The 57273-nt window shown below is 69.1% G+C and carries 37 protein-coding genes (1 of these 37 cut by a window edge); 27 read left to right on the forward strand and 10 right to left on the reverse strand.

Features of this window, described 5'->3' with window-relative positions; genetic code table 11:
- Positions 1 to 1209 carry the beginning of a cellulase family glycosylhydrolase gene (locus tag LLH23_05025; protein ID MCE5237835.1) on the reverse strand. Its footprint begins 1773 nt before the window's first position, so 1209 of the gene's 2982 nt are visible here — the first part of the coding sequence; its start codon is at positions 1207 to 1209; its stop codon lies off the left edge, out of view.
- A gap of 516 nt (positions 1210 to 1725) precedes the next feature.
- Here LLH23_05025 and LLH23_05030 point away from each other — a divergent pair.
- The gene (locus LLH23_05030; GenBank protein ID MCE5237836.1) at positions 1726 to 3645 is read left to right on the forward strand and encodes a hypothetical protein; all 1920 of its coding nucleotides are present in this window, start codon (positions 1726 to 1728) and stop codon (positions 3643 to 3645) included.
- A gap of 18 nt (positions 3646 to 3663) precedes the next feature.
- Here the strand turns inward: LLH23_05030 and LLH23_05035 are convergent, their stop codons facing one another.
- Positions 3664 to 5706, reverse strand: a complete 2043-nt coding sequence (locus tag LLH23_05035) for a glycoside hydrolase family 3 C-terminal domain-containing protein (GenBank protein MCE5237837.1) — start codon at positions 5704 to 5706, stop codon at positions 3664 to 3666.
- A gap of 81 nt (positions 5707 to 5787) precedes the next feature.
- Between LLH23_05035 and LLH23_05040 the strand changes: the two genes are divergently transcribed.
- The 10 genes from LLH23_05040 to LLH23_05085 all read left to right on the forward strand — a co-directional run bounded on the left by LLH23_05040 (position 5788) and on the right by LLH23_05085 (position 23525).
- Positions 5788 to 7248, forward strand: a complete 1461-nt coding sequence (locus LLH23_05040) for an ABC transporter substrate-binding protein (GenBank protein ID MCE5237838.1) — start codon at positions 5788 to 5790, stop codon at positions 7246 to 7248.
- The gene (locus LLH23_05045) at positions 7245 to 8723 is read left to right on the forward strand and encodes a sugar ABC transporter permease (GenBank protein MCE5237839.1); all 1479 of its coding nucleotides are present in this window, start codon (positions 7245 to 7247) and stop codon (positions 8721 to 8723) included. The genes LLH23_05040 and LLH23_05045 overlap by 4 nt, the downstream gene beginning before the upstream one ends.
- Positions 8716 to 9609 carry a carbohydrate ABC transporter permease gene (locus LLH23_05050; protein MCE5237840.1) on the forward strand — a complete coding sequence of 298 codons (894 nt, stop codon included), beginning with the start codon at positions 8716 to 8718 and terminating at the stop codon, positions 9607 to 9609. The genes LLH23_05045 and LLH23_05050 overlap by 8 nt, the downstream gene beginning before the upstream one ends.
- A gap of 46 nt (positions 9610 to 9655) precedes the next feature.
- On the forward strand, positions 9656 to 13405 hold the full coding sequence (locus tag LLH23_05055; GenBank protein ID MCE5237841.1) for a hypothetical protein: 3750 nt from the start codon (positions 9656 to 9658) through the stop codon (positions 13403 to 13405).
- A 378-nt stretch (positions 13406 to 13783) separates the two neighbouring features.
- Complete coding sequence (locus tag LLH23_05060) at positions 13784 to 14542, forward strand: IclR family transcriptional regulator (protein ID MCE5237842.1); 759 nt, start codon at positions 13784 to 13786, stop codon at positions 14540 to 14542.
- 14 nt (positions 14543 to 14556) lie between these two features.
- Positions 14557 to 15561, forward strand: a complete 1005-nt coding sequence (locus tag LLH23_05065) for a (4Fe-4S)-binding protein (GenBank protein ID MCE5237843.1) — start codon at positions 14557 to 14559, stop codon at positions 15559 to 15561.
- A 274-nt stretch (positions 15562 to 15835) separates the two neighbouring features.
- On the forward strand, positions 15836 to 16441 hold the full coding sequence (locus LLH23_05070) for a prepilin-type N-terminal cleavage/methylation domain-containing protein (protein ID MCE5237844.1): 606 nt from the start codon (positions 15836 to 15838) through the stop codon (positions 16439 to 16441).
- Between the two features lie 75 nt (positions 16442 to 16516).
- Positions 16517 to 20365, forward strand: coding sequence for a hypothetical protein (locus LLH23_05075; protein ID MCE5237845.1), 3849 nt, complete (start codon positions 16517 to 16519; stop codon positions 20363 to 20365).
- 35 nt (positions 20366 to 20400) lie between these two features.
- Entirely contained in the window at positions 20401 to 22329 is a 1929-nt protein-coding gene (locus tag LLH23_05080; protein MCE5237846.1) for a hypothetical protein, read from the forward strand.
- Positions 22330 to 22334: 5 nt separating this feature from the next.
- Complete coding sequence (locus LLH23_05085) at positions 22335 to 23525, forward strand: prolyl oligopeptidase family serine peptidase (protein ID MCE5237847.1); 1191 nt, start codon at positions 22335 to 22337, stop codon at positions 23523 to 23525.
- Positions 23526 to 23563: 38 nt separating this feature from the next.
- On the opposite strand, the gene LLH23_05090 is transcribed toward LLH23_05085, so the two are convergent.
- A complete protein-coding gene (locus LLH23_05090) occupies positions 23564 to 25345 on the reverse strand; it encodes a VCBS repeat-containing protein (protein MCE5237848.1) in 1782 nt (593 codons plus the stop codon).
- Between the two features lie 511 nt (positions 25346 to 25856).
- Here LLH23_05090 and LLH23_05095 point away from each other — a divergent pair.
- From LLH23_05095 to LLH23_05120, 6 genes are all read left to right on the forward strand, one after another.
- Positions 25857 to 26507 (forward strand): DUF1559 domain-containing protein, encoded by a 651-nt coding sequence (locus LLH23_05095; protein MCE5237849.1) that lies wholly within the window; start codon positions 25857 to 25859, stop codon positions 26505 to 26507.
- Between the two features lie 248 nt (positions 26508 to 26755).
- Entirely contained in the window at positions 26756 to 27763 is a 1008-nt protein-coding gene (locus tag LLH23_05100; GenBank protein MCE5237850.1) for a zinc-binding alcohol dehydrogenase, read from the forward strand.
- On the forward strand, positions 27760 to 28764 hold the full coding sequence (locus LLH23_05105; protein ID MCE5237851.1) for a Gfo/Idh/MocA family oxidoreductase: 1005 nt from the start codon (positions 27760 to 27762) through the stop codon (positions 28762 to 28764). Before LLH23_05100 ends, LLH23_05105 begins: the two co-directional genes overlap by 4 nt.
- A 51-nt stretch (positions 28765 to 28815) precedes the next feature.
- Entirely contained in the window at positions 28816 to 29772 is a 957-nt protein-coding gene (locus tag LLH23_05110) for an NAD(P)H-quinone oxidoreductase (GenBank protein MCE5237852.1), read from the forward strand.
- Between the two features lie 26 nt (positions 29773 to 29798).
- Positions 29799 to 30542 carry an SDR family oxidoreductase gene (locus tag LLH23_05115; GenBank protein MCE5237853.1) on the forward strand — a complete coding sequence of 248 codons (744 nt, stop codon included), beginning with the start codon at positions 29799 to 29801 and terminating at the stop codon, positions 30540 to 30542.
- Between the two features lie 137 nt (positions 30543 to 30679).
- A complete protein-coding gene (locus LLH23_05120; protein MCE5237854.1) occupies positions 30680 to 32278 on the forward strand; it encodes a hypothetical protein in 1599 nt (532 codons plus the stop codon).
- A gap of 71 nt (positions 32279 to 32349) precedes the next feature.
- On the opposite strand, the gene LLH23_05125 is transcribed toward LLH23_05120, so the two are convergent.
- Together LLH23_05125 and LLH23_05130 are read right to left on the reverse strand one after the other, a co-directional pair.
- Positions 32350 to 32658, reverse strand: a complete 309-nt coding sequence (locus LLH23_05125) for a hypothetical protein (protein MCE5237855.1) — start codon at positions 32656 to 32658, stop codon at positions 32350 to 32352.
- A gap of 6 nt (positions 32659 to 32664) precedes the next feature.
- Entirely contained in the window at positions 32665 to 32877 is a 213-nt protein-coding gene (locus LLH23_05130) for a hypothetical protein (protein ID MCE5237856.1), read from the reverse strand.
- 131 nt (positions 32878 to 33008) lie between these two features.
- Between LLH23_05130 and LLH23_05135 the strand changes: the two genes are divergently transcribed.
- The 8 genes from LLH23_05135 (at position 33009) to LLH23_05170 (ending at position 42787) form a co-directional block, all read left to right on the forward strand.
- Positions 33009 to 33749 (forward strand): SDR family oxidoreductase, encoded by a 741-nt coding sequence (locus LLH23_05135; GenBank protein ID MCE5237857.1) that lies wholly within the window; start codon positions 33009 to 33011, stop codon positions 33747 to 33749.
- Positions 33750 to 33854: 105 nt separating this feature from the next.
- Positions 33855 to 34685, forward strand: a complete 831-nt coding sequence (locus tag LLH23_05140) for a PIG-L family deacetylase (protein ID MCE5237858.1) — start codon at positions 33855 to 33857, stop codon at positions 34683 to 34685.
- 43 nt (positions 34686 to 34728) lie between these two features.
- Positions 34729 to 36261, forward strand: coding sequence for a thiamine pyrophosphate-dependent enzyme (locus tag LLH23_05145; protein MCE5237859.1), 1533 nt, complete (start codon positions 34729 to 34731; stop codon positions 36259 to 36261).
- A 33-nt stretch (positions 36262 to 36294) separates the two neighbouring features.
- Positions 36295 to 37083 carry an MBL fold metallo-hydrolase gene (locus LLH23_05150; GenBank protein MCE5237860.1) on the forward strand — a complete coding sequence of 263 codons (789 nt, stop codon included), beginning with the start codon at positions 36295 to 36297 and terminating at the stop codon, positions 37081 to 37083.
- A 42-nt stretch (positions 37084 to 37125) separates the two neighbouring features.
- The gene (locus LLH23_05155; protein MCE5237861.1) at positions 37126 to 38679 is read left to right on the forward strand and encodes a TIM barrel protein; all 1554 of its coding nucleotides are present in this window, start codon (positions 37126 to 37128) and stop codon (positions 38677 to 38679) included.
- A gap of 310 nt (positions 38680 to 38989) precedes the next feature.
- On the forward strand, positions 38990 to 41221 hold the full coding sequence (pflB, locus tag LLH23_05160; GenBank protein ID MCE5237862.1) for a formate C-acetyltransferase: 2232 nt from the start codon (positions 38990 to 38992) through the stop codon (positions 41219 to 41221).
- A gap of 14 nt (positions 41222 to 41235) precedes the next feature.
- On the forward strand, positions 41236 to 41958 hold the full coding sequence (gene pflA, locus LLH23_05165; protein ID MCE5237863.1) for a pyruvate formate lyase-activating protein: 723 nt from the start codon (positions 41236 to 41238) through the stop codon (positions 41956 to 41958).
- 178 nt (positions 41959 to 42136) lie between these two features.
- The gene (locus LLH23_05170) at positions 42137 to 42787 is read left to right on the forward strand and encodes a DUF1559 domain-containing protein (protein ID MCE5237864.1); all 651 of its coding nucleotides are present in this window, start codon (positions 42137 to 42139) and stop codon (positions 42785 to 42787) included.
- Positions 42788 to 42959: 172 nt separating this feature from the next.
- Here the strand turns inward: LLH23_05170 and LLH23_05175 are convergent, their stop codons facing one another.
- Together LLH23_05175 and LLH23_05180 are read right to left on the reverse strand one after the other, a co-directional pair.
- Positions 42960 to 43616, reverse strand: coding sequence for a zinc ribbon domain-containing protein (locus LLH23_05175; protein ID MCE5237865.1), 657 nt, complete (start codon positions 43614 to 43616; stop codon positions 42960 to 42962).
- 161 nt (positions 43617 to 43777) lie between these two features.
- Positions 43778 to 44035, reverse strand: coding sequence for a hypothetical protein (locus tag LLH23_05180; protein ID MCE5237866.1), 258 nt, complete (start codon positions 44033 to 44035; stop codon positions 43778 to 43780).
- Positions 44036 to 44171: 136 nt separating this feature from the next.
- Here LLH23_05180 and LLH23_05185 point away from each other — a divergent pair, with 136 nt between their 5' ends.
- Positions 44172 to 46670: a tetratricopeptide repeat protein gene (locus LLH23_05185; GenBank protein MCE5237867.1), complete on the forward strand. Its 2499-nt coding sequence runs from the start codon at positions 44172 to 44174 to the stop codon at positions 46668 to 46670.
- Positions 46671 to 46676: 6 nt separating this feature from the next.
- Here LLH23_05185 and LLH23_05190 read toward each other — a convergent pair whose 3' ends face one another.
- Genes LLH23_05190 through LLH23_05200 form a run of 3 tightly spaced genes read right to left on the reverse strand, consistent with a single transcriptional unit; the run spans position 46677 to position 54064 of the window.
- Positions 46677 to 48683: a caspase family protein gene (locus LLH23_05190; GenBank protein ID MCE5237868.1), complete on the reverse strand. Its 2007-nt coding sequence runs from the start codon at positions 48681 to 48683 to the stop codon at positions 46677 to 46679.
- Positions 48684 to 48702: 19 nt separating this feature from the next.
- A complete protein-coding gene (locus LLH23_05195; protein MCE5237869.1) occupies positions 48703 to 51735 on the reverse strand; it encodes a CHAT domain-containing protein in 3033 nt (1010 codons plus the stop codon).
- Positions 51725 to 54064, reverse strand: coding sequence for a hypothetical protein (locus LLH23_05200; protein MCE5237870.1), 2340 nt, complete (start codon positions 54062 to 54064; stop codon positions 51725 to 51727). The genes LLH23_05195 and LLH23_05200 overlap by 11 nt, the downstream gene beginning before the upstream one ends.
- Before the next feature lie 254 nt (positions 54065 to 54318).
- On the opposite strand from LLH23_05200, the gene LLH23_05205 reads away from it, so the two are divergent.
- Positions 54319 to 57189 carry a hypothetical protein gene (locus LLH23_05205; GenBank protein ID MCE5237871.1) on the forward strand — a complete coding sequence of 957 codons (2871 nt, stop codon included), beginning with the start codon at positions 54319 to 54321 and terminating at the stop codon, positions 57187 to 57189.
- Positions 57190 to 57273: the final 84 nt, after the last annotated feature.

The following is a 57273-nucleotide window of genomic DNA, read 5'->3' on the forward strand; positions in this document are numbered from 1 at the left end:
GGGCGTGTCGGTGTCGCTGCTGTACAGGAAGGTATCGTCGGTGACGAGTTCGCTCAGGTTCTGTTCGTAGCTCACCCGGAAGTCGCCGAAGCGGTTGCTGTCCGGATAGGGGCCATAGGCCTGCAGCCGCGGCAGGCGCCGCATGGCCTCGGCCGCGATGGCGAAGCTGAGCGCCTTGTTGGGGGTGTAGACGAGGTTGAGGTAGTGCGTCTGCCAGTTGGGGTTGCCGGCGGCGAGGCACAGGGCGTCATACTGGAACTGGTTGGCAATCTGCACGCCGGCGGCGCGGAAGGTGCGCGCCATGGCCGGGTACATGTACGCGCCGGGCACATCGGCCGCGTCGAACTCGTACACGATCTTCCCCAGCCTCGCCAGTTGGGGATCGCGCATGTCCGGGTTGTCGGCGACGCGCGGCAGGAAGTTGTCGGTGAGCATCCCCCCGCTGACCAGGCCGGTCGGGTACCACCCGAAGGTCACACCGTCGAGCTTCGCGGCCGCCGCGGCAGCGTGCCGGCCCGACCAGCAGTTGTAGAAGATGGGCTTGCGGCAGCCGGTCGCCCGGACCGCGTCGCAGAGCGTGTTGATGTAGGTGGTGACGGCACTATCGGGGGCGCCCGGCGCATACAGCGGCTCGTTGATGAGCTCAATCGCCACGATCGCCGGGTCGTCCTTGTAGGCCTGGTGTGTGTAGCGGTTGACATGGTTCACGTACTGCCCCAGGTAGCGGGCCTGCTTGGCCCAGGCCTCCGGGCTGCCGGTCATCTGGGGCATGGTGTACAGGTCCGAGAAGCCGCCGGGCTGCGGCGCGCCCCACCAGGCGATCGGGGTCATCACGCAGTAGATCCCGTGGCGCCGGCACTCGGCGATGAGGAAGTCGAGTAGCCGCAGGTGCTCATTGTCCACGAGGTTGCCGTCGCGGTCGCTGATCTCCCGGTCCCAGCAGTGCAGGCGGATCGAGGTCAGGCCCAGGCGCACAAAGTGCTGCACGTCGTCCCGGATGGCCTGCTCCTGGCTCAACCCCCTTGTCTGCATCTGCGCATAGTCTATGCTGAAGGGCGCGTAGTAGTTCACCCCGAACAGGGCGACCTCCGCGTTGTCGTCCGACCAGCGCAACACGCCCTGCTCATCCACCCGCGCCGTGCGCGTGGCGGGGGCGGCGAGGGCGGCCACGGTCGCCAGCATCAACCCGAGCAGCACGAGTGGTCGCATGCAGATCGCTCCTTCATTGGCCTGGTCCACCTGGCGCCGCCATTCTACCACAACAGCCGGGCGCGCATAGGAGGAAACGGGGAATGGCCCAAGGCCGGACGTACGAAGTAGCCACCGGGCACGGGTGTCGGCAACAGCGGGTCTTCCCCGGCGGACGGCCACCCGGTGGTGCAAGGTTGACCAGAGGCCGAAGGGAAGCCGGACCTGGACGGGGAAAGTGGCCAAGGCGTCGGGCAAGCGGGGCGCAACACCCAGACGGTCGAGGGGTGTGCCGGAGGGACACTTCCCGACGACGTGGTACAGCAGGCGTGCCGGGGCGACAGACCCGGCCGTGACACCCCGACTGGCCCCGTTCCCGGCGCAGGGGGGCGGTATCCCAGCGCGCTGTACGGGCGCCCTCACAGGAGGCGAAGCCCCGGATTGAGCGCCGAGCACCCAGCCCCATCATCAGCCGCCTACAAGGCCGTGCCCGCCTCCGGTGACGGCCTCAGGGCCGTCGGCCTCGGTCGCTACGGTGTGAGCACCCGTGCGGTCGTGATTGCGCTGGTGCTCACATGGCTCGCGGGCTACTGGATCCGCCAGTCGGAGATCGTCGCCCTGGCGTGCCAGGGAACCGAAGCGGTCCCCTCGATCCCCGGCGTCGGCGCCCTGTTGCTGGTTCTGCTGGGCAATGCCCTGGCGCGTCGGACACGCTTCGTGCGCCCCTTGTGTGTACCCGAGATCATCACGGTCTTCCTGCTTGTCACCGTGGCCACCACGATGTTCGGCTGCGGCATCGGCCGCTTCCTGCTGGCATGCCTCACCGCACCCTTCTACTACAGCAGCCCCGCCGCCCCCCTGGAGAAGCTCGCGGCCCATATCCCGTTCTGGATGTCGCCCCAGGATCCCACCGTGCACCGCTGGCTCTATGAGAGCGCACCCACCGGTGACGTTCCCTGGGTGGCGTGGCAGTGGCCGATCGCCGCCTGGACGGGCTTCTTCCTCATGTTTGGCGGCATGTTGCTGTGCCTGATGTTGCTGCTCAGCGAGCGGTGGGTCGGGGAGGAGCGGCTCGTGTTCCCGCTGGTGCGGCTGCCGCTGCAGATGATTGACCCGGAGTACTCGGACGTGCCCTTCTTCCGCAATCGGGCCACCTGGATTGGCATCGGGCTGGCCGCCGCCCTCAACGCCCTCAACATCGTGCGCGGGGTGTTCTTCGGTGGGCCCAGCGGCGGCCTGCAGGTGGACCTGGCGTCGCAGTTCGTCGGCGCCCCCTGGAGCTCACTGCGCCCCCTCAACGTCCATCTGCGACCGGAATTGATCGGTCTGAGCTACCTGATCTCCACCGAACTGTCGTTCTCGATCTGGTTCTTCCAGTTGTTCGCGAAGCTCCAGAGCTTCCTGATCAGCGGGGTGATCGGGCTGCGTCTGCCGGGCGCGCCCTTTGCTCAGGAACAGGGCCTCGGCGCCTACGTGACCATGGGGGCGATTCTGTTCTGGAAAGGGCGCCACCCATTTGTCGCCGGTTGGCGGGAACTGGCGACGAGCATGCACGGAGGCCGCCCCTCTCGCGGGATCTCCCTGCGCTGGCCAGTCATCGGTGCACTGGCCGGGTTCGTCGGCGCAGTGATCTTCTGCCGGGCGGCCGGCATGGCCACGTGGCTGGCATTGCTCTACCTGGCAGTCATCACCAGCGTCGCCGTGGTGTACGGTCGGCTGCGGGCCGAGACCGGCGTGCCACTGGTCTGGGCTTTCCCCTACGGTCTGGGCCACAAGGCGATTCGCTACTTCATGAACTCCGCCTCCTATGTGGGCATGGGCGGGGAGCCTCGCTCGGCCACCATCTTCACGCTGCTGCTCTTCATGTCCCGAGGCTACTTCCCGACCATGACCGGCTACGGTATCGAGGGCTATGCCCTGGGACAGAGCACGGGCATCAGCAAGGGGGGCGTCTTCAGGATCGTGCTGCTCGCCATCGGCGTAGGCGCGGTCTGCTCGTTCTTCTTCCATCTGACCACCTACTACGACCATGGGGCTGTGGGGTTGCGGGGTGGGCTGTGGGGCGCCTCGGAGGCGCAGGCCCAGTACGCCGCCCTCTGGCAAGCCACCAAGATGCCGGTGCCGCCGGATGTGCCGCGCATCATCGCCACCCTCTCCGGCGGGACCTTGCTGGGGCTGCTCAGCATCGTGCGCGGGCGGTTCTTCGGGTTCCCCTTCCACCCTCTGGGCTACGCCATGGCTTGTTCGTACGGAGAGTTGCTGTGGGGGCCTTTCCTGCTGACCTGGACGATCAAGTCACTGCTGTTGCACTACGGTGGGCCCAAGGCCTACCTCGCCGCCCTCCCGGGCTTCCTGGGCTTCGCGCTGGGGCACTTCGTCGTTGCCGGGGCCATCTGGGGCACTCTGGGCGCCGCTCTCGGGGGGCCTTTCCTGCGCTACGGCGTGTGGTTCGGGTAGCTGTTCCCCCGGCGGCCCCTACGTGAGGCGGAGCACCCCTGTCACGAAGCTCCCCGTCGCCCCCGGACCGGGCTGGCCGCCGCCGATGGCGAGCAGGAATTCTCCTGGCTCGAGCATGGGCTCGCCGGCCTCGCTGTAGCAGACGAGCTGCTCCGGGCGGAGTGTGAAGCTGACCTGGCGCTGCTCGCCCGGTTGCAGGTGCACTCGCTGGCAGCCCTGCAGTTGCCGCAACGGCACCGCGACTGTGGCCTCCAGGTCAGTCACGTAGAGTTGCACGACCTCATCCCCCGGGCGATCACCGACATTGGTCACGGTGGCGCCCAGCACGACCTGTTCACCCGTCCTGGCCTTGTGCGGGGTAACCGTCAGGTCGCCATAGGCGAAGCGCGTGTAGCTCAAGCCATAGCCGAAGCGGTACAGGGTCTCGGCCTCGGAGAAGCGATAGGTGCGCCCCGCCATGCCGTAGTCGCTGAAGGCGGGCAGTTGGTCGAGCGACCGGTAGAACGTCACCGGCAGGCGTCCGGCCGGGCTGACGTCGCCCCAGAGCACTTCAGCCAGCGCGGTCCCCGCCTCCTCGCCACCGTACCACGTCGCCAGGATCGCGTTCACGTGCTCCTCGGCCCAGTTCACCGCAATCGCACTGCCCGAGAGGAGGACCAGGACGACAGGCTTCCCCACCGCCGCCACCTCCCGCAGCAAGGCCTCCTGGATCGGCGGCAGGTCAATGTATGTGCGGTCGCCGCTGCGGTTGAGGTCAGAGTCGCCCTCCTCGCCCTCGAGGCGCGGGGAGAGGCCGAGGACCATGACCACCACGTCGGCCTCCGCCGCCAGCGCCACGGCCTGGGCGAAGCCCGAGCGGTCCTCGCCGACGAGGTCGCAGCCGCGAGCGTAGCTGACCGCCACGCTCTCGCCTGCGCGACGCATGATGCCCTGCAGGGGCGTCACGGCCGCCGAGGGCTCACCGTTGTAGTTGCCCAACAACACCGACACATCGTCCGCGTTCGGGCCGATGACCGCGAGGCGCTTCACGTCCGCCGCCAGCGGCAGCACGCCATCGTTCTTGAGCAGCACGATGGACTCTTGCGCCGCGAGCAGAGCCAGCGCGCGGTGTGCGGCGCAGTCGTTCACCTCCAGGGGGATCCCAGCGTATGGCACGCGTTCGGGCGGGTCGAACATGCCCAGCCGGAAGCGGGCCTCGAGCAGCCGCTGCAGCGACACGTCCAGTTCCGCCTCGGAGATCAGGCCCTGCTCCACTGCGCCCGTCAGTGCGCCGTAGGTGCAGCCGCAGTTGAGATCGCAGCCGGCCTTGACCGACAGGGCTGCCGCCTCCTCGGGGCTGGCGCTGCATGCCTCCCCGTTGACGCGGTTGTAGGCCGACATGATGGACCCGGCCCCCGCCTCGACGACGGCTCGGAAATGCGGCAGGTAGCTCTCGCGTAGATCGCGTGGGCTGACGACGGCGTCGAAGCCGTGGCGTTCGGCCTCGGGGCCGCTGTGCACGGCGAAGTGCTTCGGGGTGGCCACCAGCTTCAGGTAGTGCGGGTCATCGCCCTGGAGGCCCTTGACGAACGCCACGCCGAGCAGTGCGGCCAGGTAGGGGCATTCGCCGTAGGTCTCCTGCCCGCGCCCCCAGCGGGGGTCGCGGAAGAGATTGATGTTCGGCGTCCAAAAGGTGAGGCCGTAGTACCACAAAGAGCCGCCGTCGGCCGACAGGGCCGCATGATGCTTGGCGCGGGCCTCATCGGAGATGGCGGTGGCTACGCGGAAGACAAGGTCGGCGTCGAAGGTCGCCGCCAGGCCGATGGCCTGGGGGAAGACGGTGGCGACCCCCGCCCGGCCCACACCATGGAGGCATTCGTTCCACCAGTTGTAGGCCGGGACGCCCAGGCGGGGGATGGCGAAGGCATCGTGGACCATCTGCGAGACCTTCTCTGCCAGCGTCATGCGGCCGCACAGGTCGCGAGCGCGGTCAGCGGGGGAGAGGTCAGGGTTGAGGTAGGCGGGCGTCTCGTCGGCCATGGCAGTCCCCGGCGTGCACAGGATGGCAGGGCAGTTCGCCACCAGCGCGGCTGCTCCTCCCGGACCGGGCAGGCGTGGCAGGCAGGTCGGCGGCGTGGGGTCAACGAACTCGTACCTAACACAATGAAGACCATCTTCCTGAGCGTGGCCATGGGGCTGGTCCTCGCCAGTGTGGCCATGCAGCTGACGCTGCCGGGCACCCGCAGCGAGGTGCCGGTCATCTACTGGGTGACCGACCCCAATCCCGCGCGCGAGGAGCAGATCCGCCTCTTCCAGGAGTGGCTGAAGAAGCACCACTACCCGCGGATCGAGCTGCGCCTCGACACCGCCAACAATGACACCTCCAAGAAGATCATCCAGGGCGTGTCGGGCGTGGGCGGGGACTGCATTGACATCGGCTCCGGCGGAGGGATGCGCTACTTCAACTCCATCGGCCTGCTGACCGACGTGACCCCGTGGGCCAGGGAGATGGGCTTCGACCCGAGCCATACCTACCCGGCGATGAAGACGGAGATCACCACCGACGGCCACCAGTACATGTTCCCCTGCAACTGCTACGACCACCTGTACTGGGTCAACAAGGCCACCTTCCGGAAGTACGGCCAGCCCCTCCCCCCGCTGACGTGGGACCTGCAGACCTTCGAGCGCCTCGGCAAGGCCCATGTCGCCGCCGCCAACCCGCCGGGCCAGCGACGTGAGAACTTCTTTGCGAACGGGGCGCCGCTGGATGTGGTTCGGCGCGGCTGGGGCGTAAGCGTGTTCAACGAGACGCTGACCCGATGCACGCTGAACGACAGGCGGTATGTGAAGGCGCTCAAGCTGGTCCGCAAGTGGACCTATGATGACCACCTGTGCCCGACGGCCGCCGAGGTGCAGTCCTTCAGCACGGCCTCCGGCTACGGCGGCTCGACGCTGCAGCTCTTCAACAGCGGCAACTACGCCATGTTCATGATGGGGCGGTATGCGCTGATCCAGTTGCGCAAGTTCGGCCGGCTGGAGCTCGCGGTGTCGTGGCCGCCGAGCGGCGGCCTGCCCAACTGCTCGACGGGTACGCGCGCGGCCGGGATCTACAGCGGCTCCCAGCACCCTGAGCTGGCGCGGTACTTCCTGGCCTATCTCGCCAGCGAAGACTACAACATGCAGATCGTGCGGGACGCGGACTCGCAGCCGCCGAACCCGAAGTACACCCGGACCGAGGAGTACCTGCGTCCGAAGGACTACCCCAACGAGTGGGGCTGCCACGAAGTCTTCGAGGACGCGATGTGGAAGATCGCCATCGGGCCGGAGTACAGCCCGTTCGTCGTTCCCGACGCCGTCAGCCGGTGCGATGGCAACGCGACCGAAGCCTACATGTCCGGCGTGGTCAGCGCCGAGGCAGCGGCGCAGCAGGCTGCCGACCGCATCAACGCCGAGATCGCCCAGAACCTGCGTGACGACCCGAAGCTGCAGGCCAGGTACGATGAGCTGGCAGCCCGGCAGAAGCGGATTGACGACCTGAAGGCGCGAGGGGAGAAGATCCCGCTGGAGTGGGTGGACAACCACTTCCTGCGGCGCTACTACCAGTGGGCACGCATGGCCAGATGATGACCCCGAAGGACCGCCGACGACTGCTGACCGGCCTGGGCTTCCTGGCCCCCAACATCCTGGGGTTCCTGGCCTTCACGCTCATCCCCCTGGGCTTCAGCCTGGTCCTCGCCTTCACCAACTGGGACCTGCGCCACCACAACATGTTCAAGCAGGAACACCTCAAGTTCGTCGAGCTGGCGAACTTCTCACGGCTTCTGCACGAGCCGGACTTCTACAAGTTCCTGGGCAACACGCTGTTCCTGATGATGGGCATCCCGCTGTCCATCGGGGCCAGCCTCATCGCCGCGCTGCTGCTCAGCAATGACCTGAGCGTCGGGCGCAAGCGCGCCTACTGGACGGTGGCCTGCGGCTCCCTGCTGGCCGCGGCCTGCGTGATGCTCGCGTTGCTGGGGAGCGGGGCCAGCGCCATGACGCTGCTGATCGGCGGCGTGATCTGCCTACTGCTCCTCGGTGGCGCCTTCGGCGGCGCGACGACCTATCGCACCCTCTTCTACATCCCGCACTTCACGAGCGGCGTCGCTACCTTCATTCTGTGGAAGAAGCTGTACGCCCACGAGACCGGACCGGTGAACACGTTCCTGGCGGGGCCGCTGGAGCGTCTGACGGGCGTACTGCGCGGGCTGCCGGCGGAGCAGCTCTCCGCCGGCATGTGGGTGTGGCTGGCAATGGTGCTGGTGCTGCTGCTATTGGGCCTGCGGCGGTTGCGGCTGATGTGGGTCGAGGGCGAGTTGGCCTGGTGGCTGGCCCTCGCCGGCGCCCTGGGCCTGCTCGTGCCGATCGCGCTGTCGCTGCTGTGGGCGCCGGTGTTTGAGGCGAAGTTCGTCCTGGTCGTGGGGGCGGCGCTGATCGCGCTATTCCAGTTCTTCCGGGGGCTGACCTCGGCTCGGCTGCCATCGCTGGCGTCGAGCGGCTCGGGCTCGGCGGCGGCGCTCGCGGCGCTGTACCTGGTCGGCGAGTTCGTCGCCCTGGCGTTCGGGATACTGGCGTGCCGGCTGCCGGCGATGGCCCAGGCCGGCCTCCAGCCGCCCGAATGGCTGACGCACTACCACTGGGCCAAGCCCGCGATGATGATCATGGGCCTGTGGGCGGCGATGGGCTCGAACAACATGCTGCTGTATCTGGCGGGGCTGTCGAACATCCCGCCGGAGTTGTACGAGGCCGCTGACATTGACGGCGCCTCGCGCCACCAGCGGTTCTGGAACGTGACCTGGCCGCAACTGGCGCCGACGACGTTCTTCATCGTGGTGATGAGCGTCATTGGCGGGCTGCAGGGCGGGTTCGAGATCGCGCGCACGATGACCCGCGGCGGCCCCGCCGGCTCGACGACGACGCTGAGCTACTTCATCTACACCGAGGGCTTTGAGACCGGGCGCCTGGGCTACGCCTCGGCGGTGGCCTGGGTGCTGTTCGCGATGGTCTTTGTGGCCACGCTGATCAACTGGAAGTTCGGGAGCAGGCACGTCAATGACTGAGGCGTCGTTGGAGCGCGGGCTTTCCAGCCCGCAGCCGGCAAACGCGGTGTGGAGAGCGCGCAGTCCCTGGCTGCGTCAGCACCTGTCGCTGTCAGGCCTGCATCTGGTCCTCGTGCTCCTGGCCTTCACGATGGTGCTCCCGTTCGTGTGGATGGTCCTCACGAGTCTGAAGCCGCTGGGCGAGGTCGGCGTGGAGAACTGGCTGCCGACACAGGTGATGTGGAGCAACTACCGCGAGGTCTTCTCGGTCATCCCCTTCGCGCGGTTCTACGGCAACAGCATCTTCATCGCGGCCTGGGTCACGTTCCTGCAGGTCTTCACGAGCTCGCTGGCAGCGTTCAGCTTCGCGCGGCTGCAGTGGCCGGGCCGGGACAAGGTCTTCCTGCTGTACCTGGCCACGCTGATGCTGCCCGGGCTGGTCATGATGATCCCGAACTACCAGATCATGATCAAGCTGCACCTGGTAGACACCTATGCCGGGCTCATCATCCCGGCGGCCTTCAGCGCCTTCGGGACGTTCCTGTTGCGGCAGTTCATGCTGACGATTCCGACGAGCCTGGACGAGGCGGCCGAGATTGACGGGGCGAGCAAGTGGCAGGTGTTCTGGGAGGTCATCCTGCCGCTGGCGCGGCCAGGGCTGATCGCGCTCACCATCTTCACGTTCATCGGCACGTACCAGAGCTTCTTCTGGCCGCTGGTCATGCTCAAGACCGTGGCCAAGTACACGCTCCCCGTCGGCCTGCTCTTCTTCGATTCCACACAGGGCCAGTCCACCCATCTCATCATGGCGGCGGTGACGATGTCCCTGCTGCCCATGGTCATCCTGTTTGCGTTCATGCAACGCTACCTGGTGAGCGGGATTCAGCTCGGGGCGGTAAAGGGGTAGCCACAGAGCGCCTCCCCGACCGCCAGCTTCGCCAAGGAGAAGCCCCATGTGGCTCGTCCGCCTGCTGTGGTGCCTGATCCTCGCCGCCCTGCCTGCGGTATGTCTCGCTGAGGCCATCCCGACCACGGTCCGTGACCTGCCGCTGGACGTGATCGAGGCGCAACCCCTGCGCGCCACGATCGCCTACGACGTGCCGGCCGGCCTGGGCGCCGTACGCCTGCATGTGGAGATGAAGAGCCCGCGTCACAACACCGTGCTGCGCGGCCAGCAGTTCACCGTACAGGGCAAGGGTGAGGTCATCACCGAACTGGCCGCTCCGGCGCGCCACGAAGAGCCCACGGTGTACTTGGCGATCTGGTACGGCGAGGTCTGGACCGCCGCCATCGGGCCGATCATGACCACTGACACCGTGGCGGTGCTGTCCACGGCTGAGGCGGCGGCCGCCCGGGCACAGCAGGAGGCGGCGGTGAGCTGGCGCCACGAGCACGCCGCCGCCCTCGCGGCCGGCGGCGTGGCGGCCGTGCTGGTTGACGACCTGTCGGGCCTCGACGTGGGCTACGCGCGGCGCGTGCAGGCTGCACTGGAGCAGGCCGGCGTGCAGACGATCGCCCTGACCGCCGAGCAGGTCGCCAACCCCGGCCTCCTCACGACCGACCACTTCCACACCCTCGTCCTGCCCAATTGCGCCGTCTACCCGGCCTCCGGGGCGCGAGCCTTCGGGCGCTTCATCGCGCAGGGCGGCGACGTGATCGCCCTGGGCGCCCCGGCCTTCCGCCAGCCCCTGCGCCGCCTTGGCGACCGGTGGGTCACCGACGAGCAACTGCGGGACCTGAGAAGCAAGCAACCGACCGAGCGCCTGCTCTTCGACTTCGAGCGCGGCCAGGTCGCCGACTGGGGCCATACCTCCGGTGGCGGCTCGCCGGCGCGGTATGACGTCACCCCGGGTGGCGCCAACGGTACCGGACGGGCGCTGCACTGCGTGGTTCCGGGCTTCACCAGTTGGAACACCCTCGTCGCGCCGGCGCTGCCGGAGCCCCCCGGCAGCGACCCACTGCTGACGGTCCTCTGGGCCAAAGGCGACGCTGCGACCACGGCGCTGGCGGTGGAGTGGGTCGAGCGCGATGGCTCGCGCTGGATCGCGACCGTCCCTCTGACTACGCAGTGGCAGCGCTACGCCCTGGCGGCGGAGGACTTCCGGTACTGGCAGGACAGCGCCAGCAAAGGCCGCGGTGGCGCGGGCGACCGGCTGCACATCGGCAACGCCCAGAAGCTGACCGTCGGCCTGGCGATGACCCATACCCCGATGGGCAGCGGGCGCAAGGAGTTCTGGGTAGATGAGATCGGCGTGTCTCGCGATCCGGCCCCCGCGACCGAACTGCCCGGGCAGATGGACCTCGCCCCGGTCGAGCTCCTCTATCCCGAGTACAAGTTCCACCGCGTCAGCAACGCCGCCACGCTGCAGGTCAGCGACAAGCAGGTGTTGCTGCCCACAGATAGCCTGCCCGTCCCCGCAGGCCTGATGTCGGTGCAGCCCCGCCCACAGGGCACGGGCTTCAACAAGGAGCGCAAGTGGCGCTTCATCCCGCTGCTGGAGGCGCGTGACAAGTCCGGCGAGGTGTGCGGCACACCGGCCTGCCTGCTCATCAACCGCACCGGCCGCCTCCAGCGGTCCTGCATCGCCACCTTCGCACTGCCGCTGAGCGCGTGTGACAATACGCAGGTGCTGGGCATGGTGGCCCAGTTGGCGAAGCTCCTGCGGCAGGGCCGCTTCCTGCTTGAGGGCGGGTCGGAGTTCTACACCGTCTGGGACGGGCAGGACGTCACCCTGGGCGCCCGCACCATCGCCCTGACCGACGCACCCGCGCCAGAGTTGAACGTCGTCCTGACCGTCACTGACGGCAAGCGCGAGGTCTTCCGCTCGGAACAGCCCGTGCGCGACGGCGAGGCCAAGTGCCAGTGGCGCCCGGGCCACTTCGCCGCCGACACCTACCAGGTCTCATGCTCACTCCGCGACGCCGACGGCGCCCTGCTGGATTGGCTCTCGCACCCGCTGCTCGTCTGGCGCCCCTCGCCCCGGCCCGCGTTCATGACGGTCGAGGACGGCCAGTTCATGTTCCGCGGCAAGCCCTGGCGCGCCCACGGGGTCAACTACATGCCCTCCAGCGGCATCGGCATCGAGGACGGGCACTACTTCGAGAACTGGATGGGGAAGCAGGCCTATGACCCGGTGGTGATCGAGCGCGATCTGAGCCGCGTCGCCGCCGCGGGCCTCAACACGGTCAGCATCTTCTGCTACTACGAGGCCCTCGGGAGCCGCAACCTGCTGGACTGCCTCGAGCGCTGCCGGCGGCACGGCCTGATGGTCAACCTGTCCTTGCGCCCGGGCACACCGATGGACTTCCGCTGGGACGAGATGAGGGCGCTCATCGAGGGCTTCCGACTGGCCGAGAATGACACGGTCTTCGCCTATGACCTGGCGTGGGAACCGTCCTTTGGCGACTACCGCAACCGGCAGCGCTGGGATGTGGAGTGGGAGCAGTGGGTGGGGCAGCGCTACGGGAGCGTGGCGAACGCCGAGACGGATTGGGGCGTGCCCATCCCGCGCGCGGAGGGCAAGATCACCGGCCCCTCCAATGAGCAACTCTCTACCGAAGGCCCGCACCGGACCATGGTCTGCGGCTATCGCCGGTTTCTGAACGACCTGCTCGACCGCAAGCACGCGCGGGCCAATGGCCTCGTCAAATCCATAGACCCGCACCACTTCATCAGCTTCCGCATGTCCATCGCGGGCGACCCGACGGTGAATCCGGCCCGGATCGCCTATGACTTCCGCGGGCTGGCGCGCACCGTGGACATCATGGAGCCCGAGGGCTACGGGCGCATCGGTGACTGGGAGCGCGTGCGTCCCGGTCGTTTCACGGCGGACTACTCCCGCGCGATGGCTCCCGGCCGGCCGGTGATGTGGGCTGAGTTCGGCTGGGCGCCCTACCAGCGCGACGCCTGGGACATCTCGCCCCGCTGGCAGAGCGATGTCGCCGCCTTCTACGACCGCTTCTACCGCATGGCTGACGAAAGCGGCGCCAATGGCACGGTAGCCTGGTGGTATCCCGGCGGCTTCCGGTACGGGGAGAACTCCGACTACGGCATCATCAACCCCGATGGCTCCTGGCGCCCGGTGACGGAGATGATCCACCGCTGGGCCCCGCGCATGACCGCGACCCGGTCGCGCGCGGTGGACACGTGGCTGACGATTGATCCCGACGCCTCAGTCAAGGGAATCGTGGGGGCGTATGAGGCCGTCAAGGAGCGCTACTTCGCCCTGATCGAGGCGGGGCAGAACCCGGGCCTGCGGACCGATGGCTTCGGCCTGGACTCCGCCTCTGCGCCCCGCCGAGCAGTCGGCAACGTGCCGTACCGTCCCGGCCAGAACCCGCACAAGTACCTGAACGCGACCCTCGACCGGGTGGAGTACCGCAGCGCGGAGGGCGAGTGGCATGGCGTGGCCGAGGACGGTACGCTGCCCGCGACGGCCGGGCCGCTGGCGCTGCGCGTGACCGTGGGGAACAGCGGGGAGGCGCGCTGGCTCGCCCGCAGTGGCGCCACGCAAGTGAGCCTGCAGGTGACGGGCGCTGTAGCCGCCAGCGGGGTGCTGTCCGCCGACGTGGCCTCCATGGCCACCGTGACCGTCGCCGTGACGGTGCCGGTCCCCCTGGCGCCGGGCGCCGAGCTGAGGCTGCAGATGCACGCCGCCCCGGACATTGTGTTCGGAGATGTCGTCCGGCTGGTGGTCAAGTAGGCAGCCCGGGCGGCAGACGCCCCGGCGCCCCGGGCGCTGTGGAAGCCGATCAGTAGCCCGCCGCCCTGCACGTACCGGCGGATCGCTTGCTGTGTCTCGGGCGCCAGCAGCAGTTGCCCCTCGCACAACCCCCCGCCCCGCCTGCACGCCCTCGGCGTACGGTACCAGTCAGCCGCAGAGGCCGCCTGGGCGACCACCACCGCGATCAGAGCAACACCGAAGCGAGTGGACATCGTGCGCCTCCATCCGTGCGCCGCGCCAGCGCAGGGGCTCTCCACTGAAGCGAAATCGCCCCTTGACACCCCGGACTCTATGGTGTATCTGTTTATTACGCATGCGAATAGTTTGTTTACAATGAGTAATAACAACCGCAACAGTATGGCGGAAGGCACCGGGCACGTCCAGTCCCTTCTGCGCGGCCTGGAGATGCTGCGCCGGCTGGCAGCGTCCGATCACGGCCTGACGCTCCGCGAACTGACGGAGGCCATGGGGCTGAAGCAGGCGACTGTGTACAAGCTGCTGCAGACCCTGGTGGCCGCCGGCTTTGCCGAGAAGACGGCACGCCCGATCCACTACATGCTCAGCGCAGGGGCGCTGGAGCTGGCGGACGCCTACTGGGAGCGCTCGCTGCTGCAGCGGGCCGAGGTCGTGATGCGCGAGCTCTTCGAGTTGATGCGGACATACAACCCGGTGGTGGTGCTGGCGGAGGCGATCGGCGGCGAGGTGGAGACCGTGCTGCGCATCGGCCCCGAACGTCCGAACATCGTCGAGCGGCCACGGGGGCGGGTCATGCCGCCGTATGCCGGCGCCTGCACGCTCGCCTTCCAGGCCTTCTGGCCCGCCCAAGAGCGGGATGAGTACCAGCGCAGGCATCCCTTCTGGGAGCAGGGCGAGTACCTGTGGGAGACGCCGGAGCGGCTGGACGACGTGCTGAGGCAGACGCGCGACCAGGGCTATGCACTGCCGGTCTTCAGGACAAAGCGCGTGCAACTGGTCGCGGCGCCCATATACAGTGCAAAGAAGCAACTGGTGGCCGTGCTGGGCGCCAGCCTCTCCGACCAGGACCCTCCGGACAACTGGCCCGAACTCGTCCGCGAGGTCGTGGCCGGCGCCCGGCGGCTATCGGCCAGTGAATGAAGAGGAGTTGACTGATGCTGACTGCAGACAAGGTGAAGGCGCAGGCGCGGCTGCTGGGGGCCGACAAGGTGGGGATTGGCTCCATAGACCGCTGGGAAGGCGCGCCGTTGCAGATGGACCCCCGGCAGATCATGCCCGAAGCCAGGTCCATCATCTCGATGGCCTTCCGGGTCAACCGCGGCAGCCTGCGCGGGATTGAGGAGGGCACGTTCTTTTCGAACTACTCCTCGATGGGCTACGGCGGCCTGACGTACCTGTATATGCCCCTGGTGGTCATCAACCTCGCCAAGTTCATCGAGGATGACGGCTACGAAGCGATCCCGTACGGCCACCAGAGCGACTGGCGGGCCATTGACAACGAGGGCGGCTCGCGCCCGGGTTACAGTCGCCCGGTGCGCCCCGGCCAGGCGGCCCCGGACGTCATGGTCCACCAGCGCATTGCCGCCTATCTATGCGGCCTGGGCGAGATCGGCTACTCGAAGGTGCTGCTGACCCCGGAGTTCGGTCCGCGCCAGCGCGTGGGCATCGTCATCACCGAGGCGGAGCTGGAGCCGGACCCGATCTACGACGGCCCGCAGTTGTGCAACCGCTGCATGGCGTGTGTAAAGGACTGCCCGGGCAACGCGATCAGCGCGACGAAGACGGTCAAGGTGACGCTGGCGGGGCACGAGGTAGAGTGGGGCGAGCTGGACTGCCAGGCCTGCGGACTGGCCTTCACCGGCGGCGAGGTCGTGGGCGAGGGCGAAGAGGGCGAGTACCTGAAGGCGGAGGGGCGCAGCGACATTCGCCCCAGCAACATCAGCCCGTTCAGCCGCAAGCCGCGCAACCTGTACAACACCGGGCAGGCGATCTGCGGCGGCCAGGGCTGCCTGCGGGCCTGCATGATCGGGCTGGAGAGGCGCGGGGTGCTGCACAACAAGTTCCACCGCGAGTTCCGCCGCCGCCCGCCCTGGAAGGTGGACTGGTCGTCTGAACCGCCGACTGCGGAGGCTGCCCCGGGAGGCAAGGAGGCCGACTAGGGTCTCCGCGGGACCGTCACAGGACGCGATGCGATGGATCGCTTCCGGCTCCCATAGGGGAGCCGGAAGCGCCCGACTGAGCCAGGCAGATGCCGACTGGCGACACCACGGGCGGACGTATGGCGCCGCTCTGGCGCTGCACCGCGCCAGTGAGTGCCCGGCGGAGCAGTACGACACTGCACGCCGGCAGATAGCCGCACAGATCGCGAGGCTCGAGCAGGCGCGCGAGGCCTAGGACCCGCTACCTGCCGGGCACCCCGACGGGAGGCCGATCATGTTTCGCTTCAGATGGTCTGCTGGTGCCGGACGACGTGGCTTCACGCTGATTGAACTGCTGGTTGTCATCGCGATCATCGCCATCCTGGCGGCGATCCTCTTCCCGGTGTTCGCCAAGGCCCGCGAGAAGGCCCGGCAGACCTCCTGCCTGGCGCAGATCCGGCAGCTCGCCACCGGGTTCACGATGTACGTCCAGGACTATGATGAGACAATCCCGTTCTACCGCCAAGGCTCGACGAGCATCTACTGGTACCACATGCTGGCGCCGTACCTGAAGAACACGCAGATTCTCATCTGCCCCAGCCGGACACAGGTCGGTACGGTCCTGTACGGCTACAACTACGAGTTCTGGAACGTGTACTACCGCTCCCTGGCGCAGATCGAGGAACCCGCGGAGAAGGTTGTCTTCGCCGACTCCAACAACGCAGTCGCCCACTACCCCACCCGGACCGCTGCGACCTTCGACGCGTTCCTCAAGGGCATGAACGACGGAACCACGGCTAAGGCGCCGCACAATGACGGTCTCAACTGTGGCTTCTTTGATGGCCACGCCAAGTGGCTGGCCGCCTCCAAGGCCTACGACACCAAGTGGTGGAACCCGTGATGGGGCCGCAAGCCTGAGACGCCTCGACACGACAGCCGGCCCCGGCCTCGCCGGACCGATCACAGGGGAGACATCATGCGCGTCTGTTCGCTCGTGGTCGTCATGACACTGCTCGGAGGCGCCAGCCTCCAGGCGGCAAACCTGCTGCAGAACGGGGACTTCGAGGCCCCGGCAGCCGAGAGCCTTCCCGGCTGGTCGCTCAACGCTGAAGCCCGTCAGCAGAAGGTGTGGGCCGCGGCAACCGACCCGCATGCGGGCCGGCAGTGCCTCGCCTGGCGCTCCACCACGGCCACGCCGAAGGTGGGCGTGCTGAGCCAGGAGGTCGCCGTCGAGCCCGGCAAGCGCTACTCGCTGACCGTGTGGCTGAAGCGCGACTCGTTCGTCTACGGCACGGGCGTGGAGGTCCAACTCCTCAAGGGCGCCGGGTTGGTGGATACGCAGGAGGTGGCCTTCCGCGGTGTGACGTGGAGCCCGGTGTGCATGACCTTCAGCACTGGTGCGGCCAACCGCGCACGCGTGGCGATCACCAACCCCAACACCGGCGACTGGCGCATCACCGTGGGCCGCACTCTGTACGTGGATGACGTCAGCCTGGTGCCTGTGGACCCGGCCGACAACGTGGAGCTGAGTGCGGGCAACAGGCCGGCGCTGCAGGCGCGGGCTGAGTTCAAGCAGACGGGGCCCTACTATGTCTGGGCGCGGGTGCAGTGCGCCGGGAACAACGCCTTCACGCTCCAGGTGGGCGGCAAGTCCTACGACTTCCACTGCTACACCCGGGGCCAGTGGTACTGGCTGCGGCCGATCCTGCCCGAGCTGATCCTCGGCCAGGGCCCGCAGGACATCCGCCTTTCATCCGTGGGCGATGACATCCAGATAGACCGCGTCGTCTTCACCCTCGATCCCTTCTACAAGCCGCCCCAGGCCCGTGCCTTCATGGACCCGGCACAGGCCAAAGCCGCCCTGCTGCAGGCCGCCGGCCCGCCCGGCTCGGGCGCCGTGACGCTCACGGTGAGCGGGACGCTGCCGCCGGGCGTGTGGGGCCTGACTCAGGGGGTGCCCTTCCCCCAGGGCGCGCTACGCGACCCCGCCCGGGTCCGTCTGGCCGGACATCCGTGCCAGGCCGAGGCCCTGATGTGCTGGCCGGACGGCAGCATCAAGTCGCTGCTCATCAGCACGCTGGCCGCTGCCGGGGAGCAACTGGAGCTGACCTATGGCCCGGCCGTGACCACGGCCGCGGCCTCGCCGGCCGTGCGCGTGACCGACACGCCGCAGGCCGTCACGGTGGACACCGGCAAGCTCACCTTCCGCGTCCCGCGCGATGGCTCGGCCCTGCTGGCCGACATGCAGTGCGGCGGTCGGCGAATCGAGCGTGTGGACGCGCTGGTCAACCGTGACTTCACCTCCGCCGGGGTCGCCCCGCAGGTCCAGGTCGAGGAGGCGGGCCCGGTACGGGCGGCCATCCGCATCGCCGGCCAGCACCGCAGCCCGGCCGGGCAGAAGCTCCTCGACTACGTCGTGCGCGTGTACGCCTATGCCGGCGCCGACAGCGTCGAGATCGAGCACAGCTTCATCCAGAACGAGGGCAAGCCGAAGGTGGAGCTGTCGCAGGTCGCCCTCCGCCTGCAGACCCCGCTAACCCGCTATGCGCTGCAGGTAGGCGAGAAGCCCGTCGCGGGCACGCTGGCGGGCGGGCCGGTGGAGTTGGCTGCGGCCCTGACGAGCAACCCCAAGGCCAACAACGACTTTCCCTATCAGGTGACGCAGGGGGCGCAGAAGCTGGCCGCGGGCACGCAGGCCGAGGGGCGGTTCGTGTGCGACGACCTGTGTGTGACGGTGCGGGACTTCTGGCAGAACGCCCCGCGCAGCCTGCGTGTTGCCCCCGCTGGTCTGGAGATCGGGCTGGTGGGCGCGGCCATGCCGTTCTACATCGGCATGGCCAAGACGAGTCATGTGCTCCTCAGCTTCAACGACCCGGCGGCCGCGGAGGTGTTTGCGCAGCGGCCGCTGCTGCTCGCGCCGGCGGAGTGGACGTGCGCCAGCGGCGCCCTGAACGCCCGCCCGGCGCCCCGACGCGAGGGGCAGTTCCCGGCCTACGAGCAGTGCATGGATCGCGCCCTCGCCGACTGGGCCAAGCGCACCCGTGACGCGCAACTGAAGCCCGGCTGGGGTGGGATGCTCAACTACGGTGACGCCGTATACTCCTCGGGCGGTCTGAACATGGAGACGGCGCTGGACGAGGGCGCCATGGTGCAGTTCTTCCGCACCGGCCGCCGCGACTGCTTCGACTTCGCGGACGCGATGATCAACCACTACACCGACATTGACCTGTGCCATGCCGGGGCCAACGCCGGCCTGCTGTATGCGCACGGCCCGCACAGCCGTACCTCGCTCGAGGCCGTGCGCGACGGCATCAACGGGCACTCCTGGTACAACGGCGTCATCCAGTACGCGTGCTTCACCGGTTCGCGCCGGATCCTGGAGACCGCTCCGCTGGTCGGCCGTTACTACGCGACCTATCCCTTCCCGCTGCAGCCGTACATCCACTACTGGCGGCAGATCGGCTGGAAGTGCATGGACCTGGTGCAGGCCTACCAGGTGACGGGCGACGTGCAGTGGCTGGGGGCGGCGCTGGAGGATGTGCGGGTACACGAGTACCAGCGCGATCACCTCGTGACGCTCTGGCCTTACATGTACGCCACCGGGATGAAGGCGCTGCGGATGTACTACGACAGCACCGGCGACCCCGAGGTCCGGGAGCTGTACCTGCAACTACTTGATGGCTTCCTGCACCTGCGCGAACGCCCCGACGACACCGTCAACGGCGAGTGGCCGAAGGCGCCGGGGATGCTGCTGGGCAACTTCCCGAACGACCGGAGCTGCCTGTTCTACAATGAGCCGGCGCAGGCGACGTGGCTGACAGGCGACCGGCGCTTCCTGAAGCTGGCCGGCGACGATCTGAACTGGCAGTTGGTGTTCGGCCTCAGCGACCCGACGCTGCTGAGCGGCTCGGCCGACCTGGTGCGCGGGATGCAGGAGGCCGGCATCGCCGAGCCGCGCGTCCGCGACAGCCTGCCCTCCGTGACCATGACGCCGTGGCTCGAAGGCGCGGACAAGCTGCCGCAGTACGACCGTCCCACGATCGTCTTCCAGGTCAATGAAGCGCAAGACCAGGCCTTCGAGGTCGTCCTGTTCAAAAGCTCCCTGCGCAAGTACACCGATGACTGCCGTGGCCGGGCGACGCTGCATGCGCCCGATGGCAAGGCCGTCGGCGAGCAGCCGGTCCATACCGGCGGGATGAACAAGTTCCACTTTGCCGTGCCTGCCGATGGGCAGACCGGCCTGTACACGCTGGTGGTCTCTCTGGACGACTACTGGCGCTGGACGCTGGCGCAGGTGGATGTGGACCTGAAGGCCGGCACCCACGTTCTCGGCCTGCGCCCGCGCTACGATCGCATCTTCCTCGACCAGCTCTGCGTGGCGAAGGCCGGGGGGTTCTTCCCGACGCTCATGGCCCAGCCCGGGCCGGAGGCGGTCATGATCGAGGCGGAGACCGGCCCGCTGCCGCCGGACTTCGTCCTCGTCAAGGATGCCTTCGCCAGCGGAGGCGTCTGCGTGCGCGCGACGAAGGGTGACAGCGGCAGCACTCTGGAGCGCACCTTCAGCGTCCCGGCCGACGGCACGTACCGGCTGTTCGCGCGGATCTGGAAGCCGCAGTCCGACCTGCTCAACGTAACCGTGGACGGGCAGGGGCAGTACGTGCTGCAGGGCGTGCACGACATGGACAACAACACCTTCCCGACCTGGTCGCTGGGCTGCAGCCTGGGTGATGGCAGCATCGCCCGCTACTGGCTGGGCGAGCCCGTCCGCAACGCCGCCCCCTACAGCGCTGCGTACGTGAAGCCCACACCGGCGCTGCAGCGCTAGGGCGCCGCGCCATTCCGTTGGCAGGTGAACGCATCGTGACGACCCCCTCGTGGATCGCCCCCGGCCGGTTGCGCTGGGTCTGGGCTCTGTGGGAGCCGATTGAGCTGTACATGCGCGGGGGCTATGGGGCCGGCATTGGTGACGGCCGCGCCACCGGCCACTGGGTGCGCCGCTGGTATGAGCGCATGCACAGCGACGAGATCCTCGACCAGTTGGCCGAGGCGGGCGTCAACCTGCTGACGACCCACTACTACAAGGGCTTCGGCTTGCAGGCGGAAGCGGCCGAGATGGCCCGCGCCGCCGACTTCACCCGGCGGGCCCACCGGCGCGGCCTCCGGGTCCTGGGCTACCATCAGTTCAGTTCCGTCATCTATGAGACGATGTTGGACGAGGTGCCGCACCTGCGGGACTGGATCCAGCGCGCGCCCGACGGGAGCCTGCGCACCTACGGCGGGGCGCCCTGGCGCTGGATGGCCTGCCCCAGCCACGACGACTTCATCGCCTACCTCAAGCGCGTCATGACCTCCTGTGTCGTGACCCATGGCCTCGACGGGGTCGAGTTCGACGGCACCGCCTACGACTGCCACTGCGACAACTGCCAGCGGCTCTTCCGCCAGTACCTGACGGAGCGCCACCCCGAACCCCTGGAGCGCTTCGGCCTGCCCCATTTCCGCCACGTGCGCATCCCGCCGGTCTGGGGCGCCAAGGATCCGCTCTGGCAGGAGTGGGTGCGCTTCCGCATGCAATTGATGGGCGACCGTCTGCGCGAGTTGCGGGAGTACGTCCATGGGCTGAACCCCGAGGCGGCGTTGGTCACATACGAGGACTCGCCGGCGCTGCACAAGCGGACACGCACGCGACTGCTGCCCGACTGCGGCGACACCCTGGACCTGGCGGTCGCCGAGAGCCACGACATGCCGCAGGTGCTCGACGGGCAACTCATCACCAAGGCCCGCCACTTGCAGGAGGGCACCGCCATCGGACGGCTCGTGCTCTCGACCGACTGGCTGCGGCAGGCCGGCGGCGGCACGCGCCTGCCGTCTGAGGCGCGGCCGGTGGAGCTGGACATGGCCGAATGCCTGGCCTGCGGGGGGCATGTGCTCACCGCCACCTGGGCCCTGCGCTCCGGGGATAGGCGCGACGGCTCCGCCTTCTTCGAGTTGCCCGAGTTCCACCAGGCCCTGCGCCGGTTCATGGGCTTCGGGCGCGACCACGAGGCACTCTATGCGGGGGCTGCGCCAGCGGCCAACGTGTGGGTCTACCACGGCCTCGATGCGCTCTGCTTCGACCACGCCCACGCCTACAACAGCATCCTGGGGTGGGAGCAGGCGCTGCTGGGCCGGATCGGCTTCCGCATGGCCAAGGAGCACCACCTGCCGGAGTTGGGGGCGCGCGACGTGCTGGTGGTGGCCAACCAGACGTGCCTGAGCGACGCGGAGTGCGCGGCGCTGCGCGCCGCCGTCGCGCGTGGCGTCAAGCTCGTGCTGACGGGCGCCACCGCCGACTGTGACGAGGACTTCCGGCAGCGCGAGCAGTCGCCGCTGACCGATCTGGCCGATCACCCACGGGTCCGAGCCTTCGCCGTCTGCCCCGGCGCCACTCCCCAGCCCGAACACGAGGCCGGGGGCTGGATGAGGCCCGTCCTGCCTGAGCAGGCCGAGCGCATGCGCGAGACGGTCCGCAAACTCGCGGCTGAGGGTCTGGCGGTCGAGCTAGCGCCTCCGGCAGAAGCCTATGTGGACCTCTACCACACCGCGGGTGGTGTCGTGGCACACGTGGTGCACTATGGCGCGGGGGCTCCGGCGGGCGCGCGCTTGCGCGTGGCGCCGTGGCTGGCTTCAGGCGTGGCGCTGCTGCATTCGCCCTTCTGCTCCGCCGCCGTAGAGCTGCGGCCGGATGGCGACGGCTGGCTGAGTCTGCCTGACGACTGGGGATGTTACGCCGCCGTGGAGTTCGCGAGGTAGCCCTGATGAGGCCCCGTTCCTGTGCCGTGCTGCTTGCCTGTGTGGTCATGTCGGCGGCGCTGGCGGCCGACGAACCCGTGCCCACCGTCCCGGGCATCACGTTGCAGGACTTGCGCGTGCCCTCGTCCGTGGATGGCAAGGAGCAGCCGGTGATCGTGGGCGTGCCTGACAAGTACGACCCCGCCCAGCCCACCCCGCTGCTCGTCGGAGTGCATACCTGGTCGGCGACCTACATGCTCTATGCCAAGCCGCTGGGGACGGCCTGCGCCGAGCGCAACTGGCTGCTCGTGCTACCGCACTTCCGCGGGCCCAACACCACCGGCAACCCGGCCGCGCGCGAAGCCGGCGGCTCGCTGCTGGCGCAACATGACATCGTGGACGCGGTGCGCTACATGCAGGGGAAGTACAACGTGGACCCACGACGGATCTACGCCATGGGGGGGTCGGGCGGCGGCCACATGTCGCTGTTGATGGCCGGCAAGTACCCGGACCTGTGGGCCGGGGTGTCGAGCTGGTGCCCCATCACCAGCCTGCGCGAATGGCACGAGCAGCCTGACAACGGCTATGCGCCCCACATTGAGGCCGTCACCGGCGGCAAACCAGGGGCGAGCCCCGAAGTGGACTTCGAGTACCTGCGCCGCAGTCCGCGCACGTTCATCACCAACGCCGCCAACACCAACGTCTTCATCGGGCATGGCGACAAGGACTCGCTCATCTTCAATGGCCAGACATGGAAGACCTATGAGGTCCTGCGGCCGCTGCAGCACCGGGTCGAGTTCTACAGTTGGTCCGGGGGGCACCAGATGCTCAACAGTCGGGCGCTGGACTGGCTCGCTGCGCAGACCCGACCGGTGGCCCCGCCGCTGCAGCAGCATCTGGTCAGCGATGAGGGCAAGTGGTACTTCTGGGCCTACGTCGAACCCGATGCGCCCCTGACCCTCGCCCAGTGCGACGCGATCGTCTCCCCGGCCACCGCCGCCGCGCGCAACAGGCCGGCCGCACCGGCCCGGTGCCAGTTGACGGTGGCCCACGCGCGCGTCGTGCGGCTGAAGCTGCGGGAGTTGGGGCTGGGGGAGATCAGGAGCGTCACCTGCGACGGCCAGCCGCTGGCGGCGAGCGCGTACACGGTGGCTGACGGCACGTTCGAACTCAGGCCGGCCGCCCCGCAGCAGACCGCCTACGTGTTGACCTTCTGAGGACGTGCCGGTACCAGAGACGGGGGTGGGTCACCCGCTCACGGCGCCGGCAGCATGGTCCAGACGGACTTGCAGCTACCCTCCCTCGTGGCGACGTTCTGGAACAGCATGGGATCGTCCCAGTTGCGCCTGGTCTCCTGCAGCGGCTCGAACAGGTGAGGCTGGGGCGTTGGCCACGCCCGCCTGTGGGCGATGTCCGGCCAGAGCCGCTGGTAGCAGTCGGGAGTCGTCGTGACGAAGGCAACGAACTGTGACCCCACGATGTCATCGTCGTCGTGCATGTGCCCCATCCGGTTGACCAACGGAACGCCTCCCCCCATGAAGCTGTAGAACCCATCTGCCGTTAGCTGTGCCTCCGACGACTGCTCGACGACCCGTCGGAGATGGACGGTCATGGTGTTGACGCACGCCTCGACTTCACCGACCACGTCGCCCCAGGGGGTGTCATCTCTCTCGATGCAGGTGATGCACACGCCCAGGAGCTCGGGGTGCCCGCCCGCTCGCTGTTCCGCATCCGACAGGATCGTGACGTTCGGGAACGTGGTCAGCGCCTGCTCGGCACTGATGACCGCCTCTTCTCCCCGGCCCAGTGAGTGGGTGTGGTACAGCGCGTCGGATGGCCACCACACCCGCGTGCTGTTGGGTGTCTGGAACCGCGAACGGAAGGCGATGGGGATGAAGTAGATCTCGTCATTGGTCGTCTCGTTCTTGACGACGTCAATCACCCGGATCAGGTGAAAGCGCCACGTCCTGGCCGGACTGGTCGGGGTGGTGGGGCCGGCCACGGTCGCAATGGGGCGGCTGCGGGCCACGCGCACATCGCCGCGCCGGGGCTCGGGTGCGGTATCGCGCGTGAAGGCCGCCAGGTCCGCCTTCCCGTCACCGTCGAAGTCGCCGACCCTGGGGACCTGCTCCCCCGAACAGAAGCTCGTTTGGACCACGCGAGGGTCCGCGAAGCCGGCGCCATTGCTCGCCGCGCACTTCACCTCGCCGTTGGCGCGGTTGAAGGTGAACAGGTCGCACTTGCCGTCGCCGTTGAGGTCGCCCGGCTCGATGACCTCGTTGGCGCTGGACAGGCGCGCCTGCCAGGGGCTGGAGTCGCCAAAGCCGAAGTTGTTGGTGCCGCGGGAGAGGGCCACATACACTTGCCCCGCGTTCCAGGCGCCGCCGGCGGCGATGGCACAGGTGGCGATGTCCTCACAGCGGTCGCCGTTGAAGTCCCCCACCACCGGGACCTCCGCCCCAACGCCAAAGAACTCGTGCGCCTTGTACGCCGGGCTGAATCGGCCGGTCTCGGCCAGTGCCAGGTAGACGTCACCCTCGGCCTCCCCGGTGCGGGTGCTCATGTAGAAGGCGATGATGTCGTCCTTGCCGTCGCCGTTGACATCCCCCACGGCCGGTGTGGCGCCGCCCCGGCAGAAGTCCGTGTGCCACACCGACGACGGCCCGAAGCCACTGCCGCTCGCTAGCGCCACATAGACATCCCCGGCCCCCGGCTCCCCCTGCGTGTCGCGCACGAACAGGGCGATGTCGTCCCGGCGGTCGCCATTGAAGTCCCCCACCAGCGGCACCTCGCTCCCGATGCAGAAGAACTCGTGCCACTTGCTGAGCGGGCCGAAGCGGAGACGGTCCGACAGGGCCACCCCGACGTCACCGCGCCCCGGCTCGGGCTTGGTATCCCGGATGAACACCACGACGTCATCGGCGCCGTCACCGTTGAAGTCGCCGATGAGGGGGACCTCCTGGCCCACGGCCAACAGGTCGTGCCAACACGTCACACTCACATAGGCCTGCCCCCAGACTCCGGTGGTCGCGAGCACGCCGACGACCATGCAGACAGGCAGGAGAGCCCATCTGGCTGACCTCGCACACGGCCGCATTGGTCTCACCTCTATCCCTCGTGGGGTACTTGACGCGGTCTGCCCCACGCCGCAAGCACGCCACGGCGCGGTGCCGCGCGCGGCCCCCCGGCCTCGGGAGAACTGGCGAACCCTCCGGCTCCCTCTGCGCCGCGGGGAGGCAGTCTCCGGATGACCGCCGGGTAGTCAGTGCTGTGACGTGAGCGTCGAGGTCAGAAGAAGAGCCGGACCATTCCCTGACGAGTCTATAGCACCCTCCACCCAGAGTCAAGCAGTCACATACCACAGTACAGCCATGTGTGTCATCCTGGTGGGGGAATCGCCTGCCCGGCGCCCTTGACCGGGGGCGGAGCGGTCCGCCCCTCACAATCTGCAGCAAAAAAGGCCGCACGAGAGGAGGGAGGAACGCGGGCTAACGGCGAACAATACACACACGATAGTAGTACTCATTCGTCTGGAGGTGTGCTTCAACATGCGACGAGGCTTCACCCTCATTGAGTTGCTGGTGGTCATCGCGATCATCGCCATCCTGGCGGCGATCCTGTTCCCCGTCTTCGCCAAAGCCCGCGAGAAGGCGCGGCAGACCAGTTGTCTGAGCAACCTCAAGCAGCTCGGGCTAGCCATCATGCAGTATGCGCAGGACTATGACGAGAGGATCATCGGCTACGTCGGCGGCACCGGCAATCCCAGCCCGGCGTGGTACCAGGTCGTTGAGCCCTACATCAAGAACACACAGATACTGGCGTGCCCCAGCGCCAACCTGGGCAGCAACGCCTACGGCTGGAACAACGAGCTGAGCGGCAGCACCGCCATCGGCACCATCTTGCAGCCGGCGGCCACGGTCCTGGTGGCCGACGCGGGCCGCTTCGTCTACCCGACCCCGAGTGACATGGACCCGGGCACCTGGGTCCTGAACGGCAACTGCCACTGGCAGATCACCTGGCCGGGGTCCGGGCCCTGGGCGTCCGGCAGTTGTCAGGGTACCTGTACGCGACGCATCCATATCCGCCACAACGATGGTCTGAACGTGACGTTCTGCGACGGCCACGCCAAGTGGTACAAGCCCATGCCCCTCATCGGCTTCCCCAAGGGCGACGCCAACTGCCTGTGGGACAAGACCTAGCCTCCGCCGCGAGCCACAGGGCGGGCGCTTCCCCCATCGGGAGCGCCCGCCTATCGTTTGTGCCGCCCCCTAGCTACCTCGGCGCAGCGCTGACTCCATGGTCGCCGCACCCGACGCAGATCACTGCCCCTGCGGGGAGGCCGCACGCGCCCGGCGGGGAAATCAGCACCGACCTGGTGAACCGTGCGGCGGTCGCTGAGGTCCCGAGACGCTGATTGTGCAGATGGTACGAACCCGGAGGAGTTCACATGACCGGCCACTATGTTGTCGTTGAATCAGTCGGAACGGCGGTGCTGAAGCCGTTCGAGGTCCCGCCGCCCGGGGCCGGCCAGGTGCTGGTCGAGACCGACTACACCGTCGTCAGTGCCGGCACGGAGCGAGCCAATCTGATCGCCCTGCCCAACACGCCCGGCACTTTCCCCTACTACCCGGGCTACTGCGGCGTCGGGCGCGTGACGGAGGCGGGGGAGGGTGTCGAGAGCGTCGCGGTCGGCGACCGGGTACTGCTGACGTTCTCCTCGGGACACCGCTCCCACACGGTGCAGCGGGCGGCCGACCTGACGGTGGTGCGCGACGAGCGCGTTGCGTCGCTCGACGCCGCCTTCGTCCCCATCGCCGCGATGGGCCTGCAGGGCGTGCGGAAGATCAAGCTCGAACTGGGCGAGTCGGCCATGGTTATCGGGCTGGGGCTGCTGGGCATGTTCGCCACCCAGTCGGCGCGGATCGCCGGGGCCGTGCCCCTGATCGTGACCGACTTCGACCCGCGCCGCCGCGACCTGGCCCTGCGGCTGGGCGCCGATTATGCCTTCGCGCCCGACGAGGCGAACCTGGCTGAGAAGATCAAGGAGCTGACCTACGGCCAGGGCCCCAACGCGGTGGTCGAGGTCACCGGTGTGGCCGCCGCGCTGCAGCAGGCGCTGACATACGTGGCCTGGCAGGGCCGCGTGAGCTTACTGGGCTGCACGCGCATTCCCGACGCCAACATTGACTTCTACCAGTACGTCCACCGGCGCGGCGTGTCGCTGATCGGGGCCCACACGATGGTGCGGCCGCAGGTGGACTCCTATCCGGGCTACTGGACGGCGCGCGATGACTATCGCGCGCTGCTGGCGTACCTGGCCGCCGGGCGGATGCAGGCGCAGCCGATCATCTCCGAGATCGTCTCACCCGAGCGCGCGCCGGCAATCTACAGCCGCCTGGCCGAGGACCCGCACCCACCGCTGGGCATTGTCTTTGATTGGCAGGAGCTACGATGAGCAAGATCAAGATCGGGCAGATTGGCGTTCGGCACGAACACGCCTCGGGCAAGATGGATGCACTCAGGCGGCTGACGGACCATTACGAGGTCGTCGGCCTCGTCGTCGAGGAAGGCGCCGCCGAGGCCGCACATGGGATCTATGACGGCGTCCCGCGCATGACCGAGGAGGAGCTGTTCAGCGTCCCCGACCTGCAGGCCATCGCGGTCGAGACGGACATGAAGGACCTCGTGGCCACGGCGACGCGCTGCATGGAGCGCGGGCTGCACATGCACCTGGACAAGCCCGGCGGCGAGGCCATGGAGCCCTTCCGCCGCCTGGTGGACGGCTGCCGCGAGCGCAGCGTGGCCCTCCAGCTCGGCTACATGTACCGCGTCAACCCGGCGATCGGGCTGTGCTTCCGCGCCGTGCGCGAGGGCTGGCTGGGCGACATCTTCGAAGTCCACACGGTGATGAGCCGGTGGGATGATGACACCTATCGGCGCTTTCTCCTGCGCTTCCCGGGCGGGGCGATGTTCAACTTCGGCAGCCACCTGATTGACCTGGTCGTCGCCATGCTCGGGCGGCCCGACAACGTCGTCTCCTTCCAGCGGGCCACCCGCGAGGACGGGCTCACGGACAACGGGCTCGCCGTGCTCGAATACCCACGCGCCACGGTCACGATCCGAGCGGCGATTGTCGAAGTAGACGGCATGAGGCACCGCCGGCTGATCGTGTGCGGGACGAAGGGCACCGCCGAGGTCTACCCGCTGGAGCGCCCGTGGAACGGCTACGCGGACCCGCTCCAGGTGCGGCTGACGCTGCAGGAGGCAAACGCGGAGTATGCGGCCGGCACCCACATGGTGGATGCCGGCGTGATGAACAACCGCTATGACGACCAACTGATCGAGCTCGCGCGCATCATCAACGGTGAGATCGAGAACCCGTATCCGTACGACCACGAGCTGCTGGTCGAGGAGGTCGTCCTCGCCGCCGCGGGCTACATGCGGTGGGGCGAGTAGCGCCCGGATCTGAAGCGGCGCCGCTGAACACAGACTCACCTGGAGCCAACGATGCATGCAGTCCTGATCGCAGCCGACCAGTCGCTTGTCTGGAGCGAAGTCCCCGACCCGACGCCCGGGCCTGGGGACGTCGTCATTGATGTCCACGCCGCGGCGCTCAATCGCGCCGACCTGATGCAGCGGGCGGGCAACTACCCGCCGCCGCCGGGCTGGCCGGAATGGATGGGCCTGGAGGTCGCGGGCGTCATCAGCCACGCCCCGACGGGCGGCCGGTTCCGCGCCGGCGACGAGGTCTGCGCGCTGCTGGGCGGGGGCGGCTATGCCGAACGGGTAGCCGCGCCGGCGGGGATGGTCCTGCCGATCCCGGAAGGCCTCACGATGGTGCAGGCCGCCGCGATCCCCGAGGCCTTCGCCACCTCGTATCTGAACCTGTGCATCGAGGGAGGCCTGCAGGCCGGGGACACGGTGCTCATCCAGGCCGGGGCCAGCGGCCTGGGCATGGCGGCCATCCAACTGGTGAAGGCGCTCGGGGGCACGGTGATGACGACCGTGAGCACCGAGGAGAAGGCGGCGTTCGTGCGCGCCCTCGGCGCGGACACCGTCGTCAACCGCACCACCGACGACCTCGCGGCGGCCATGGAAGCGCACCCGGTGGACATCGCGCTCGACTGCATCGGCGGCCCGGACCTGGGGCGCTGCGTGGAGAAGATGGCCCTCGGCGGTCGCTGGATCGTGATTGCGACGCTTGGCGGCCCGAAGACCGAGTTGGATGCGAACGTGTTCTTCCGGCGGGGCCTCCGACTGATCGGCAGCACCCTCCGCAGCCGCACGCCCGAGATGAAGGCCGAGATTCTGGCCGGGCTGGAGCGCGTGCTGTGGCCCGCGTTCAGCGCCGGCACAATCAAGCCGATCATCCACGCCACGCTGCCCATGACGCAGGCCGCAGAGGCCCACGCCATCCTGCAGCGACGCGAGAACCTGGGCAAGGTCGTGCTGACCAGCGGCTAGGTAGTCGGCACGCGAGGAGTGACACGATGGACTTGCAGGGCAAGGTCGCAATCGTCACCGGCGCCGGGCAGGGCATCGGCCGAGCCATCGCCCGACGCTTCGCCGCGGACGGGGCGGCGGTCGTCGTGGACGACATCAAGCTCGATGATGCCCAGGCCGTGGCCGATGAGATCGCGGCCGCCGGTGGCCGGGCTCGGGCGGCCGTGGCGGACGTCACCCAGAGCGACCAGGTCCGCGCGATGGTCGCCGCCACACTCGACGAGTTCGGGCAGATTGACATTCTGGTCAACAACGCCGGCGGCGGCGCGGCGCTGCTGGGCAAGAACAGTGCGTTCAAGGACGCCGCCGAAGAGACCTGGAAGTGGGTCATTGACCTGAACCTCCACGGCACGATGATCTGCACCCAGGCCGTGCTGAACCACATGGTCGAGCGGCGGGCGGGCAAGATCATCAACTTCGGCTCCATCGCCGGCGTCGGCGGGCTGCTGAACTGGACCGACTACGCCGCGGCGAAGGGCGCGATCATCGCCTTCACCAAGTCGCTGGCGATGGAGGTCGGCGAGTACGGCATCAACGTCAACTGCCTGTCGCCCGGGGCGATCATGTGCTATGGCGAGCGGGACTGGACGCACGGCACGTGGCTGCGGCGCGGCGGGTGGCCCGAGGAGGTCGCGGCCCTCGCTGCCTTCCTCGCGTCCGACGAGGCCAACTACATCACTGGCGCCAACTACATGATTGACGGCGGTCGCACGCTCGGGCCGCTGCGTTAGTGCCGCGCCCGCGGGGGCGTTGGCGAGCCAGTAGGGCAGGCGGCTCGCCTGCCTGGCGCGGGCGGGCCGCCCGCGCTACTGGGTCATTGCGCTGAACTCGTAGACGCAACGCTGGAGCACCCACTCGGAGAAGCACCATGACCAGCCAACTGCGCGGCAGCTTCATCGCTACCGGCAACGTCCGCAACGCGACTTCGGCCTGCCACGACTATCCGCTCTCCCTGCTGCTCTCAATGTGCCGCGCGGCCATCGCGAGCAACAACCGCGTCTTCATGTATGGCGACCGGCTGATCCGCGCCAACCCCCACTGGGTCCGCGATCATGTGCTGACGATGAAGGGCTTCCGCTACTTCGAGCCCGACCTGACCAGCTTCCTGGACCTGATGCTCGAGACCCAGACCGAGACCGGCTTCTTCTACGAGATCATCGCCCCGCTGACCGACGGACACTCCGGCGACTACGGCCCCGACACCTGCTGCCTGCGCACCCCCGAGAACGGCTTCGGTCTCGCGCGGCTCGAACTCGAAGCCGACATCGAGTACCTGATGGTCGAGGGCGTCTACATGATCTGGCAGGCGACCGGGGATGACGAATACCTGCGGCGCAACGTGCCGCGGCTGGAGAAGGGCCTGCGCTATCTGACCAGCGACCCCAAGCGCTGGGAGCCGACCTACCAGCTCGTCAAGCGGCCGCGGACGATTGACACGTGGGACTTCCTCGACCGCGCCTCCTCCAGCACCGACCGGGCGATCCACGACGACGACCCGATGGGCCTGATGCACGGCGACAACACGGGGCTGTACCAGGCCGAGCTGCTGCTGGCCAAGATGTACCGGCAGCTTGGACAAGAAGCGGAAGCCGCCGGGTGGGAGACCGAGGCTGCGGCGCTGCGCGAGCGCATCAACCGGCACCTGTGGAACGGGCGGTTCTACAAGCACTTCGTCCGGCTTGACGACACCGACTACGGGGTAGATGAGACGTGGCAACTCAGCCTGTCGAACGCCTCGGACATCAACCGGGGCACCGTCAGCTTCGACATGGCCCGGTCCATCATCCACGAGTACCGCGGGATGCGCGACAAGTTCGGCGGAGAGCTGGACGACTTCCGCAACCTGGAGCCACCGTACCCGCGCTTCCACGAGCGGAACGCGGGTGAGTACGTCAACGGCGCCATCGCGCCGTTCGTGGCCGGGCAGTTGGCGCTCGGCGCGTTCGAGTTCGGCGAAGAGGCCTATGGCGCGGACATCCTGTTCCGCATGGGCCGGAAGATGAGCCGCGAGGGCAAGGTGGCGTTCCTGTACAGCTACGCCGGGCAGGACATCGGCGGCGGGCCGCGCTGCTGGTGTGGGGCCGAGTTGATGAACGCGCTGGCCGTCGGCCTGGCCGGCGTGCGGGACCAGGGCGCACTGTTCCGGCACGTCGTCCTATCGCCGCGCTGGGTCGCCGCCGGGGAGCCGCAGGCCCATGTCCGGCTGGAGTACGCCGTGTCGGGAGCGTACGTGGAATACCACTTCGCCCATGACGAGGCGCAGCGGCGCCTGACCTTCACGCTGCTATCGGGCCACGACCGCGCCGACCTGCGGCTGCTGCTCCCCCCCGGCACGGACGCGAGCCGCGTCACGCTCAACGGCGCGCCGGTTGAGGCCGGCAGCGAGTTGGTGGCCGAGAGCCGTTACGTGACGTTGGCTGACCTGCCGGCCGGCGCGGTGGTGGAGGTGACATACGCCGAGGCGTGAGGAGGGCGGCCCGGCGGAGTGTCCTCCGCGGCGGCGCCTCGCACTATGAGGCCGCAGGACAGCGGCGCCAGTCACGGGCTGCGCGCCAGCTCGGACGACAGGGCTGTCAGGCGGCGTCGCAGTGCGGCCACGCGCCGGGCGAGCGTGCGCGCGGCGAAGGCCTCGGTCTGCGGGCCGCCGCCCCTCAAGTCGCGTTCGGCGCGCTCCAGGTCGCGGGCCGCATAGGTGCAGCGCAGGAAGGCCTTCGCGACCGGCGCAGTCATCGGCGGAGGCGTGCGCAGAGCCAGCAGCGGCGCCACGTCTGCGGGCAGGGGTACGCCGTGGCGGTCACAGGCCTCGCGGATTCGCAGCGGCTGCTCCGGCCAGATGATCTTGGGCACCGGGCTTCACTCCTCGACGGCAGGGCTGTAGCGCGTGCCGAGGAATACGTTACGAGCGAGACCCCAGTCCAGGTTGTCCAGGACGGCCCTCTCCGCCCTTAGCAGCGGCTGCTTGCGGTGGCTGTGGGCGCTGCAGGTCGGCACGCACAGGGCCATGCACGAGCCGAGCGCCGGGCCGATGGCCTGCGCGCAGGACATCGGCACAAACGTGGGCTTCATGGGAGATGCTCTCCTGTGGTACGTGTACGCCCGGCGCCAGTTGCCGGTGCGCTCGCGTAGTATAGCACCAAGCGCCCGTAGCGCGGCGCCTAGACAGAATCTCAGCATCAGCAGAACAGGCGGTGCCTGGCATGGAGTTCCAGAACCAGACGGCCATTGTGACGGGAGCGGGCTCCGGCATGGGACGGCTCACCTCCGAGCGGCTGGCGGAGGAAGGCGCGAATGTCGTCGTGGTGGAGGTGAACCCCGAGGCGGCCGAGACCGTCGTCGCCGGCATCCGTGAACGGGGCGGCACGGCCATCGCCTCGGTCACCGATGTGCGCGACTACAGCCAGGTCCAGGCCGCCGTGGCCCTGGCGCTTGACACCTACGGCAGCGTCGAGTTGCTCATCAACTGCGCCGGGGGAGCCTCGGCGCGGGTGTGGGGGCGCTCGGAGGGCTTCACCGACCTGGACATCGAGATCATTGACTGGGGCATAGACGTCAACTTCCGCGCCCCGATCTACTTCGCCCGCGCGGTCCTCGGCCACATGATCGAGCGGCGCAAGGGCGTCATCATCAACATGGGCTCGGTGGAGGGCGTGACTGGTTCGGGCGCGGCCGAATACGGGGCCTCTAAGGCCGGCCTCATGGGGCTCACGCGGTCGCTGGCGCTCCTGGGGGCGCCGCATGGCGTCCGTTCGTGCTGCGTGTCGCCCGGGCCGGTGCTCACGCGCCCGGCGATGGCCAACATGAAGACCCGCCTGGGCCGCGCCGCCGAGCCGGCCGAGATCGTGGACCTGATCCTGTACCTGTGCTCCGACAAGGCGGCCTTCATCACCGGGCAGAACTACACGATAGACGGCGGGCGCAGCATCGGGGGCATGGGCTAGTGCCCCGAGCCTTCAGAGTCGGAGTCGTCAAGGGCACCGCCAAGCCGATACTGGGCCGCCGCAGGTGAACTGACGCGGACGCCAGACCCTACAGGAGTCTCCCTGATGACAGATGACGGCAAGCTGAGCATTCTGGTCATTGGCGCACATCCCGATGACTGCGACCTGCGGTTTGGTGGGACGGCGATGCTGTACCGCGCGCTGGGGCACCAGGTGCGGTTCGTGTCCATGGCCAACGGCGACGCGGGGCACTACTGCGAGGGCGGCGGGCCGCTGGCGCGGCGGCGCTATGCCGAGGCCCAGGCGGCGGCGCGGATCGCCGATGTGCGCTACGACACCATGGACATTCACGACTGCGAGCTGGAGCCCACGGTCGAGAACCGCAAGCTCGTGATCCGGCTCATGCGCGAGGCCCGGGCCGACCTGGTGCTGTGCCACCGCGCGAACGACTACCACTCGGATCACCGCGCCGTGGGGGTGCTGGTGCAGGACGCGGCCTACACCGTCACCGTGCCCAACGTCTGCCCGCTTACCCCGCCGCTGGAACGCTCGCCGGTGGTAGGCTACCTGTTCGATGCCTTCACCGACCCGACACCCTATCGCGCGACCGTGGCGGTGGACATTGATGCCGTCATGGAGCGCAAGATTGACATGGTCGGCTGCCATGTCTCGCAGGTGCACGAGTGGCTGGTGTACGAGAGCATCGGGCTTGAGGGCTACCCCGAGGATGCGGCCGGCCGGCGGGCGCACCTGGCCGACCGGCTGTACGAGCGCTACGCGGAGGTGGCTGACGCCTGCCGCGAGGCCCTGGTGAAGTGTTATGGCCAGGAGCGCGGGAACCGGGTGCGCTGCGCCGAGTCGATCATGATCTCCCAGTATGGCCGGGGCCTGCGCGACGAAGACTGGCCGATCTACTTCCCGTTCCTGCCGCAGTGAGCCGCCGTCCGCCTGTATGGTCGCGGACGAGAGAGGCATGACAATGGGCCGTTCACCAGGCGAGGCGCCCGTCGAGATGACAGGCTACGAGGCGGTGGCGCAGGCACTGTGCCGGCACGACGCGACCGTGTATGGCGTGCCGGGCTTCCCGGCGAGTGAGCTCGGCGAAGCCTGGAGGGCCGCCGCGGGGGCACCGCCCCCCTGGTCCGTCAATGAGCGTGTGGCCTTCGAGATGGCCTTTGGCATCGCGGCGACCGGGCGCAACGCCGCGGTGATCTGCAAGCAGGTCGGCGCGCTGTCGCTGGCCGACTCGCTGGCCAACGCCGCCTCCCACAGCGGGGGCGGCGGCTTGCTGCTGGTGGTCGCCGACGATGTAGGACCGGAGTTCTCGACCATCGAGGCGGACGGACGCCTGCTCGGGGCGGCGCTGCGACTGCCGGTGCTCGATGTGGCCGACCCGGTCTCGGCCGCAGCCGCAGTCGCCGAGGGCTTCCGCCTGTCGGCGCTGGCGCGAGTTCCGGTCACGGTGCGCGCGACGCAGCATGCCCTGCGCCTGAGCGGCATGTGCCCGGAGTTGCCGCAGGTCAACTGCGGGGGCGGACCGATTGAGCGGGCGGTGGTCTCCGGCCTGTCCAAGCGCGGGCGTCATGCGCACTTCTGGGCCACTGTCCAGCCCCTGCTGGCCCGCGAGTTGGGTGCCCTCCTGCCGCCGCTGCCCGTGCCCGAGGGAGACACGGCAGTCGTGGCCTGCGGGTACCCGGCGGTGCTGGCGCAGGGGCTGGACCGGCCGGTGATCGTGTTGCCCTATAGCTGCCCGCTGTCGCCGTGGCCGTGGCTGCTGGAGGCGCTGTCGCCCTATCGTCACCTCCTGGTGGCCGAAGACGGCGCGCCAGTGCTGGAGCGAGAGCTGCTGCAGGTGCTGGCGCCTCAGGGCGCGGCGGCGAAGGTGCGGGGCCGGCTGACTGGCCACCTACCGCCGCTCGGGGCGGTCAGCGCCGACGACCTCACGGCCGCGCTGGCGACGGTCGGCGATCCGGTGGCCACCTGGACGGTGGAGGCGCCGCAGCCACGCACCCACCGCCCCTCCTCTCGACCGGAGAACCCGCTGGTGGCGGCCGTCGGCGCCCTGCGGGAGGAGATGCCCGACCTGCTGCTGAGTGTGGATGTGGGCTCCCCGAACCGCACCAGCGCCTCGGACATGGCGCTGGCGCTGGGAGCGCCCGTGAGCACCGCCGCCGGCGCGGCGCTGGCGGGGCGTCCGTCGCTGGCGGTCCTCGGCGACTACGGCCTGTTCCACTCCGCCTGGTCGGCGCTGCTCGAAGCCGCCGCGCGGCAGGCCCCGCTGGTGACGGTGATCCTGCTCAACCGCGAGATGGAGTTGACCGGCGGGCAGGCCCTGCCCGTGCCCGAGCAGTTGCTGTCGCCCGAGGGTTTCGCACGCCTGCTGGAGGCCTCCGGCCTGGGCCAGCCGCTGTGGTGGCGGCTGCCCCAGCCGTCCGAGGTGCTGCAGCGCCGTCTGCGCGGGTTGGTAGCGGCCCGGCAGTTCCGCGTGGTGGTCGTGGAGGAGGAGAGGTAGGGACGGCGCCCCTCGGCGGCGAAGAGTGGCGCCATGCGACTTGTGTTTCTCGGTACCAGCCACGGCAGTCACACCACCTCCCGCTACAACAGCTCCACCTTGCTCGAAGTCAGCGACAGCCACTATCTCATTGACTGTGGCGAGCCCGCGACCGGCACCCTCGTCCGCTCCCAGATCGGCCTGGAGCGCTTGCGGGCGCTCTTCGTCACTCACCTGCACGCCGACCACGTCGGCGGCCTCGCGCAGCTGACCAACATGCTCGTCAAGCGGAGCGATCCGCCGCAGGTCGTCCAGTACTGCCTGCCCGAAGAGGGCGCGGCGAACATCGAGCAGTACCTACGCACGCTGTACCTGAACCTCGACGGGGGGCGCATCCAGGTGCACCTGCATCCCGTGCGTCCTGGTCCGGTGTACGAGGATGAGCAGATCACCGTCAGCGCCCGCTACAGTGCGCACCTGACCGGCTCCTTCGACAACCCGAAGCTCGGGCCGCAGCCCTGCAGCGGGCAGTCCTTCTCGTACCTCATGGAGGCGGAGGGGAAGCGTCTCGCCTTCTCTGGCGACCTGTCGGGCGCCCTGCGAGACCATGCGCTGGATCACCTGCGCGACGAGCCATTGGACCTGCTCGTCATGGAGATGACCCACATCAAGCCGGAGGACATCCTGCCGGTGGTGGGCCGGATGCAGGTGCGACAGGTGGCCCTGTATCACATCCACGACCCGTGGCACGGAGAGGGTGAGGCGACGCTGCGCCAGTACTGTGAGCAACACCTGTCCTGCCCGTGCCTGATCGCCCACGACGGCGACGAACTCGTCCTGTAGCCCACGGACGGCTGTGCGCCGACCGGCGGCGGAAGGGGTCCCATGTCTTTCACTCTGGCGGTCATCGCCGACACACACCTGCCCGCGATGGCCGACACAGCCCAGGAGGCCTGCCTCGACTGGGCCCTGACGACGTTGGCGGCGCGCCCGCCCGAGGTCCTGGTGGTCGCCGGCGACATCACCGCCGCCGGCTCGCCGGAGGCGGCCGCCACCTTCCGGCGCAAGCTGGACGGCTGCGGTCTGACCTGCCTCGTCACCCCGGGCAACTCCGACCTGCGCGACCCCGCGCAACGGGCCGCAGTCCTGCAGGCCCTCGCCAGTCCCACCGTAGCGGATCACCCCGAGTGTCGCGTGGTCCTGCTAGACACGTGTGAGGGACAGGTGACCGACGCGGCGCGTGCGGCCCTGGCGCGGGCCGCCGAGGGGGTGGGGGACAGGGCCCTGGTCGTGGTCACGCACATCCTGCCGGAGATGCTGCCCCTGGAAAGCCGCCAGTGGCTCGAGGCGTGGGCGCGGCGGGCTCGGCCCTCGCTGATCGTGGCAGCGCACTCGCACCGCGACCGTGAAGTCTGCTGGGCCGGGGCGCCCACGCACACGGTGCGGGGTCTCGACCCCGACAAGGCCATCGGCGGCCCGCCGGCGGCGGCGCTCTTCACGCTGCAGGACGGCGGCTGGCAGCGCAGCGAATGGAGCTTCCCGGGGGGCACGGTCGAGGGCTGGTCAGACGACGAGCGAGAGGAGTTCGGCTCTCTGCTGGGCCTGGCGTGTCCCGGCGAGGCCCCCGACGGCCTGCTGCGGGCTGCTGTGGAGGGTGTGGGCTGTGTCGAGCTACGGGCCAGGACTGCCGCGACCGAACCGGAGGCCCTGCGCGAGGCCCTCGGGCAGTGGCGGGCAGCGGGCGGACGGTACCTATCCTGGCACATGCCGGACGTACCGTGGCACGAGGATGAGAGCGAGCCGCCGGAGGTCGCAACGTGGGGGGAACTGCTGCGCCTCGGCCTGCAGAGCGGGGTGCAGGCGCTGACGGTCCACGTCCCGCGCGTGCCGGTGAGGCTGATGCAGCCCGGCTCGCCGACGTGGCGCAGTGTCGCCGACACGTTCTGTCGGCTGCTGGAGCCGGCAGCCGCGCGGGGTGTCCGCATCGTCATCGAGAACATGCACATGACGGCCCGCGATGCGCCCGATGACTCGCGCCGCTATGGCTATCTGCCGGATGAATGCCTGGCCTGGGTCGCGGAGCTGCAGGCGCGGCTGGGGAGCGAGGCGGTCGCGATGCTGCTGGACCTTGGCCATGCGCGCAACAACGACCCCTTCGCCGGCGAGTTCACCCTCGGCGCCTGGTATGCCCTGGTGGGGCGGCAGACGGGCGGGTACCATATACATCAGGTCATCACCGCGAGCGGGGGCATGCACAACCACCAGCCCTTCACGGGTTTCTACGGCCCTCTCGTTTCCCTCAGTTCGTTCCTGTGGGCGTGGCACACCGGTCAGCTGAACCACGCGCCGGTGTTCATTGAGGTCCGCGACGCGGAGGGCCAGACGGCAAGCCTCCAGGCCCTGCGCGACGGGCTGTCACAGGGCGGGGTGTCGGCGTAGCCGACAGGGACCCCGCCTGAAACGTCGCCTCGCTGGCTTCCCGCGGCGGGGTCCCCGTCGGCCTTCGCCTGTGGCTGCGGCCGACACCCCGCCCTGAGGCTCGGGCAGTTGACCGCCGGCGCTCCGGGGGTGTACAATACCTGCACAATCAAGCGTTGCTCTGAGACTGGCGGAAGTGGAGTTCACCACAGGGATCAGAGCAGTTGTACGCGCCGACCGCCTGGGCCCCGACATGGAGTGGCCCAGGCTTTTGCGTTCCAGGCCCGTGCTGCCATGGCGGGATCTCACCACCTCCCGAGGAGGGAAGATCATGGCCCAGGATGCCTGGCGCGGATTCGACAATGGCCCTTGGCGCGATGGGATCGCCGTCCGCGATTTCATCCAGCGCCACTACACCCCTTACACCGGCGACGAGGCCTTCCTCGCCGACCCCACCCCTCGCACCCGGCACGTTCTGGCCGAGGCCCAACGCTTGATGCAAGCCGAGGCCGACGCCGGGGGCGTACTCGACATTGACACCTCCACCATCTCCTCTCTGCTGACCTACCCGGCTGGCTATCTCGACCGCGAGCACGAACTCATCGTCGGCTTGCAGACCGACGCCCCGCTGCGACGCGGCGTGAATCCCTTCGGCGGCATCCGCATGGCGCGCGCCGCCTGCGAGGAGTACGGCTACACGCTGGACGAGCGGGTGGAGGAGATCTTCTCGTACCGCACCACCCACAATGAGGGCGTCTTCCGCGTCTATACCGACGAGATGCGCGCGGCCCGGCGCAGCGGGGTCATCACCGGCCTGCCGGATGCCTACGGTCGCGGCCGCATCATCGGCGACTACCGCCGCGTGCCACTCTACGGCGTGGACCGGCTGATCGCCGCCAAGCAGGCCGACAAGCGCGCGCTGGGCCGCGGGCCCATGACCGAAGAGACCATTCGTCTGTCCGAGGAGTTGCACAAGCAGATTGACTTCCTGGGCAAGCTCAAGGACATGGCCGCGCTCTACGGCTACGACGTCTCCGGCCCGGCGACCACGGCCCGTGAGGCGGTGCAGTGGCTGTACTTCGCCTACCTCGGCGCCATCAAGGAGCAGAACGGGGCGGCGATGTCGCTGGGGCGGGTGAGCGCCTTCCTGGACATCTACTTCGAGCGCGACCTGGCCGAGGGCACGCTGGATGAGGCGGGCGCGCAGGAGTTGATGGATGACCTGTGCCTGAAGCTGCGGCTGGCTCGGCAACTGCGGACGCCAGACTACAACGAGCTGTTCGCGGGCGACCCCACGTGGGTCACTGAAGCCCTCGGCGGGCAGGGCGAGGACGGGCGCACGCTGGTCACGCGCACCAGCTTCCGCATGCTCCACACCCTCTACAACCTCGGCCCCGCGCCGGAGCCCAACCTGACCGTTCTGTGGGCGCAGACGCTCCCCGCAGCCTGGAAGCGCTACTGCGCGCGGGTCTCCATCGAGACGGGCGCCATCCAGTACGAGAACGATGACGTGATGCGGCCGCTGTATGGCGACGACTACGGCATCGCCTGCTGCGTGTCGGCGATGCAGACCGGTCGGCAGATGCAATACTTCGGGGCGCGCTGCAACCTCCCCAAGGTGCTGCTCATGGCGCTCAACGGGGGCCGGGACGAGATCAGCGGCACCCAGGTCGGGCCCGAGCTGCCGCCCCTGCCCGAGGGCGTGCTCGACTACGCTACGGTCATGGAGCGCTTCCGCTTCTACCGCGACTGGCTGGCCGGCCTGTACGCCAACACGATGAACGTCATCCACTACATGCACGACAAGTACGCCTGTGAGAAGCTGCAGATGGCCCTGCACGACACCACCGTCGAGCGCCTCATGGCCTTTGGCGTGGCCGGGCTCTCCGTGCTGGCGGACTCGCTCAGCGCCATCAAGTACGCGCAGGTGACCGCGCGTCGCGACGAGCGCGGGCTGCTAACGCAGTTCGAGGTGGCGGGCGACTACCCGCAGTTTGGCAACGATGACGACCGGGTGGACAGCCTCGCGGCCGAGCAGATCAGCGAGTTCGAGGCCAGCCTGGCGCAACACGAACTGTACCGCGGCGCCCGGCCGACCCTGTCCGTGCTGACGATCACCTCCAACGTCGTCTATGGCCACAAGACGGGCATGACACCCGATGGCCGCCCCGCCGGCGAGCCCTTCGCCCCCGGGGCCAACCCGCTCCACCACCGCGACCGCTGCGGGGCCCTGGCCTCGCTCAACTCGGTGGCCAAGCTGCCCTATGAGAGCTGCCAGGACGGCATCTCCTGCACGTTCTCGGTCACGCCCGCCACGCTCGGCCGCAGCCTGCGCAGCCGCAGTGGCAACCTGGTCAGCCTGCTGGACGGCTACTTCAGCCAGCAGGCCCACCACCTGAATGTGAACGTGGTCAACCGCGACCTGCTCATCGAGGCCATGGCTCACCCCGAGCGCCACCCGCACCTGACCATCCGCGTGTCGGGCTATGCGGTCAACTTCCACAAGCTCAGTCGCGAGCAGCAGGAGGAAGTGCTCGAGCGGACCTTCCACGAGGCGATGTGAGGCACGGGATCGCCATGACTGGACGCCTGCACTCAATCGAGACGCTGGGGGCGCTGGACGGGCCCGGCCTGCGCGCCGTGGTGTTCCTGCAGGGCTGCCCCTTGCGCTGCCAGTACTGCCACAACCCCGACACGTGGGACCTCGCCGGCGGCACGGAGATCTCCGCCGAGGCGCTCGTGGCGCGGGTGTGCCGGCTGCGGCCGTACTTCGGGGCGCAGGGCGGGGTCACGCTCTCCGGTGGCGAGCCGCTGGCCCAGCCGCAGTTTGCGGCCGAGGTCTCGCACCTGTGCCGCGCGCAGGGCCTCCACACCGCCCTCGACACCAGCGGCGCCTGTCCCGGCCCGGCCGCCGCTGAGGTTCTACGCCACACCGACCTGGTGATTCTCGATCTCAAGGCCACCGACCCCGAGCAGTACCGGGCGCTGACCGGCGGGGAACTGTCGCGCACGTGGGAGTTCGTGCGTCAGGTGACGGCGGCAGGGGTGGCGCTGTGGGTGCGGCAGGTGATCGTGCCGGGGTGGAATGACACGGAGGCCGACGCGCACCGCCTGGGCGAGGCGCTGCGGGGGTTGCCGACGCTGGAGCGCATCGAGCTGCTGCCGTACCACACGCTGGGCCTGAGCAAATGGGCACAACTGGGGCTGCGCTCACCGCTGGCCGACCGCCCGGCGGCTGACCCGGAGCACGTGGCCCGGCTGGAGCGCTGCGCGCGTGCGGCCAGCTTCACCAACTCGTGAGCGCTCGGGAACAGCACCTCCCATGGCCCTCGCCTGGCACACTCAGCCCCCGGGTGAGGCCGTGCGAAGACACCATCCTCGTTACCCCGGCGATGAGGCAGAGCCTCTGGAGGAGTCGCCGCCCTCGAGGCGAAGTTGCCCTCCGCAGCACGCACAACCACAAAGGGGAAGTGATGCCATGCGCCGCGGTTTCACGTTGATTGAGCTTCTGGTTGTCATCGCGATCATCGCCATCCTGGCGGCGATCCTGTTCCCGGTGTTCGCGAAGGCGCGTGAGAAGGCACGGCAATCGGCGTGCCAGAGCAATCTCAAGCAGCTTGGACTTGCCATCCTGCAGTACACCCAGGACTATGACGAGAAGATGCCTTTGCTGGCGCCGTACAATCCCGCTGGCACCCAGGTCTACCTCCAGGACAACATCGCTCCGTACATGAAGAACACTCAGCTCTGGCAGTGCCCCAGTGCAGCGGGCCAGTACTGGGCCACCTACGGGGTGCCGGCAGTCTACGTGAGCCAGCAGGTGGTGACCTATGGCATTCAGGACAACCTGGTGTACGTCCACAGCCTGGACCATTTCGGCCGAGTGAACCCACCACTCTCGGTTGGCGCAATCGTCCGTCCGGCCGAGATCTACATGATGACCGACTCGGCCTACTACACCAACTGGATCCGCAACACCGCCGCCGCGACGCTGGATCCCGCTGGCGTCAACCGCATGCGCTTCCCCCACAATGGCGGTATGAACGTCCTGTATGTGGACGGTCACGTGAAGTTCGCCACCGAGTCGGCCATGCGCGGTGGCAGCGTGGATGACCGGTGGTACATGTAGGTCTGGCGCAGGCGGCAGGTCCTGAAGCGCGGCAACCCGGTGTGCCCGGCCTCCGGGCGCACCGGTCCAGGACCGCTTGACGCCTGGCTGCGGCACCAGCCTGGTAGACAGGAACCTCACGGCGTGCCTCGTGCGCGACACGGTCAGCGCGTCGAGGCCCGCTCGCTCGCCCTCAGTGTGCCACCACGCACAGGACCGCGCCTGCCAACGTGACGGCCAGCGCAAGCCATAGCAGGCTGCAACCGATGCTGGTCCTGGCCCTGACCGGAGTCCTGACGACCACCGGCGGCATGGCGACGCCCGGTGTGGGCGGGAGGGCTGGGGTGCTGCTCAGCAACTGCTGCAGCCGCTGCTCGATCTCCAGTCGCTGCGCGGGGTCAAGCTGGTCGCCCACCTGCTCCCAGGGCACTCGCACTGACCTGCTCTCGGTCGCCAGGTCCAGGGCCTGTCCGCTCTGCAGGTCGGTCCTCATGCGCGCCGCCAGTTGCTCCTCGTACGCCTCCATCAGCCGCCGCCACTGCTCCTCGGTCAGCCACTGCTGCTTGTCCACGGCCTCCTGTGGGAAGCTCAGGTGGACCTGCGCCGTGACGGTCCGATTGACGGAGACGACCCCCCCCGGCGTCGGCCCAGCAGTTGGTGGCAGCGGGGGAACGATGATCGACTCGGGTGGCCGGGGTGTGGCGGGGACAGGGGGCGTCGCGGCGACAGGCGGAGACGGCTCCGTGGGGTCGGGGCTGCGCAAGACCGCCCCACAGTGCGAACAGGTCTCGCTGTCGTCAGGCATGACCGCCCCGCAGTTGGGGCAGGTGGTTCCGCCGAGTCTAGTCACCGCGTCGTCCTCTCTCCGGGGCAGGGCTCAGAACGTACTCCTACCCGTCCCGTCCTCAGCTTCAGGCTATGCTATCGTCCCGCACACAGGTTCGGACCGGCAGCGGCAATCTCCTGCCCGGAGCGCGCGTGTCGGGTCGCCACGTGCCATGCAGCCCCGCCTCACCGTCCCGACCCCGATAGCTCGATCTTGACATTCCCTCGATCCTCTCCCGCCAGACTCACCTCGACAGGCAACGGAAGCGATGCCGTCAGGTGCTTCGCCACCATCCCGTCCACGTTCGCCCTGCCCCACCGCGTCCTGCAGGCCTCGACCGGCTGGCCGGGCCGCCCCGGCCGATTCACGATGAAGCTCCTATCGTGTCGCTTGACATTGCCCTGCCGGACGGTCACCATGCCGTCGTGGCGAGACAGACGCACGACGGTCTTTCGCCGGCGGGTGAGAAGCGGTAGAATCACGGCACGGGCAGGCGGGCGATCAGTCACCCGAGGACGCCGAGGTTGGCAGACGCCGGCACGGATCGGCCCGACCCCTCCCGCCCGCACAGAGGTCGAGATGACACATCCGCGGTACCGTGGTCCCCATGCCGGCCGTGTCGTCACCGGCCTATTGCTCCTCCTGCTGGCCGTGCAGTCACATGGCGCCTGGGCCCAGCAGGCCGAACTCCGGGCTGGCAGCGGGGGTGTCGTCGGTCGCCTGGTCGTGCTGCCGACGCGCGGGTCCGGGCTGTACTCGTGGGCGCTGCCGGTGACACTGGGGGGACTGCTCAAGCAGGCGCAGGTGGACACCGTGAGCACGGAGGCCCTGGCGGCCCTGCTGAAGGAGCGGAAGCTGGGCGACCTGGCAGGCGGTCTGCCCGCGAACTGGTCCCCCGAAACGCTGGCGGCTGCGGCCGAGGCCGGGCAGGTAGGGAAGGACAGCGGCTACGTGCTGATGGCCTCGTGGAATACCGCGCAGCCCGACGAGAAGCAGTGGGCCGATGACACGCCCTTCTGGCTGCTGGCGACCCTCAAGAAGGGCAACACCACCGTCTTTGGCACCACGCGCCTACCGCGCGAGGAGGGCAGGTTCTACCCGCTGGCCGACTACCAGGTCGCCATTCAGGACCTCGCCGAGATGGTCGCACAGAACATCAGCCCCGGCGCCCTCGAACAGGCCCGGCGCGCCGACCGGTGGCGACAGCAGATCACGCCGACGCAAGTGCGCCTGCTGGCCGAGGCGGAGCAGGACATCGCCGCCGGGCGCCTGCAAGAGGCGCGGACGAGGCTTGAGCAAGCCCAGGCCGGCGCCACGGGCGCGGCCGGGGCGCTTGTGGCCATGCGGCGCCTGGTGGAGGTGAACGCGGCCCTGGGGAGGCAGGACCCCGGGCGCGCGGACGCCATCGGCAAGCAGGAGGAGCAAGCCGGACGGGCGCTCGCCGCGCAGAGCGGACGGGCCCGCGCCTGGGCGGAGCTGTCGGTGGCGGAGGGTCTCCGCCTCCAGCGCAAGTGGCCGGACGCGGCCGAGGCGTACCTCGCCTGGATCCAGCACCTGGCGGACGAGCAGCTCATGCAGCCCGATGAGTTCCTCCCCGAGGCGGCCCGCCCGGAACTCGATGCCCGCAAGCCCCGCCTCTGGGGCCACCTGACTACCCCCGGCCTCGAAGCGCAATGGTGGGCCACGGTGGGCCTGGCCCTGTACCGGGGCGTGTCGGGCGCCGTGGCTGAGCCGGTCTGCGCCTATGCTGCCCAACGCGCCGCCGCGGAGCCCGACCCGGCCAGCCGCGCCGCCGCCTTCGTCGTGCTCGCCGACCAGGCGAAGCTGCGCAGCGACTTGCAGGCGGCGCTGGCAGGATACCAACAGGCCCTGGCGATCCGCGAGCAGATGTCGCCTGGCTCGCTGGACTGCGCCGCCGTCCACAACAAGCTCGGCAATGCCTACGCCGACATGGACGACCAGGGGCGCGCGCTCGAGTGGTACCGCAAGGCCGTCACAATCCGCGAGCGGCTCGCGCCCGACACCCTCGACTGCGCGGTCAGCTACAGTAACCTCGGCACCATCCACACCTCCCGGGGCGATCTGGACCAGGCGCTGCAGTGGTATGCGAAGGCGCTGGCCATCCGCGAGCGGCTGGCACCCGGCTCGCTGGGTTGCGCCAGCACCTACAACAACATCGGCGCTGCGTACCGGAGCCAGGGCGACGACGAGCGGGCCCTGGCGCGTTTCCGGCAGGCGCTGGACATCTACGAGAAGGAAGCGCCCGGCTCCCGCGACTGTGCCGTCATCTACAACAACCTCGGAAACGTCGCCTGCGACCAGGGCGAGATGGACCAGGCCCTGGCGTGGTACGAAAAGGCGCTGGCCATCCGGGAGCGTCTCACGCCGGACTCGTTGGCCTGCGCGGCGGTGTACAACAACATCGGGACCGCCTACGCCAACCACGGTGAGTACGACCGCGCCCTGCAGTGGCACCAGAAAGCGCGGCCGCTGCTGGAGCGCCGGGCCCCGGGCTCGTCACTGTGCGCGATGAGCTACGCCAACATCGGTCAGGTCTACGGCCACCAGGGGAACTCAGGCGCGGCAGTGGAGTGGCTGCAGCAGGCGCTGTCCATCTACCAGAGGCTGACGCCGCGTTCGCTGGACTGCGCCTGCACTGACTCGGCCGTGGGGTTCTACCTGCTGAACCTCGACAGGACCGAGGAGGCGCTCACTCATCTGACACGGGCCGCTGCCATCTCGCCGCAGGATGCGGGGGTGCAGGTCAACCTGGCGTGGGGGCGGCTGACGCTCAAGCAGCTGGATCAGGCCGTCGCCCTCCTCGACCGCGTCTGCGCGCGCCCCGCCAGGGATCTGGCCGGGATCGTGACCACCAAGGACGAGAGCCTCGCGAAGCACTTGCTGACCCAGGGGAACCCGGGCGGGTACTACCTGCTCGGGCGGGTGTGGGAGGCTGCGAACCAGGTGGAGTGGGCTGTGGACGCCTATGGTCGGTTCGTCGAGTCCGCCCGGGGCGACCGCACGTGGCGGCTGCTCGATGAGCACTTGCGGTCAAAGAGGCTGGGCGCCGACAAGTAGCGCGCCTCAGAACTCCAGGGGTGCACTCAACGGGACGCGATCCCATGCTGCGACAAAGGTCTCGCTATCGGCCCACCCCTCCGTCGGGATGCTGTTAGCCGATGGTCCGCCGAGCGTCGTGCGCAGCAGTTGCAGCATCGCCTGCGCCGGGTCCGTCTTCCCCCCCGCCGCAACCTGCGCCACTGCCGCCGCCTCGGGCGGCCGGGCGAACGCAAAGACCTTGGCCACGGCCAGCCGCATGTCGTGCGGGGGCCCTCCGGTCGGCAGCGTGAGCATCGCCTCGCCCGCCTGAGCGGGGCTGATCGCCTGCGGCGGCAGCACCACGACGCGCCCCGTCGTGTCGGCTGCCACCACGACCACGTGGCACGGCGCGCTCGCCTCCAGCTTGAGCTTCACCGTGGCGCCGGGCAGATACAGCGGCCGGTCTCGGTCGGGGGTCACCGACACCCGGAACGTATGGCCGTGGTTCCGCAGCCACGCTGCTCCCTGGACCGCCCGCAGGTAGTGCAGCATTCCCCGCAGCCATGTCACCGAGTCCTCCAGCGACCGGGGGGCGGGCCTGCCGTGCGCCAGTCGGCAGGGGAAGTCGGCCGCCCTGGCCCGCGCGAACGGCCGTGTCACGTTCTCTTCCTCGATGCTGACCCACATCCGGTAGTCCGTTCCCGGATCGCGGGCCGACTCACTCAGTTGCACGTACGGCGCCGCCCCGAGTCGCTCCCGCACACCTCGGCTCTCGTCCGGCAGGTCCAGTCCGAGCGGATCGGCCGCCTGCGCGCACACGCGCAGCTTCGGCAGCACGATCTGCTGCAGGCGCGCCACCGCCGCTCGGGGTCCGCCCGTCTCCGTCGTGCCGGCCAGACGCGCCATCCCCCCACCCTCCGGTGGCGCTTCCAGCGTCGCCGACGGCGCCACGGGTGTTCCGACCGGTCTTGGCTCCCCATACACCGCCAGGGCACTCCCCGCCCCCAGGAAGGGGTCAGCCGGCATCACCAGCGCGCCCTCGTGTGGCACGGCCACATAGTAGGGCAGCCCGGCCGGCGACGCGGCGGGCTGTACGAACGGTGCAGCCCCCAGGCCCTGCCCGTGGGCATTGGTCGTCTGCCCGATGCAGCCCAGCACCGACAGGAACCGCGCCGTGCGCGCGATGTCGTCCCATGATTGGTTCTCCGGTCCCGCGGTCAGCGCGCGCACCAGGGAGCCTGTCAGCACCCCCGTCTGCCGCAACTGGCCTCCGACCGGCAGTTCCGGCCCGACGCCCGACGCCACCTCCCACGACTGGCAGGCCGTCACGGTCACGGTCCGTCGCTGGATCGCCGCCAGGTCCTCCGGGCTGATCTGTGGCGCCAGCCCCGCGGCGGCCAACGCCGGCGTCGCCACCGGTCGCGTCTCTGGCTCTGTCGCCGAGTACCGGATGGGCGGCTCGGGGCCGAAGGGCGAGCGCAGCACATCCATCGCCAGCGCCCCACCGCCGGAATGGCAGGCGTCAATGACGAACACGGACTGCCCATCGCGCAGGCGTGAGTGCAGCCAGCGTAGCTGCGAGAAGGTCAGCACCTGTGGCGGGTCGGTCCTCGCGTAGTCCGAGCCGAGCAGCGCCTCCTCGTGGATATTGGCGCCCCCGCCTGTGTAGTGGAGGAATGTCCCGTGGCCGGAGTAGCTGAAGAAGATGAGGTCGTCCGGGCCGGCCCTGCCGAACCAACTCGCGAAGCTCTCCGCGATGTTGGCGCTGGTGGCTGGCCCGGCGGCGGGCGTCTGGAGCGGCCACTGCTCCGGGGGGCTGAGCAATACCCGGATGTTCTCCGGCTTGAACCCGAAGCGACGCACCAAGACCTCGTACAGTGACAGCACGTCATTGACCGTCGTCGGCAGGTCCGCCGGCTTGAGGTTCGGCCCCTCGTCGTAGACTGCACAGCCGCACAGGAGCGCGTACTGCTCCGCCGTCGCCGGCGCGGCGAGGAATGCCGCGGCCAGCGCCATCGCTGCCCCCATCGTCGCCCGGCGCCTCGTGACCATCGTGCCTCTGCCTGTGCTGCTAGTTCGCCGCACACTTGCGCGCCGGGTCGCCGTGCACCTCGAACCCCGCCCACCATGTGGGTGTGGCGTACGGTGTCCTTGAGCCCGCCGCCTGCCGGCGCACGATCTCCCGCTTGGCTGCCAGTACTGCCTCGCCCACCGGCAGCCCGCCCTTCATCCACGCCTGTGAGAACGCTCGCCAGAAGTCCACCGTGACTGCCGGGTCGCACTCCCACAGCGAGGTGACCAGTGCGCTGGCTCCGGCGATCAGGTAGCCCCGCGACAGGCTCAGCAGGTCGTCCCCCGGCCGCCCCATGTTGCCCGAGCCCCGCGTGCCGCCGGCGGCCATCGCCTGGCCGGTCTGGCATGCTGCCAGGAACACGACGGGGACCGCGATAGGCAGCGTCATCGTCTGGGCGAGGTCCAGGGGCTCGCCCTCGCGCATGGCCGCCTCGTGCTCACACCCGGGCGACGGCGCCAGCCGCAAGCACGAGGCCAACGGGTCGCGCCAGTTGGCCTGTCCGTGGCAGCCCAGAACCGCCAGCGCAAGTGGCGCCTGCAGCACTTGGCGCGCCGCCGACGGCGTGGCCGCAGCGGCCTCGTACGGCCCTGGGGCACGTACCTCCGCCGCTACACTGTCACTGATGGGCCCCAGCTTCGCGACCGCCTGCTGATAGGCGTCCCCTGCGGCCACCTGCGGATAGCGGGGCCGGTTCACGATCCCGACACCGGCGGTCGGCGCCCCCGCCTGCCGGCGCAAGGTGACAAGCGACCCGGTCGTGGGCAGGTACGCTACCGCCCGGACGCGGCCCTCCAGGCCCCAGAAGCGCGTGTCTGCCGGCACGGTCGCAGCCGTCTCGGCCGGCGCCCGGTCGTCAGGGAAGCCCGCGATGAGCGCCTCGAAGGGGAGGTAGTGCATGACCCCATGCGGCACGACGATGACGGTCCGCGCCTCGCCGATCTCGGCTGAAACAGGCGCGATCAGGAGGTCGTAGAGCAGGCGCAGCGCCTGCGGCCACTTCCCGACCACCGGCTGCGTCCCGCCCTCCGGCGACGTCACCCCGGTCCGCTCCGGCCACAGGCCCTCCTGCGTGGCCTGCACCAACCTCGCCACGACGGCCTCCAACTCCTGACTCTCCTGCAGCCCCAGCAGCTTCGCCGCCACGGCGCGGTTACTGCCGAGGTCTAGTGCCACCAGCGTGGGCGGCCCCGTCTTCCGGAGCACCGTGACCGTCCCCACGTCGCGCCACAGGCTGTAGGCCACGATGACCTCATCGTCGTGCATGGCCGATTGGACCTGCACGAGCGACACGCGCGTCGCCGCCATGGCCTCGCCGTAGCCCCGCTCGGTCCCCGCCGCCAGCGCCGCGGCCATCTCGACCCACTGCCCCCTCATGCGTGCCAGGTCCTGCTGTCCGACCTCGCCAAGGGTCCCGCCGGCGGCCTTCTCTTCCAGGCGCACCAGGTCGTGCCGCAGGCGCTCGGCAGCAGCGATCACCGGGACTTGCGACTCCCGCCACACGGCTCCCATCTGCACCAGGTCCGCGAACGTTCGGGCTTTCGCGAGATCGGACACCTGCCACGCCATCTCCTCCCAGCTCGCGCCCCACTCGCCCAGCAGTTCCTCCGGGAAGGGCTTGCCCTGCTGTCGCAGCCAGAGCAGGACCGCGTTCAGTCGCCCGAACATGGCGTCCCTGGTGCGGCGGTACTCCGCGCCCTCCGCCGGGGCCAGTCCGGCCACCGTGCGCTCGCACAGCCCGATCCCATGCAGATAGACCAGCACCGCCTCGATCATCTGTCCGCCCAGCTCGAGCGCCCGGGCCTCCTGCGCCATCGCGTCCAGCGCCTCCCGGTACAGCCCGAGGCCCTCCAGGGCATCGCCGGAGCGCCGCGCCAGTCGCTGCGCCCGGAGCAGGCCCGGGGTCGGGTCAGCCGGTGACGTCACCAGCACCTCGTATGTCAGCGCCCGCGCCAGGTTCTGCAGCAGCATCCAGTGCAGACGCATCGCTGGCGGCGCCTGGGCTGGCGTGCGGCCCGCCCCCACCAGGCGCGAAGCCTCCTGCAACAGCCGCGTCGCCTCTGTGGGCGGGGCCGACTGTCGTACCGGCTGCAGGAGAGCCTCCTTCTGTGCCGCCGTCAACCTTGGGTCGTCAAAGGAGGTGGCGTAGAGCAGAACCTCTCCCAGGTTCAGCAGGGCCAGTGCACGATTCTGCAGCAACGTCGCCTGGCTGGCGCTCACGGGGTTGGGCACGTCGCCGTACGCCTCCCACGCCTCGCCGGAGAGCCGTACCGCGGCCTTGAGCAGCGCGACAGCCCGAGCGGGCCCCCCGCCGGCATCGGACAGCTCATTGCCCTGGCGCCGGCAGGCGTCAGCATAGTCGTTCAGCGCACTGCACAACGCCCCGGACGCCAGGCTCCGCTGGTCCGTGTCACCCGCCGTTGTGCGCAGGTCGCGAAGCTTCTGCACCACGGGCCCGAGCAGCCTGTCCGGGTTCGCGTCGGGGAGAGTACGGCACGAGTGGTACGACCGTTCGGCCTCCATCTGCCGGCCGATCACGCGGGCCCCAAAGGTGTCACCGAGTCGCCCCACCACCGCGTCGGCCGCGGCGACCTCGGCCTCCCATGTTCGCTCGCGAAGCCCGTCGTATGCGGCACGGCGGTCGGGGCCGAGTTCGTCGCAGCGGCGAGCCACGATCAGGTGCAACCGTGCCGCCACCTCCCAGGCGTCCGTCCCGCAGTCCCCCAGGCCCCGTGCCGCCGCCTCACCGGAAGCTCCCGCGAGCCCGGCTGCGGACAGGACTTCAGCCTGCCGTTCGTGCAGGCGCGCTCGCGCCCAGCGCGTCGAGGGGCTGTCCCCCCGCAGGCCATCGAGGGGCGTCTGCAGGTCTACGGGGTTGCCGGCGCGTAGCAGTGCCGGCAGGTCCACCCCCGCCGGCGCCGCCGGGTCGCCCGATACCGGCCCCGCCCACATCGCCACGGCGACCAGCATGGCGCCCAGCGCGGCCCGGCACCAGCTCCGCCCGGCATGTCGCGCCACCGCTCTAGTGCTCACCGCTGCCGCTCCCGCCGGACGCTGGCGGCTTGCCTGTGCCGCCCGGAGGAGGCCCGCCGCCCGGACGACCACCGGCGCCCTCGCCCGGTCCCGACCCCTTGCCGCCGGCCTCAGCCTTGCCCTTGCCGCCTCCGCTCTCACTGGTACTGGCGCTGGCCCGGGTGCTGCTGCCGCTGCGGCTGCTCCCGCCGCCGCTGCTGAGGCTGACTCCGCTGCTACTGCTGCCCACGCCGAGCGGCACCTGCACTCCGCACCCCAGCATCAACTCGCCGGGCTCGTCGTGGCTGGAGAAGGTGCTGCCGACGGTAAGGCGCAGGCCCAGGCTGTGCCACAGCCACCAGCCGCCCACGGCTGGCTGACTCCCTCCCTCGCCGGCGACCATCCCTGCGCTGAGCCCCCAGCGGCCCGGCTTGACGCGGTTGGCGATGTTGAGCGCCTCGGTAGGAACACCCGTCGCGATCAGACGCACCCGCAGAAAGCGCACATACCCCAGCTTGTCCTGCTTCTGAGGCGTCCCCTCATAGGCGAGGTGCTCGCGGTAGGGGTCCTCGAACCAGGCGTCGGGTCCCAGCGACTCCGCCCGCGCGCTGTCGTCCTCCAGCTTCTGCTGGATCCGTGCCTGGAGCATGGCGACGTCGTCCGGCGTCGGCCGCTGGGGCAACTGCCCGTAGCGGTTGTAGCCTGCACACAGGGCGGTCCACGTCTCCTGCGCGTCAGGCGCTCTCAGCCCCGTGGCCTGCAACTCGCGTGCGCGACACAGATCCAGCAGGTCCAGTTGGGCCTGGTAGGCTGCTCCCCGGGCCTCGGCCTCGCTACGGCGCTCCCGGTCATCCTTGCGCAGCGCAATCTGCGCTTCGACCAGCGCCTTGTAGGCAGCAGCATCCTTGTCCGGCTGGGCTTCCCGGATGATCTTCGTGAGCCGGTCCAGCTCCGCCGCCGATGCCTCCGCCGCCTGCCTGGCTGCCTCGTGGCGCGCGCGGGCGGCCTCGCAGAGCGCCTGGGCCCGCTCCCGGTAGGCTCGTTCGCCCTCCCCGGCGCGGATCTGCCCCGACCGCCCTACCAGCGGGTACCGCCAGAACTCGATGACCATGTTCGCCTGTCCCAGCGACCGGGGCGACCGGTCATAGGACGTCGGTTCCAGAGCCCTCTCCAGCCCGTAGTAGGCCCGCGCGGACTTCCCCGGGGTCCACACCACGCCCGTCTGCAGGGGGAGGCCACTGCTGCTGAGTGCCGGGACGATGCTGCCGGCGGCGGTGCCCGCCAGCAGCCCCGTCAGTGCGCCGACGATCCCCACCGCGTCACGGGCTCCCGGCCCTCCGCGGCCGACGCCCTTCTCGCCCCGCGCGCCCAGCGGCAGCGGACCCTCCGAGATGATGACGACATTGCTCCACGAGCCCGGCGTTGCCGTCACCTCGGCCACGGCCTCCGTATCCGGGATCCCCACGCTGATCCTGCCGGTGGCGTCCTGGGGCAGTGGCCAGCAGAAGTACCCCGCTGTGTTCGTGGCGACGGTCCAGGCTTTGCGCTGGCCGCCCGGGGTGCCCGTGATGACCACCTCCACTGCCTGGCCCGGTGGCACGAGGCTGCCGTCGTCCCTCTTCATGAGCACGAGTCCCTGAACTCCAGCCGAGGCAGCCAGGAGGTCTCGTTGGTTGGCCGACTCCGCCCACTGCCCGGTAGCCTCTGGGACTGCGGGTCTGCCCGACAGCGCCCCCCACACCCGCGCCCGGTTGGCTCCGTCGAAGTCCACGAACAGCCGCGGGGCCGAGGAAGACTTCAGCAACTCCCACAGCAGGCGTTGCTGGGGCAGATCATAGCGCGTCGGCGCGCCGGCCCCGGGCTTCCCGCCAGGGCCGGGCGGCGCATCCTGTATGCCGGCGCCGCTCTGGAGGCCCACGAGGTCGGCGACCAGGTCACTGAATGCCTGCTCGCTGAAGCCCTCGGTGAGCGCCGGCGCATGGCGCCGCCGCAGGTAGCTCAAGCGCGCCGGGGTTAGGACGATCGGCGGCCCTTCCTGGACCGCGTCAGTCGCCCCCCGGGGTCTGTCCAGGTCCAGCAGCATGACCTCGAAAGCAGCCGCCGAGGCCTCCGGCTCCGCGTCGGGGTCCACGGGGGTGAGCCCGACCTGGGTGCCGGGAAGCGCCGCCTCATCGGTCACGAGGTAGCCCCGGGCATCGAAGGTGTAGGCCAGGGGGCCCGTAGTCACAGCGATGACTTTGGCTCGCCCCGGCTGACCTACACCACTCCCTGTCGCCGCCCCTGCCAGCAGCAGAACGACGAACGCCGTTTCCAGTCCTACGGTCCAGCCACGTCCTCGTGTCGCATGCATGTGGAACCCTCCACTCGGGATGGACCCGACAGAGTCCGCCGCCTACCGACGCGGAACCGCGTGCCCCAACGCCTATACCAATATGCTCTCTTTGTGTTCCACGTTCCTGCTCCCTGGCGACTCCCATCGGCCTCCCTGCTTGTCCGGGTGACCGGGCAGAGACCACCCGTAGCAGGGAAAGGCGACCGCGCGAGGGAAGAGACGACACTGCACCAAGCAGGTAGCGCCCGACCGGAACGACGGAGGAATTCGCGATGCTCAGACCCGTACTGACGATGCTGGCCGTGCTCTCAGCACTGGCGTGTGAGGCGGCGCCGGCCGCATGGCGCAACATCATCCCCGAGCCGCGCAGCATCAAGGTGACCGGGCAGCAGTTGGAGATCGTGACCGCCGCCGGGCCACAGGCCACGCTTGTCCTGGGGGACGGCAGCCGTCAGACGCAGATCGGCGCCGAGGAGATCAACCAGCGGCTGACAACCCTCGGCCTCGCGCCGCTGCCGGTCAAAGCCTGCGCGAGCGTTGAGGACCTCAAGGGCGTTACCGGGCTGCCCATTGTGCTGGCCGCCTGTGAGGCCGGTCCGCTGGCGCGGTCGCTGGTCAAGACGGCGAAGGCGAAGATCACCCCCACCGATCCGGGCCCCCAGGGATACCTCATCCAGTTCCCGAAGGTCGGCTCCCGGCAGGTCGCGCTGCTGTGCGGCAGCGACTCCCTGGGCACTCTCTATGCGGCGGTTACGCTACGCTACTTCATCGAGAAGGCCGGGGACCGGGGACTCCTGACGGTGGGAGAGGTCCGCGACTGGCCTGACTTCAGGATCCGCGGCACCGGCTCCCTGCAGCAGATGCGCAAGTGCCTGCCCGTGTACGGCGCCAAGGGCGAAGACTACGTCAAGGCCCTCCAGGGGCAAGTGGACTGGATGCTGCGGTGCAAACTCAACATGCTCGGCGACTTCTTCTACGGCAGTGAGAAGGTGCCGGGCGTGACCACTGTGGCCGAATGGGTCAAGCCGATCAACGACTACGCCCACGAGCGCGGGTTCCTGTGCGAGGAGTACCAGTCCACCAATGTCGGCACCGAGGCCGCCAACAAGAACGACCCCCGCTTTGCCGGGCTGCAGCTCCTCAACGGGATGTACTTCACCTGGAGCAATGACGAGCTACTGCACCAGCGCGCCCGCGAGATGGCGGCGTTCTACCAGGCGGCCGGGCTGGACTGCGTCGTCTTGCACCCCCAGGATGGCGGCGGTGTCCCCGACCCGGAGCTGTGGAGCAAGCGCTCGGAAGCCGACAAGGCCCGCTGGGGCGATGACCGCGCGGCCGCCGATGCTCACGTCTTCGGCATCTACTATGAGGAGTTCCGCAAGGTCAACCCGAAGCAGACCATCGTCTTCGTCATCTACCCGTACAGCGCCATCTACCTGGATGTGGAGGGCATCCGCAAGTACTACCCGGAAGCTACCCTCGCGGAGATCGAGAAGACCGGGCGCGACTACCACCAGCGCATCGGGCAGCTCATCCCCAGGGACGTGGCCGTCTGCGTCTGGCTGGGCGAGCGCAAGTTCATGGACCAGTTCCGCGCCTGCTACGGCGACCGGCCGATGTACTACTGGTACAAGATGGCCTCCGGCTGGGTGGACTCCGGCTGGATCATCACCGCCTCGCGGTTCATGGGGTCCAACTTCTACGGCAACAACGGCGACATCATGGCCACGCGGATTGACCGCAACTTCCCCAACTACATCACGCGGGCGGTGGCGGGGCAGTTCGCCTGGAACGCCAAGAGTGAGGGTGCCGAGGCCTTCACCGGCTCCTACTATGACTTCCGCACCGACAACGGCCAGAAGCCCACGCCGGTGATAGACCGCTGGACGCTACTCGCCTGCCGCAACATGTGGGGCGCCGAAGCGGGCCCGCTCGTCTTCGAGGCCTTCAACAAGGGCATCATCCCCTCGCTCATCGTCCAGCCGGGCAGAGTCGTGGAGGACCCCAACCGGGCCCTGCGCAAGCAGAACCTGCCCCCCATCGAGATCACGCCCGAGATGATGCTGCAGCAGGCCCAGAGCTGCCGGGCCGCGGCGGCAGCGCTGGACCAGGCCCGGCCGCTGGCTGCCGGCCTGGAGGACATCCCCGCGCGGCTGTTCACCTACTACCTGCAGCGCACGCACTGCCTGGCGCCCTATGCCCAGGCCCACTACCACCTGATGATGGCCAACCAGGGCGTGTCCGAGGGTGCGGCCGACAAGGTCGAGGAGCACGTCAAGGCGGGGGAGGCGGTGATCCAGGAGGGACTGGCAGACCTGCAACGCTTGCAGCAGGAGACCGCCGACCTCAAGCAGTTCGACGCCACCTTCTACCGCAACGCCAAGCGGGGCGCGTATCCGGCGGTGCCCGGCGTGGACGCGGACTTCGGCAAGCTGCGGGACTCCCTGGTGGCCGCGCGGCGGCGCATGGCCGACCGCGCGCTGAAGGTGCAGCGGGTGAAGCACGACGGCCCGGTGCGGGTGGCGATCTACAGCCCCGCCGCCGACGGCGGCAGCGCCATCGGCGAGAAGAGCTGGGAGCTGACCCTCAAGGGCCTCGAGGGCTACGAGGTCACGCTGACCGACGATCTGAGCCTGTCGAACCTGCTCAAGTACGAGGTCCTGCTCTACCCGCAGTGCACCACGGGTCGCAGCGCCGGGCGCTACGAGTTCCTCGAGGTGCTGCGGCGCTTCGTGCAGGAAGGCGGGGGCGGCGTGCTCTTCGCGCACAACTCAGTCGGCTTCGAGCGCAGCCAGTTCGGCTACGAGACGACCTTCCCGCAGATCGGGCTCGGGGCGGCGGAGCGGCTGGACAGCAACCGCGTCGTCGTCGCCGCCGAGCACCCGATCACAACGGGCCTGAAGGTGGGGGACGAGGGCACGCACAGCTACTGGGACCACCTCACCATCAAGCCCGGTAGCAAGGGCACGGTCATTCTGAAGGACCCCGCGGGCGGCGCGGTCATGGTCGCGGGCCAGCAGCGCCTGGGGCGCGTCATCTACGACGGCACCATCCTGCTCGCCAAGGACAACAAGCCCACCGCGGCCGAAGGCTTCGAGCGGCAGGTGTTTCTGAACGCGGTGAAGTGGCTGGCCAGCCGCTAGCTGATCGCCAGGTATGCCCGACACTCCTGTCGGGCGTCTTCTGCTAGCATAGGCGGCGGGTGGCGCGTCGTGTGCGCCGGGCCC

This window comes from bacterium (genome assembly GCA_021372615.1).
Taxonomy (GTDB): Bacteria; Armatimonadota; Zipacnadia; order Zipacnadales; family UBA11051; genus JAJFUB01.

Coding starts and splice junctions, on each gene's coding strand:
- LLH23_05040 (MCE5237838.1), top strand. CDS start 5,788: ATGAAGACCATCTTCCTGAGCGTGGCCATGGGGCTGGTCCTCGCCAGT.
- LLH23_05045 (MCE5237839.1), top strand. CDS start 7,245: ATGATGACCCCGAAGGACCGCCGACGACTGCTGACCGGCCTGGGCTTC.
- LLH23_05050 (MCE5237840.1), top strand. CDS start 8,716: ATGACTGAGGCGTCGTTGGAGCGCGGGCTTTCCAGCCCGCAGCCGGCA.
- LLH23_05055 (MCE5237841.1), top strand. CDS start 9,656: ATGTGGCTCGTCCGCCTGCTGTGGTGCCTGATCCTCGCCGCCCTGCCT.
- LLH23_05060 (MCE5237842.1), top strand. CDS start 13,784: ATGGCGGAAGGCACCGGGCACGTCCAGTCCCTTCTGCGCGGCCTGGAG.
- LLH23_05065 (MCE5237843.1), top strand. CDS start 14,557: ATGCTGACTGCAGACAAGGTGAAGGCGCAGGCGCGGCTGCTGGGGGCC.
- LLH23_05070 (MCE5237844.1), top strand. CDS start 15,836: ATGTTTCGCTTCAGATGGTCTGCTGGTGCCGGACGACGTGGCTTCACG.
- LLH23_05075 (MCE5237845.1), top strand. CDS start 16,517: ATGCGCGTCTGTTCGCTCGTGGTCGTCATGACACTGCTCGGAGGCGCC.
- LLH23_05085 (MCE5237847.1), top strand. CDS start 22,335: ATGAGGCCCCGTTCCTGTGCCGTGCTGCTTGCCTGTGTGGTCATGTCG.
- LLH23_05095 (MCE5237849.1), top strand. CDS start 25,857: ATGCGACGAGGCTTCACCCTCATTGAGTTGCTGGTGGTCATCGCGATC.
- LLH23_05100 (MCE5237850.1), top strand. CDS start 26,756: ATGACCGGCCACTATGTTGTCGTTGAATCAGTCGGAACGGCGGTGCTG.
- LLH23_05105 (MCE5237851.1), top strand. CDS start 27,760: ATGAGCAAGATCAAGATCGGGCAGATTGGCGTTCGGCACGAACACGCC.
- LLH23_05110 (MCE5237852.1), top strand. CDS start 28,816: ATGCATGCAGTCCTGATCGCAGCCGACCAGTCGCTTGTCTGGAGCGAA.
- LLH23_05115 (MCE5237853.1), top strand. CDS start 29,799: ATGGACTTGCAGGGCAAGGTCGCAATCGTCACCGGCGCCGGGCAGGGC.
- LLH23_05120 (MCE5237854.1), top strand. CDS start 30,680: ATGACCAGCCAACTGCGCGGCAGCTTCATCGCTACCGGCAACGTCCGC.
- LLH23_05130 (MCE5237856.1), bottom strand. CDS start 32,877: ATGAAGCCCACGTTTGTGCCGATGTCCTGCGCGCAGGCCATCGGCCCG.
- LLH23_05135 (MCE5237857.1), top strand. CDS start 33,009: ATGGAGTTCCAGAACCAGACGGCCATTGTGACGGGAGCGGGCTCCGGC.
- LLH23_05140 (MCE5237858.1), top strand. CDS start 33,855: ATGACAGATGACGGCAAGCTGAGCATTCTGGTCATTGGCGCACATCCC.
- LLH23_05145 (MCE5237859.1), top strand. CDS start 34,729: ATGGGCCGTTCACCAGGCGAGGCGCCCGTCGAGATGACAGGCTACGAG.
- LLH23_05150 (MCE5237860.1), top strand. CDS start 36,295: ATGCGACTTGTGTTTCTCGGTACCAGCCACGGCAGTCACACCACCTCC.
- LLH23_05155 (MCE5237861.1), top strand. CDS start 37,126: ATGTCTTTCACTCTGGCGGTCATCGCCGACACACACCTGCCCGCGATG.
- pflB (MCE5237862.1), top strand. CDS start 38,990: ATGGCCCAGGATGCCTGGCGCGGATTCGACAATGGCCCTTGGCGCGAT.
- pflA (MCE5237863.1), top strand. CDS start 41,236: ATGACTGGACGCCTGCACTCAATCGAGACGCTGGGGGCGCTGGACGGG.
- LLH23_05170 (MCE5237864.1), top strand. CDS start 42,137: ATGCGCCGCGGTTTCACGTTGATTGAGCTTCTGGTTGTCATCGCGATC.
- LLH23_05185 (MCE5237867.1), top strand. CDS start 44,172: ATGACACATCCGCGGTACCGTGGTCCCCATGCCGGCCGTGTCGTCACC.
- LLH23_05190 (MCE5237868.1), bottom strand. CDS start 48,683: ATGGTCACGAGGCGCCGGGCGACGATGGGGGCAGCGATGGCGCTGGCC.
- LLH23_05200 (MCE5237870.1), bottom strand. CDS start 54,064: ATGCATGCGACACGAGGACGTGGCTGGACCGTAGGACTGGAAACGGCG.
- LLH23_05205 (MCE5237871.1), top strand. CDS start 54,319: ATGCTCAGACCCGTACTGACGATGCTGGCCGTGCTCTCAGCACTGGCG.